Origin of the sequence: Streptomyces sp. NBC_00258 (genome assembly GCF_036182465.1) — a bacterium.
Lineage (GTDB): Bacteria > Actinomycetota > Actinomycetes > Streptomycetales > Streptomycetaceae > Streptomyces.
The window spans coordinates 11535199-11590025 of record NZ_CP108081.1 but is presented as its reverse complement, the minus strand read 5'-3'; the positions used below and the strand labels follow the sequence as shown (position 1 = coordinate 11590025).

The following is a 54827-nucleotide window of genomic DNA, read 5'->3' as shown; positions in this document are numbered from 1 at the left end:
CGGTTTCGGTGACCGGGGTTCCCGGGCTTGGTCCCTGCGGCGCGACCGGGGCTGCGGCCGACCGCGGACGCGGTGGTGTGAGTGGGTGATGACGACCTTGCCGAAGTGAGCGCCGCTCTTCGTATGCGTCGTGTGTGTTCGTGGCGTGCCGACGCTGCCGCCCTCGTGCCGTCGCGTGCGCGAGAGCCGCGTCGGGTGACTCAGCGGTGGGCGGCGCGGTTCATCTCGACGACGTCGTCGACGGTGGGATTGGCGCCGAGGGCGGCGAAACGCTCCGGCAGGCTGTCGCGGACGCGCGTGTCCTTGACTCGGTCGGCCGCGGCCAGGGCCGCCGGCAGCTCGTCGAGGGTCAGTTCGGTGCAGTAGGCGGGGCCGTTCGGCTGCTGGCGCCAGGAGTCGGCGAGCGTGCCGGCGTCGTAGGGGTCGAAGCCGGTGTCGTCCACGAGCTGCATGGCCACACGCCGCGCCTCCTCAAAGTCGCCGGCGACGGGGATGGCGAGGCGGCCGGGCGTTCCGGCCGGAACGCCCTTGGTCCGCTGGGTCTCTGCCAGGGCGGCGTTCCATGCCTTGACCACGGGGCGCCCCAGTTGCTCGGCGTTCCACACGCTGTGGACCTCGCCGTTGTCCACGGCCTCGATCTGCCCGCTGAGGTGCGGATAGTAGTTCGAGGTGTCGATGACCACCGTCTCGGCGGGGACCGAGGCGAACAGGCCGGCCAGCTTCCCCGCCACCCCGAAGGGGATGGCCAAGACAATGACGTCGCGGCCCTGGACGGCGTCGGCGAGGTCCGCCGCGCGTGCCCCGGACTCCAGTACCTCCGCCCGGACGGCCTCGGGGCCGCGGGCGCCGGCCACCTGGACGTCGTGCCCGGCCGTGCTGAGCTTGGCGGCGAGGTTCCCGCCGATGGCACCGGCGCCTATGACAGTAATTTTCATGATTTGTTCCTTAGGAGGTTGTGCCGCCGCTGGGGGCAGCGCGGCGTGATGGCTGTGTGGTGGTGTCGCCTGGCGTTGCCGGGGCGGGGCGGGGTGCCTGGCTGTTTACGGCTGGGTGTTCTGCTGGCGGTAGCCGCTCGCGATGAGCGTCCGGAGCCGGTCGAGCGACTCCTGTTCGGTGCCGGTGCCCTTGATCCAGGCAACGGAACAGGCGGCGAGGAACAGGTCGTGCCCCCGCACCGACGCGCGCACGCGCCCCACGAGCTGCGCGGCTCGCACGTACTGATCGGTGGCGGTGATGAGGATGTCGCAGGGAATCGTGAGCGGGTTGTCCGGTTCCTGAGCCCGGGCCGCGGCCATGAGCGGGTCCGGCAGCCCGCTGAAGGCGCTGAAGTACTCCTCCATCGCCCGCAGCCACTGCTCCAGCGCCTCGGCCGGGTCACCGAGCTGATCGATGTCCGCCTGGCGGGCCACCAGCTTCTCGGAGCGCGTCTGCAGCACGGCCGCCAGCAGCGCCTCCCGGGTGGGGAAGTGCCGGTACAGGGTGCCCGGCCCGACTCCTGCCTCCTTGGCCACCGCCTCAAGGGAGGTGCCGACCCCGTGCTGCAGGAAGTGACGCTGCGCGGTCTCCAGGAGGGCAGCGCGGTTGCGCTGGACGTCCGCGCGGGGCTTGCGTCCCCGCAGTTCACCGGCGCTCATGCGCCCTCCTGCCTGCCGTGATCCTGCGGCAGCATCAAAACGGATGCTGCCTCCGCACACATTCGAGAGTAAAGCGGAGGGTGCATCCGGTCAAACGGGCGGCCCGGCCACGGTGCCCGGACAGAGCAGGAGGCCAACATGTCTGGCCGCGGAGCACAGGGCTAAAGCCGTGCGGGCCGCACCGTTCCGGGCTGCCCTTGTCCGGCCCTTCCCGCGCCGAGCCCGGCCCGTCCCCCGGGCCAGGACGTCAGGGGGCGAGCTGCTGGTGTCCGATGACGGAGAGCAGTTCCATCTTGCTGTGGCTCTCCGTGCCGGGGCGAGTGGTCAGGACCACCAGAGTCTGGGCGCGGTTCTCGGTGAGCAGGACCTGGGCGTCGACGTCGATGCGGCCGAGTTCGGGATGGAGGATGGTCTTGCAGTCCTCGTAGCGTCGGGCGACCTCCTGAAGTTCCCACATGCGGACGAATTCGGGGCTGTGCTCCTGGAGTTCGGCGAGGATCCGGGCGGCTCGCGGGGTGTCGCTGCCGGCTGTGAGCGCGGCCCGCAGACGTGCTGCCTGGGCGCGGCCGTGACGCTCGCGGCTCTCCTCGGGCACCATCAGACGCTCGGCCGGGTCCATGAACCAGCGGTAATAGGCGCTGCGGGCCAGGCCGGTGTGGCGGGTCTGGTCGCCGAGCAGCGCGACGGCCAAGGGGTTCATAGCGAGGGTGTCGACCAGATCGGTCTGCACCAGGGCCGGGGAGTCGTCCAGGCGGTCCAGAACCCGCAGCAGCGTCGGGCTGACATGATCGCAGCGGTGGAAGCGGGCCGGGGCATTGTGGCCGATGAGCACGAAGAGATGGTCGCGTTCGTCCAGGGTCAGCCGCAGTGCCCGGGCGAGCGCTTCGGTGATCTGGACGGAGGGCTGCGGAGCACGCTCCTGTTCCAGCCGGGCGTAGTAGTCGGTGGACATACCGGCGAGCTGCGCGACCTCCTCGCGGCGCAGCCCCTGCGTACGCCTGCGCGGCCCCTCGACCAGCCCGACGTCACGGGGGCGCAGCGTCTCACGCCGACGGCGCAGGAATTCCGCCAGTTCCTTCTTGTCCATGCCCCCATCCTCGCCGCATCCCGCGCGGCTATCCAGAGACCGCCGATCCATGGCTGAGCAGCCCTCCCCCATCCGCGCGAAGCCGATACGACCGATACCGAGGGCGCTCCCAGCGAGACGACCCGATGGTCACCTGACCCGCATGCCCCGCTGGGGAATGCGCCGACTGTCGGCGGTGCGCCGCAGGACGCCGGTATGGAAGACGGCCTGCGGCAACGGTCCCCGTCGAGGACGCCCGACGCCTTGGACCGGCCGCGGGACTCGTCGCCCGGCCTGGCCGACACGACGATGTTCGTCGTCTGACGGGCGCTCGCGTGTCTCGCTCCGGTCCGACGACCGAGGCGCAGCCGCAGACGCCTCCTTACCGTTTCGCGTCCTCGGTGAGGACCACCCCGAGGCGGTCCTCGCGTACGCCCATGATGCGACCTCACAGTGCCCGCCCACGTGCCCTTGTTCCGCGTCGGTCCCTATAGGTCGTCAGCTACCGCTGATCATGGCGAGGACGTTGTCGTAGGAGCCGCTGGCCTCCGCGTCGCGGATGAACCTGGCGCGCTCGACGACAAGCTCCTTCGCGTCGGGCTTCTCGCGCAGCAGGTCGAGGGTCTCGGTGAGGAAGTCGTCCAACGGCATGGACTGGTCGCTGTCCTGCTGACCCAGCAGGGTCGTGCGCACGCCCGGCGGGACCACCTCGATCACCTGGACACCGGCATCAGCACCGGCGAGCTGGATGCGCAGGCTCTCGGAGAAGGAGTGCAGCGCGGCCTTCGTCGCGCTGTAGGTCGGCGTGATCGGGAACGGTACGAACGCCAGCGCGGAGGTGACGTTCATGACGACCGCGTCGTCCTTGCCCACCAGCAGGGGCAGGAAGGCGTACGTCATCCGGATCGTGCCGAGCAGATTGGTCGCGACGTGATCCTCGGCGACCTGGAGTTCCGCCGGGTCGAGGAGGTTCTCCAACAGCATGATGCCGGCGTTGTTGACCAGGACGTTCAACCCCGGGTGGCTCGCCGCCACGGTCTCACGGGCCCGGGCGATCGAGTCGGGGTCCGCGACATCGAGGACGAGCGCGTCGACGCCCGGGTGCTCGGCCGTGATCTCGTCGAGGAGTTCCTTGCGGCGGCCGGCGACGACCACCTTGTTGCCGGCCTCGTGCAGGCGCAGGGCCAGACCGAGGCCGATGCCCGAGGTTCCGCCGGTGATCAGAATCGTGTTACCGGTCATCTTCATGGGGGTCTTGCTCCTTCGGTACGACGGGCTGGTGAGCACCCGCGGCCTCGACCGTAGGAGCGCCCGCGAAGGGGCGGGAGAGGAAGGTTTATCCATGGATCGGCGGTCTCTGTCTCGTGAAACGGCCCCGCGCAGCGCATCCGGTGTCGTGGGCGGTGAAGGTGGCGGCCATGGTGACGCCTATGCCGAGACGGTCGGCGTCGGATGAGATGACGCCGAGGGCGGTGGCCGAGCCGCCCAGCCCTTCCATGGTGGCTGTCAGCTGGGACACCGCGTTGCCTGCCGCGGGACTTCGAGCCGGACGGTCACCGAGTAGGCGACCTTGGGCGTGCTCACGGAAGGGTGCTCCGCTGCCATGGTGCACAGCGGCCTGGAGGCATCGCCGATGGTCTCAGTGACTCTCGTGTCGGGTGGGCTCTGTGGCTGACGGCTGTGTGGCTGCCCAACTGGCGAGGAGCTTGAGCCGGTCTTCGGAAGCAGTGCCGGGCTCGGCGGTATAGATCGTCAGGTCGTACACCGCACGGTCGGAGAGAGGCAGGTCCATGGATCGATACACCAGTTCCAGGCGGTCGACGTCGGGGTGCCGCAGCCGCTTGATGCCGTAGTGGTGGATGCGGACGTGGTGGGCGGCCCACTGGGTGCGGAACCGGGTGCTGAGCGTGGACAGTTCGCCGATGAGTTCGCGCAGGACCCGGTCGTGGGGTTCGCGCCCGGCTTCGGCACGCATCAGCGCGACAGTGGTCACAGCGGCGGCCTCCCAGTCGACGAATAGATCGGCTGAGCCCGGATCGAGGAAGAGGTAGCGGGCGATGTTCGGCCGGCCGCGCCGGTCGATGGTGTCGCTGTCGAACATCGGTGCGTGCAGAGCGCGGTACAGCGTGTTGTGGGCGATGACGTCCATGCGGCCGTTGCGTACGAAGGCCGACGACTGCGTCATGGAATCGAGCATCCACTGGACGGAGGGCGGCACCTCGACATCCCTGCGGCGGCGAGATGCACGCCGGGCGGGACCGGCTGCCCGGGCCAGGTCGAACAGGTATCTGCGCTCGTCCTCGTCCAGTTGCAGGGCCTGGGCGACCGCCTCCAGGACGGGGGCGGACGCCTGCATGCGCCCCTGCTCGACCCGGGTGTAATAGTCGGTGCTGATGGAGGCCAGCTGCGCGACCTCCTCGCGCCGTAGCCCGGGCACTCGGCGTGGTCCGTTGGTGGGCAGTCCGAGCTGCTCCGGGGTGATCCTGGCTCGTCGGCTTGCGAGGAAGTCCCGTATGTCGGTGCGGTGGTCGGGACCGGGGTCCCTGTGATCCGCGCCATGGGCGGATCGCCGCCCGGGAGAACTCGGCGACGCGATAGCAGGGCGGCCCGGGATGTCGGTCGGCCTGGGGCCGGCTTCACCAGGCATACGCCTGCGGGGCTTCCCCCGGCCCCGGCCAGATGCGGTTGAGGCGTTCCACGGCTTCGTCATCCAGGTGCACGGACAGTGCACCGAGGTTGGAGCGTAGTTGCTCGCTCGTCGTCGCTCCGGTGACCGTGGCAGAGACAGCAGGGTTGTGCAGCACCCAGGCCAGCGCCACGTGCGCCGGTTCGGCGCCCAGCTCCCGGCACAGCTGTTCGTATGCTTCGAGTTGGTCGTGGTTCGCGTCGATGTGCTCCAGCATCGACTCATCCCGGATGTGTCCCTTGGCAGCGGACTCGAGTGCGCCCGTGAGCAGGCCGGCGTGTAGCGGGCTGTAGGGGATCAGTCCGATTCCAAGGTGGCGCAGCGCGGGGACGAGTTCGAGTTCCACGGCTCGCACGGCGAGGTTGTACAGGCTCTGTTCGGAGGTCAGGCCCATGAAGTGCCATGCCTCGGCGGTCGATTGGGCGAGGGCCACGTCCCAGCCGGCGAAGTTGCTGCTGCCGACGTAACTGATCTTGCCGTCGCGTACGAGCTGTTCCATCGCCTGCCAGATTTCCTCCCAGGGTGTGGCCCGGTCGATGTGGTGCATCTGGTAGAGGTCGATGTGGTCCGTCCGGAGCCGCCGCAGGCTCGCCTCGCACGCGCGTCGGATGTGGTAGGCGGACAGCCGACGGTCGTTCGGGCCGAGTCCCATCGGCTGGTACACCTTCGTGGCCAGGACGATGTCGTCGCGGCGCCCGCTGCGCTTCAGCCACCGGCCGATGGTCTCCTCCGAGACGCCGTACCCCTTCTCCATGTCCGCCGACTGCGGGCCGCCGTAGACGTCGGCGGTGTCGAAGAAGTTGACACCCGCTTGGACGGCGGTGTCCATGAGCGCGAAACTGGTCGGTTCGTCCACGGTGAAGCCGAAGTCCATCGTCCCGAGGCCGATCCGGCTGACCATCAGCCCGGAGCGGCCCAGATGCCCGTATCTCATCTCGTCGCTCATGCACGTACCGTCCGTTCGCAAGGCGTGGTCCGTCAGGGCTTGAGCAGGACCTTGATGGCGCTGCGTTCGTCCATCGCCTGGTAGGCGTCGGCGGCCCGGTCGAGGGGGAGGGTGAGGTCGAAGACCTTGCCCGGGTCGATCTGCCGGGTCCAGATCAGATCGATCAGCTGCGGCAGGTACTGGCGGACCGGGGCCGGGCCGCCATGCAGGTGCGCGTGGGAGAAGAACAGCTCCTGGCCGTCGAGCGTGACGTCGTGGGAGACACCGACGTAGCCGACATGTCCGCCGGGACGAGTGGAGCGGATCGCCTGCAGCATCGACTCCTGGGTGCCGACCGCCTCGATAACCGAGTGTGCGCCCAAGCCGTCGGTCAGCTCCTTGATCCTCGCCACGCCCTCGTCTCCGCGCTCGGTGACGATGTCGGTCGCGCCGAACTCCAGGGCCAGCTTCTGGCGGGAGGCGTGCCGGCTCATGGCGATGACCCGCTCCGCGCCGAGCTGCCGTGCGGCCAGCACGCCGAGCAGGCCGACCGCGCCGTCACCGACCACGGCGACCGCCTTGCCGGGACCGGCCTGGGCGGCGACGGCTGCGAACCAGCCGGTGCCGAGGACGTCGGAGGCGGTCAGCAGGCTCGGGATCAAGTCGGCGTCGGGTGTGCCCGGGGTGGCGACGAGGGTGCCGTCGGCGAGCGGGACGCGCAGCCGCTCCGCCTGGGCGCCCATCTCGTTCATCCACTCGCGCTGGACGCACGAAGTCTGGTAACCGGCACGGCAGTTGGCGCAGGTGTTGTCCGAAGTGGAAAAGCCGCCGACCACGAACTGACCGGGCTTGACGGTGGTGACGGCGCTGCCGACCTCCTCCACCACGCCCACGTACTCATGGCCGATCGGCGAGCGTGCCTCGAAAGGCTCGGCCCCGCGGTACGGCCACAGATCCGAGCCGCACACACAGGCCGCCGCCACCCGGATGACCGCGTCGGTCGGCTTGAGGATCTTCGGGTCTTCGCGCTCCTCCACCCGGAAGTCACCGGGGGCGTGCATCACGACACCGCGCATGCGGGGCTCCTTACATACGGAGGACCGGCCGCGTCGGACGGCCGGGCGTGGCTGGGTGCCACGGCATCCAGGTAACCGGCGTTCCGGGTGGTCAACCAGTGGCTGATGAACCATGTACTGGCAGTACATGCCTACGGCCGCGCGGACGTCGTACGGTCAGAGGTGTGGACAACCGTGACGAAGTCCGCGAGTTCCTCACCTCGCGGAGAGCCAAGATCACCCCGGAGCAGGCCGGACTGCCGACCGGCACCCGGCGCCGCGTGCCCGGACTCCGCCGCAGCGAAGTCGCCACGCTGGCCGACGTCAGCGTCGACTACTACGGCAAGCTGGAGCGCGGCAACCTGTCCGGTGTCTCCCCAGCGGTGCTCGAATCGGTCGCCCGCGCACTCCAGTTGGACGAGGTCGAACGGGCTCATCTGCTCCACCTGGCCCAGGCCCAGGAAGGCTCCGACACCCTCGCCCGCCCCCGCTCACGTTCCAGTCGGCAGCGGACCTTGCCCAAAAGCCTGCAGTGGGCCCTGGACGCCGTCACCGCCGGGCCCGCGTTCGTGACGAACGGCCGCCTGGACCTGCTGGCCGCCAACCGGCTGGCCCGCGCCTTCTTCGCCGACATCTACGACAGTGACACCCGGCCGCCGAACATGGCCCGTTTCCAGTTCCTCGACCCGGCGGCCCGCCGCTTCTACCCGGACTGGGATCTCATCGCGGACATGACCGTGGACGTGCTGCGCACCGAGGCCGGCCGCAATCCCCATGACAAGGATCTCCACGATTTGGTGGGCGAGCTGTCCACCCGCAGCGACGCCTTCCGCACCCGCTGGGGCTCGCACAACGTGCGCCGTCACGGCACCGGGGTCAAACGCTTCCACCACGCGGTCGTCGGCGAGCTCACCCTGGCCTGGCACGGCTCGGCCGTGGACGACGAACCCGGCCTCACCCTCCTCATCTACACCGCCGAACCCGGCTCGCCCTCCGAAGAAGCCCTGCGCCTGCTCGCCTCCTGGACCGCCTCCCACGACGATGCCGCCCCTGCCGGTCCTCTGGCGCCATAGCCGGCCTCACTGAAGGCGTCGGTCAGTCGGTGGAGGGCGGTGCCTGCTGCCGTGTCCGATGACCCGCACTGCAGCCTGTTCCGCGGCGGGAAGTGCGGCAGCCGTCGACCGGCAGCTGCGCCACCGACGCCTATCGCCGACTCAAAGCCGACAACCCCGGCCTTCGACCGGCCGACTGGGACCTGGCCGAGCAGCTCGACACCGCCCTGGCCGAGGGAGAGTTCCCCGGCCGGACCTCGGTCGGCAGGGCCGCTCACCTGGCGGGCCGACCCACAGGGCGTGCCTCACCGGCGACTGACCCTGCCGCCCGCTGTGCACCTTGACCCCTGCCATCCGCGTGCGGCCGGGTTGTGCTGACGTCTGTGCTTCCAACGCCGACAGTCCCGTCTTGTGCCCCGCCATCACCGTCCGGGCCGTCGCAGTGGGGCGAGGGGCAACTGTCAAAACCTGTGGATGGGGTGGGGATGTCGCCTCGTGCTGCGTCGCGGCCGCCCCGAAGCGGGGCTTCTTCACTCCGCTCTCCGGACCGCTCGGGAGAAGTCCGCGGCGGTGATGCCGTCGGGGTGTCCGGGCGGCCACTCGACCAACTCGATCCGGTAGCCATCCGGGTCGGTGAGCCATGATGTCTTCGGGCCGTGAGGCCCGCCCGGGTACTGGACAGGTCCCGGCTCCAGGCCGGCGCCGGTCAGCCGCTCCAGGGTGGCGGCCAGTGCGTCCACCTGGATCGCGAGGTGGTCGAAACCGCTGCCCACGTCGACGTGTCCGCCAACGGGACGGTGGACCAGTTCGAGCGAGGCCGCCGGTTCGCCGGGGAACTTCAGGATCACGAGGCGGCTCCCGTCCCCTACGTCGACCGTGCCCAGCTCGACGTAGCCCAGGGCGGTGTAGAAATCGAGCGAGCGGTCCAGGTCGGTGACGCGGCAGGCGACAAAGAGCGTCTTCATGCGGCCTCATTGGGACGGCGTACCCGGTAGCGGAGGTGCGTGACGTCACGGTCCTCGAGCCGTCGCACGAGGTCGAGTTCGATGTGATCACCCCCGAGGTGGTCGAACAGCCGTCGGCCGTCCCCGAGGAGGACCTGGACCAGGTGGATCTCCATCTCGTCGATGTGCCCGGCCCGGAGGAGCGCCTGGGCCGCGCCCGCCCCATGGACCATGACCGGCCGGTCCCCGGCGGCCTCGCGGGCCTGACGGGCGCAGTCCTCGACGTCGGTGACGAATCGCGCGTGGCCCGGTGGCACGTCCCCGTCCTCCACATGGTGGGTGAGGACGAAGATCGGCACACCGTCGTGATGATCGCCCTGCCACCGCCCGGCGAGTTCGAAGGTCCGACGGCCGGAGATGACCGCGCCGGTCGCCAGCGCCTCGCGATACACCTGTCCACTGGGGCCCTCGGATTCCCGGTCGTCGAGCCAGTTGAAAAGACGTCCACCGGCGCGTCCGAGCTCCTGGCCCGGTCGATCGTCCGGACCGGCAACGTAGCCGTCGAGCGACATCGACATGTACAGCCGAATCGGATTGCTCATCCTGGCCTCCATCTCTCCTCCATCACACCGTGATCCGCCACTTCCTGATCCGCCCACCGGGCGGAAGGTCACAAGGAAGACTTCAGACGGCAGGCAAACTCATCGGCCTGACGAGGCCGCCAGGCTTGATCACCCGAACAGGGTTCCTGTTCGGGTGATCTCTCGGCAGCCGCGGCACAACGGCAGGGCCTCCTGGTTGCTCGGGGTTGCAATCCCAACCGAGCAGCGCCAGAAGTACCTGTGTCGCAGCTTTTCGTGGTCGCGTCCGCGGGGCCCAACGGGCCGTCACCGGACTCACAGAATGTCGCGCTGAAACGCTTGTGTCTCCAGCGACTGGAGGGTCCAGGATCTCACCCATGGACGACGAACACCCCGACGTGCTCACCATCGGCCAGCTCGCGCACCGCACCGGACTTTCGGTGCGCACCCTGCGCTTCTGGTCGGACGAGGGAGCGGTGCCGCCCGTGGCCCGCTCCGCGAGCGGCTACCGGCTGTACGACGCCGAGTCCGTGGCCCGCGTCGAGCTGGTCCGCACCCTGCGGGAGCTGGGTCTCGGGCTCGACGACGTGTGCCACGTCCTGAGCGGCCGCACCACGGTCGCCGAGGTCGCCGACGCGCACGTGGCCGCGCTCGACGCGCAGATCCGCTCGCTCAAGGTGAGCCGGGCCGTCCTGTCCACCGTGGCGAAACGGAGTTCGACTGCTGAGGAGACAGCACTGATGAACCGGTTGGCGCGGCTTTCCGCCGCCGAACGCAAGCAGATCATCGACGAGTTCAAGGAAGAGGTGTTCGGCGGCGTCGACGACCCGGGCCTGCGTGACCGCATGCGCGCCTTCAGTATCGAATTGCCCGACGATCCCACACCAGATCAGGTCGACGCCTGGATCGAACTGGCCGAGCTGGTGCGGGACCCCGCTTTCCGTGCCCGGTTGCGCACCTGGATGAAGCTCAACACGCCCCTACCGGGGCAAGGCCATCCCCCTGGGGCGTCCATCTGGTGGGCCAGGCAGATCGTGCAGACCGTCGCGGAGGTCAGAAAACGCGGGATCGCCCCTGAGGGGCCGGCGGCGGCCGAGGTGCTGTCCGAGCTGTTCGGTGACGCCGATCGGGCCGCCGTGCTGCGCAGCCTGGAGGCCGGGATCGAGGCAGGAGCGGAGCACTACCGCAGGCTCGTCGCCCGCGTGCGCGGGCAGAATTCGTCTCCCGACGCGACCGAGGAGCTGAATTGGCTGGCGCAGGCCCTACGTGCCGCAGATCAGACCTGACCAACCGTTAGGAAGCGGAGTTGGCTCACAAATGCGCGGTCATCGACCCAGGCATGCCGGCCTTCCCTCCGATCGCCGGGCGCGCCACCACGGTGCCGGACCCTGGTCCGTAAGGAGCTCCGCACCTGTCCACGATCACGTAGTTCCCATCGACGGCGGCAGTCCCCCGCCCGACGTTCCATGCCGTAGGTGCTTCCTCGCTGACCCAATCGGAGGAGCAGCGTGCGGCGAGGGCCGACAGGGGCAATCCCAGTCGGACGCCGGCTATTCGACCCGGCCGCCTTGGTGCGGTCTGGGGATGTAGTCCTGGGAGCCGGCGGGTAGTTCGGTGACACATTCCGTCGAACAGGCGTTGACCAGCAGAGGGAGTACATCGGTGGCCACAGACAGTGACATCCACACTTGACGCAGTCCAGCTGGTGCGACCGGGCGGTCGCAGACGCTGCAACTGTGGATGGCCGTGGCGCCCCAGCGCCGAGGATCCAGGTTTCCCAGGTCGAGTCCCGCGACGGGGCCCGGGGCAGTTGGAAGCCGCGGGAAGGGCGGCCGCAGCTTGTAGTTGCCGAACAATGCGCGCGTGCTCACCGTGCTGCGGCTCAGTTTCCGGCATCGAGTGATCTCGTAGGGGAACCAGTGCAGCCGGTAGGAGGTGTAAGGGGTGAACTCCTCCAGACTGCTCATGGCCCCGATCTCGGGCGGAATCCGGACCAGGTTGCTGCCGTAGAGCACAAGGTGCTTGACGGCAATGAGCCTGGCGATGCTCGGCGGCAGGGTGACGACCTGCCGCCGCTCTTCGGGGCTGAGCTCGGTCAGAGGGCGGAACTCTTCGCGTCCGTCGGCTGCGGCCTCGTCGACCAGGTCCAGCAGGTGCTGCCAGCCTGGCGCGGAGGTGTCCTGCCGTTCGGTGTGGAACCCGACCCGCGCCCGCTGGCGCGGCCTGGACTGGTCGAAACACGAGCATGCGTCTGCCCTTTGGTGCCCGCCCGCACCCAGCGCTGGTCCCGACGTGTCGCCCCAGCGGTTCACAAAGAGCTGCGGCTCTCCCTCATCCGTCATGGCGCCAAGATACGGACGGTGTCGTGAACCGTCACAGCGACTATGCGGACGAGGAACGCCCCAACTCGAGTACTTGGGCGGTGGAGTTGACGCGGTGGGGAAATATGGGACGCTCCACAAGGTCAAGAGGCGACTCTTCGGCGGCACGCCGGTCACACCGTCGCCGAGCCACCGTCCCGCCGGAACGGAGCGATGATCTTCCGTACGGCCTCCGCGGCCCCCCAGGCGTCGTCGTCATGGGCGATGACGCTCAGGAGTTCTCGCAGATGGAAAAGGTCCATCCGGTCCCGCCAGCCGCCGTCGATCCCCGTGAGCTCCTCGTACACGGCGAAGAAGCGGTGCGAGGCGGGCGGTCGCGGGGAGCACCACAGCATGCTGAGGTCGATTTCCGGCCAGTTGTAGGACACGGCGGGGTCGATGAGCGCGGGCGCGCCGTCGGCGGTGGCGACGAGGTTCTCCTGCCACAGATCGCCGTGGGTCAGGCACGGGGGCCGGCCCGGCACGAGTTCGGGCAGGGCGGCGCAGAGCCGTTCCAGGGCCTGCCGTTCCGCGGCGTCGAAGGCCGCCTCGACCAGAGGTTCCGACAGCCAGCGCAGGATGCGCCGCTCCGCGAGAAACGCGTGGCCGTCGCTGTCCCACGTGTTGTCCTGGCGCAGCCGGCCCAGCCAGGCCGGACGGTGCCAGCCGAACCGCTCGGCGGTCGTGGAGGTGTGCAGGTCGGCGATCATGTGGGCGAGCCGCTCCCAGAAACGCTCGTCGTCGCGGCGTGGCCACATCTTCTCCAGCACGAGGAGCCGAGGTGAGGCGCACAGCACCTCCGGCGTGATCACCCCGCCGGTTTCGCGGAGCTCTGTCAGGCCAGCGGCTTCGACGGGGAAAATGTCCTGGTCCGGCCCTTGAAGTGTTTTCGCGAATACCCGGGAATCGTCCTCGAGGGTTACCAGCCCGGCGATTGCGACGACTCCGCCGGTGGCTTTCTTCACCTCTCTGGCTGCGTATCCCGCTTCCTGGAGACGCTTGATGAGTATCGCTTCGTCAGACACCCGGAAATCACATCGCGTTCTTCCCGCACACGCCAGGGACCCGTTCCGGCCACATTCACCGGTAGCCGCAGGCCTGAAGCGTGTACGGCTCCGCGTAGAGACCGCTGCGTCGCAGCAGTCTGGCGTAGTCCCCGACCTCTGCGATCCGGTCGGCCTCGGTCTGGAGTGGGCGGCGCAGGAGGGCAGCGCATGATGCGGAGTGCTGACGATGTGGCCCGGGCTGCGGTCCGGCAGCAGGGCGGAGGGGCTGAGCGTGGCTCAGGTCGCGGACAAGGTCACAGAAGCGGACCGGCGTGAGCGGGAGACCCGGCAGCAGCTGGACTCCCCCACCGTCGACCGTGGCCCCACGACGATGCGCCGAAGGCCCCCGCCGAGCAGCGAGGGCGCGGCATACCGATCGGCGCCGCAACACCGCCCTGATGGACGGTGACGGCTGGCCCATCTACAGCCCGGAACGGGACGAACAGCGCAGCACATGGGCACCGGAACACGACGTACAGCGGGAAGGCGCCCTCGCCCGTCGTGCCGCGTGGCAGATGGAGCGGCAGGAAGCGCGCGCAAAGACCTCAAGGCGCAGGTGTGGCTGACTGTCGATGTGAGCCGCCGACTGCCCGCGATCGCCGCCCGCACCGGCCTTGAGCCGAAGCGGGTCCTCGGCCAACTCGCCGACCGGATCCGTACGAACGACCACGGCGCCCTGGCGATGTCCATGAGCAGGGGCAGCATCCCGACTGCGGTCCGGGAGGTCTCTGGCCGTCAGCGCGGACGCGGAATGTTCACGGGTTCGTGCAGCACCGGGCCATCCTCGCGGGCCGGGTGTGGCGGAGTCTCAGCGCCAGTCGTCGATCACGTAGGCGCCGGGGTGGCTGTAGCCGGGTTCGTTGGGCCTGTGCATGGTCACGCCCTGCAACCAGGTGCGGAAGCCGCGGTCGACCATGCGACGGTAGGCATCCGGGCGGCCCAGGTTCACCCCGGCGTCCAGCTGACCCAGTCCGCGCTCGGCGGCCAACTGCTCGCACGCGCCAAGCAGCCGGTCGAACCGGGTGGCGGCATCCGGGCCAGGGCGTACGGCTCCGAACTTGACGAAGCACACGTCCTCGCCTGCCTCCGACCCGGCTCCGCAGTGGCAGACGGCCAGGCCATCGAGCTCGGAGCCGGCGCCCTGGAGCAGGATCGTGTCACCGAGCCCCTGCGCGTGCGTGGCCACGATCTCGCGTTCCAGGTTCAGGCCCTCGTACACGGCCTCTGTCAGTGCGCGACAGAGGCTCAGGGCATCGGGCTGCTCGGCGGCGGGCAACTGGCCGTACAGCACTCGGCCGGGGACTGCGGCACTACCTGCCACCTGCTTCTTCATGATGGCGGTGAGGAATCGGGGCCAGAAACCGTACCGGCGGTAGAGCTCAAGGTGCTTGGGACTGTGCGAGAAGGTGAACAGGCCCAGGTGGCGGTTCTCCCAGGTGTCGAAGCAGTCCATGACCGGCTCCATGAGACGCCTGCCGACGCCCTGGTCCCACAGGTCCGGACGCACGGTCAGCGGACCGAAGTACCCGACGCTGCCCCAGTTGGCGGCGAAGTTCGATCCGGCGACTTCGCCCTCGACCGTCGCTGCGAAGGCCGCCTGTGGATCGGCCGCCCAGCGAGTGCGGACGTAGTCGGCGGTCCCGAAGAACGTCTTCGGCTCGGGAACCCCGAGGAACGTCCCGAAGGCGACCCGAAAGATCTCGTCGGCCCGATCCAGATCCGCCTCACCCAGCGGGCGGACCGACACAGCGCCCGTGCCACTCTTGCGCTCCCCTGCCGGTGGGGTCATCGCTCTCTCCTTCCCGACCCCCCGTTTCATCGCACCACGGGCGCGCGCCGCAGGCGAGGCGAAAGGTCCACCGATACCCAGGGACCGAGGACCCGGCCGGTCTGCCTTACCTGTCCGCCGGAAACTGCAACGCTCACCAGGCCGAACAACGGCTCCTGTGTGTACCGGAGGCCCAGGAAGGCCACCCCTGCCCGGGACGGGGAGTCAGTCGACGGGTCCTGTCCGTTCTCGTGAACATCAACATCGGCCCCGGGAAGTCGCCTCAGAGTGCCGAACAATCGCCGTCGTGATACGTGAACAGAACCAGGGGTACGACGCCCACAGGCAACCACCCCTGATGGCGATGAATGGCGGACGCGGGAACAGCGACGCACCATGGAAGGAGGTCCATGTTGGAGGCCTGGCATGCAGCAACCACCCGACCAGAAGAACTACGCCCAGCAGCTGGCAGTCTGGGTCCTCGTATTCATGGTGGGCGCCGTGCTGCTGGCATCGACCTACTCCATGGGCGACGCCTCCCCCGGTACGGACGGAGGCGGGTCTGCTTCCGGCGCCCTGGCCTGGGCAGGGTTTGGGGTCACCGCGATTGGCGCCGTGGGAGGGCTCATCACCAGCTACGCCGCGCTCAAGACAGGCCGGCAAGCGGAGCGGGCAGCGGCACAGCAGCGACCACCCGTGCAGCGTGGGCCTGAGCACAACGAGAGCCCCGGTTGACTGCTCACCGATGCTCTCGTTGTGTTCAGGCCTGCGTGTCGTCCTGTGCCTCACGCTGGGCACGCTCAATTACGCGCTTCTCAAACTCCTTGGCTTCAACCTCCTCGATGTGGCCGTACACAGCCCCGAAGGGAGCGCTGAGAAACCGCCACATGGGAAAACAGGGCCACGGTTCCAGCGCCAGCAACCACCATGGCGGCGGCCGAGTATTCCGCTTGCTCTGGTAATGCTGGGTGCTTCGGATCCGCCAGCCACACCATGCACATACCGATGGCCACTGCTTGAAGGCCCATCACCGTGCCCCACCAAGCCCGCCTACTCTCCCGAACTCAACCCGATCGAGTGGGTATGGGCGCACGTCAAGCGCAGCCTGACCAACCTCGTCGAGGTGGCCCTCGACCGGCTCGAGGCCCTCGTACGCAACCGGCTCAAACGCCTTCAGTACCGGCCCGAAACTCTCGACGGCTTCGCAGCGGGCACGGGCCTGGCTCTCGACGAGCCAGCGTCACCCTGACGACCCGAAGTCAGTGGAGAACTCATGGACGCGGGAGACGAACCATTCGGGTTGTGCCAGGTGCGGATAGTGCGTGCGGATCGGTGCCTGCTCGGCCACGGCGGCGGGGATGCGGTCGGCGAGCCAGTCGGCGTAGTCACTACCGGGGTCCGTTCCATGCAAAGACAGGTACGGGACACCTGGCGGGAGACTCGTGGTCCGTCGGGACCACGCTGCCAGGGTGTCAGCGTCCCAATCAAGCAACGGGGTCCAAAAACCGCTGAACACGTCCTGGTCGAGGGTGCGGCGGCGCTCGATGTCGGCTACGAGGGCAGGGTCCAGCTCACCGTACAGCGAGGCGAATACCGTACGGACGAAGTCCGCGAAACCCTCTCCCCGCACAGCGATGGCTATTTCCGCGGGCAGCGGGCCGACCCGCAGCGACTGGTCAACGTTGACCACACCACGGGTCGGGTAGCGAGCTGCGTAGGCAGTCGCAATTACCCCGCCGAGGGAATGGCCGACGATGAACGGGGGCTGGCCCCCAGTCAGATCCTGGCCCAGCGACTCGATCAGATGGTGGATGTCCTCCACCGACTCGTCGATCCCGAACGGCGAGGTCCGAGGCGAGTCCCCGTGGCCGCGTAGGTCGACGCGCAGCACGCGGAAGTGCTGCTGGAGGCAGACAGGGTCCCAGAAGCTTCGGTTCTCGGTGATGCCGTGGACTGCCACGAGTAGCGGTCCTGTGCCGTTGAGGTCGTGGGCCAGCTGATTGTGTTTCTGGTTCATGTGATGCTCCTGGAGTTGATCGGAGTGGATCTGTGGCTGGTTAGGATTTACTGTCATGCAACTGGACTTGAATCTGCTGACCGTGCTGGACGCCCTGCTCGAGGAGGGCAGCGTGATGGGCGCGGCCCAGCGGCTGCATCTGTCCTCGCCCGCGGTGAGCCGCACGCTGGGCCGGCTTCGTACTGTCACCGGGGACGACATCCTGGTGCGTACCGGCCATTCGATGGCTCCCACTCCGTACGCGCTGTCGGTGCGGGAGGAGGTGCACCGGCTGGTGCGGCAGGCGCACGAGGTGCTCTCGCCGGTCCGCGAGCTGGATCTGGCGCGGTTGGAGCGCACCTTCACGATCCAGTGTCACGACGCGGTGGCCGCGTCGCTGGTGCCGGTCCTGGTCGACAGGATCCAGCAGCGGGCCCGGGGGGTGCAGTTGCGGGTGCTGGCGGAGAACTCCGTCGACACCGACGACCTGCGCCACGGCCGTGTCGATCTCGAACTCGGCGGCGCCAGGCCCGCTCTGCCCGAGTTCCGCTCCGAGCCGCTGGGCGAGGACCGGCTCGTGGTGGCGATGCGCGCGGACCATCCCTGTGCCGCCGGACTCGACCTGGCCTCCTACGCCGCGCAGCCGCATGTGGTGATCTCCCGGCGCGGCCGCCTGACCGCGTCGATCGACGAGGTGCTGGCCGCCGAGGGCCTTGAGCGCCGGGTGGTCGCGGCGGTCGCCACGGTGTCCACCGCCCTGCAGATCGCCGCCCGCAGCGACGCGCTGGTCACCTGCACGGCCGTCCTGGGCCGCCCGCTCATCGAGGTGTTCGCCCTCGCCACCCGGCCGCTGCCGGTCCAGTCCCCGGCGGCGACGATCAACTGCAACTGGCACCAGCGCTACGACTCCGACCCCGCCCACGCCTGGCTCCGCGAACAGGTCCGCGAGTCGATCGAGGAGATCACCGCCCCCTGACCACTGGGCCTGCCCACTGCCCCGCCTACTCCGGCAGCGGCAGGGCCACAGCACCGGGAAAAGCAGGCGTCTCGGCCTCGTCGAGCATCGCCGCGGCAACCGTCTCCCGGCTGACCTGCGCACCCAGGTCGAAGACGGGCGCGGCCGCCAGGCCGACCGTGCGCCGGCCAGGGCTTACCGGCCCGTCGACGAGCATCCCGGCATGGAAAACCGTGCCCCCGGCCGCGAGCACCGTGTCGTCGGCCTCGACCTTGTCCGCCAGCCGCTCACCCAGCACCGCGGCGAGCACGCCCGCCCCCTCCCCCGCCACGCCGGCCGACCTGCCCGTGCCATACGCGCCAAGCCAGATCACCCGCCGCGGACCGGCCGCGACCACAGCCCCGGCCCCGGCCAGCAACGTCCCCGCCCGGTCCGTGCCGAGCCCGGAAAGAACCACGGAACCCTCATCCACGACGGCGCCGATACCAGCCGCGTCATTCACATCACCCGCCACCTTGCGCAGATTCGGCGAGTCGGGCAGAGCGATCCGCTCGGGATCACGCGCGATCGCGGTCACAGTGTGACCACGCCACAACGCCAGCCGGGTGAGGGCCATTCCGGTCCGGCCAGAGGCCGCGAGAACAGTGAGGTTCATACCGAGAACGCTAGGGAACCCACCACTTAACATCAAGTGCAAGCATCTGACTTGATAAGTTACCCAGACGCAATCACTGCGGGGTGAGGAGCGGAGTGCGCCGCGCGGGAACCTGTGGGGCATTCGGTATGAACACCGAGACCTGCCACGGATGTTCACCGTTGCCGAGGTGGCCCCGGGCAGCTTGGTTTCCTCCCAGATGGCAGACATGGATCCTCGCGGGGTGCGCGACGACCGGCAGTCGAGGCAGTTTTCCGTGGTCCGCCAACCTCTGCGCACAGCAGAGTGGCGGCGGACACCCTCTGCCCGACGTAGCCGCTCGGGCGGTCTCGATCGATTGCCTGTAGAACGCGGTGCTCACGGCGACCAGGACGACGTTGGCCACCGAGCCGCCGTCGCCAAAGGTCCCCACTAGCCCGGTCGCCGAGACGTCGACACAGCGCGCCACCAGTCGACATGGCGCGTAGCACGGCAATCCACTGCGGACGGGGGCTGGGTGCGGCAGAGGTGTCGTCACCATGAACGGCGAGCCCTGGCTGCGCGAGCCCTTCGCCGGCCCAGGCCCCAAAAGACACAGCGTCGGCGTGAGCCTCTACCAAGTCGTCCGCAAGCTACAGAGACTCCTCGCCCTCTGGACCGGCGCCTCCCCCACCTGCCACCGCGACATACCAACATCCATATCAACCTGACCAGGCGCTACTAGGATGTGGCGCCTTGTGTGCAGGAGCCGGCTCAGCTACTCGGGGATCTCGTGTGATAGGACGGCTGCCTCAAAGGGTGGGGGCCCGAATGCGGCACGTATTGAGCTGGCTGGTGCGTCTGAGCGCGCTCGGCGCGTGGGGCACAGCCGCGGTCGCCTGCTGGCAGCTGCTCGGGAGCGGGCCCGTGCCGCGGCCCTACTATGAGCCCCTGGTGTGGGGTGCCGTCGCCGTGGGGTGTGCCGTGGTGCGGGTGGTGGCGTTGTGGACGCTGCGGGTGCCGGCGGCAGCGGCCTGGTGGCGGAGGTACCGGAGCGTCGGAGTCCCTCTGGCCAAGGCGCCGCATGCCTGGAGCAATCCCAGCTCGCTCTCCTTCGACGACTCCGTGCTCTGGGTCAAGCTCCGTACCGCCGCCGTATGGCTGCTCGTGGCCTTCTCCGCGGGGGCGTTCCTCGCCGCGATGATGACCTCGCCCGACTGGGGGGAGCGGGTCGACGCCCTACGGGACGCCGGTGCCGAGGTGAGTACCGCGACCGTGGTGGCGGGGCCGGCAGACGTGCGGGAGGAGTTCAGCGACGGTGACCTGGAGGGGTACACCTCCCACCTCGTCGTCTTCGTGCCGGGCGGTCCCCAACGGCTCGCCGTGCCGGACGCGTACACGTACGACAAGCCCGTTGAAGGGGCTGAGGTTGACGTCCTGTGGGCCCCTTCGGGCGGTTACGTCGACGAGCGCAAGGACCTGCCCACGATCGCCGCAGGACGCTGGGCGGCCTTCCCGGACGACGAGAACGGCGGCGCCGCGCTGGTCGCGTTCGTCGTCCTTGCCCTCATCGGGGGCGCCGTACTGACCACCTGCTTCACCGTCGGCGCCCACGCCGACCGCCTCCAGCGGCTGGCCTGGTCACCGCTCGCCCAGACCGTCCGGACCGGGCTCGCGCTGGGGGTGTTCCTCGGCTGGCGGCCCCTGCTGCTGGGGCGGGAGCCGACCCTGACGGAGACGGCGTTCGCCGGGGGTGGTTTCCTGCTCGTCCTGGCCGTATACATCGGCACGTCGATGCGCACGCTGCGGTGAGGTCGCTGCACATGTCACCAGTGAAGGATCTGCGCGTTCGGCACTGATATGGCTCGTAGCGGACGCAGGCGTGCTCGTGGATGCAGTCAGTGCCGTAGGCGCAAGCGCAGGTTCCGACGGAGAGCCTGCGGCGTTCGAAGTGGCCCAGGAAGTCCTCCCCCTCGGCGTTGGTGGGGGTGCGGTACTTCTCGGCAGGTCGCAGCGATCGGCGACGGGCGATGGAGGCGCGATGGGCCTCCATCGCCCGGCTGGGCAGATCGCGTGGTAGCCCATCGTGGTGGTGACATTGGCGCGACCGGCGATGACCTGCGCGATATGAGGTGGACGGCCGTCGCGGATGGCAGCGGTGATGAACAGGCGGCGGCACATGTTCCACTCCGCGTTGGCCTGGATCTCCGGCGTCGTCGAAGATCACGTCAACCGGATCAAGATGCTCAAGTGTCAGATGTTCGGTCGCGCGGGATTCGAACTCCTCCGCAAGCACGTCCTACTCTCCGTATAGATCCAAGGTCAGGAGTCGTCCTCAGCGAGTCCAAACCCTTCAGGGAAGCCTTCCAAGAACTCGCGGCGCGAAGGATCGGCCTCCTCTGCAGCCATCGAACCGAGTAGGTCGATGAACTCGCTTCGCTGATCACTCGACAGCTGAGTCACCAGATGGGCGGCACCCTCCAACACCTTGACCGCGTCATCCGGGTCCATCTGCTCGTCCTCGCTCCCCTCGACGAACCAGAGGACATCGACCAAAACCTCCGCCAGAGCACGGGTCAGCGACGGGTACACAGGCATCGAAACAATCTCCCACCAGGCTGCCGACAGAGCGCGGCCATCTCACCACATGCCACGGACATCACCGTCGGTGAGCCCTCCACGAAAAGTCGCTCTGTCGCTGGCTTGGGGGTGCGCGGCGGCCGCGAACGGGTGGGCATCACCTGGGTGTGATGGACGCGGCACTCGTCACCGAAATTCTTCTCCCGGGTATCGGCGTGCAGGTCGACCAGGGAGCAATCGAGGGCACCCAGGCCCGTCTTGTTGCGCGGTCGCCGGCGGTGGCAGCCGCCTGTCCGGAACACGGGCTGAGATCCTCGCAGGGGCACTGCTCCTACCAGCCCAGCCCAGCGCCGTCTGGCGGATCGTCCTGTCGCTGACCGGCAGGGGCACGACTCGATCTGCGAGCACGTCGTCTGGTGTGCGGGAACGACCGCTGTTCCCACAGGACGTTCGCCGAGCAGATCCCGGCCCTGGCCCGGCGGCACGCGCGCCGCACGAACGCTCTCACCGCCCAACTCGCAGCCATCGCCATATTCCTGGACGGCCGTGCGGGCCCGTCTGTCCAGGCGGATCCATCACCACGGGCAAGGACACCCTGCTCCGCCTGATCCGCGCACTGCGTGTCCCTCAACCCGGCCCCGTCCCGCATCTCGGTGCCGATGAGTTCGCCGTGCGCCGCGGCCGTAGGTACGCGACGATCCTGGTCGACATGACCACCCACCGTCCCGTCGACGTTCTCACGGACCGCACCGCGGAGACGAGCCCGCCCACGGCCTCCAGGACTTCGTCACAAGCGTGGAGCACGCCGGCCGGTTCCCGCACGTCCGGCCCAACGTCGTACAACTCAGCGAGTTCCGCGGCTCGTCCAACGGGTTCAGGATGCGCCCGCAGTGCCGTCGTCAGCCATCGGCCGACATGGAGCTTGATCGCAGGAGCGCCGAGCTGCTGTTCCAGGTCCTGACCAAGCGCGAGCAGAAGAACAGCGTCGTCGCCTCCAACGGAGCTTCAGCGGATGGACGAAGACGTTCAGTGATCCGAGGCTCTACACAGCCATCGTCGACCGGCTCACCCTCGACGCGGCCGTCATCGAGACCGGCACGGACTCCTGCCGGCTCGCCAGCATCACGTCGTCGGAGTCTCTCGAAACCAGGGCGCCGTACGGGAGTTGTATGACGCCCTGGCCCTGTGACCCGGTTCTTTGGGCGCGATCGCGTCATCTCTGTACGGGGCGACCGACAGGCCGCCCAGGGCTAGAGATCTTTGGATGACTCAATGCCGTGGGATGAGGAGTTCACGAAGTGGGTCGCCACCGTCGATGAAGAGCAGGGCCTTTGCCTTGGTTGCCATGGCGATACGCTGCAGCACCTTCTGACCAGCCTCGGGGTGTCGCCCGTCGAGGGCGCCAACGCGGACGGCGAACACGATGTCGTACGGCTCTTCGTGCGGTTGCAGAACGAAATCTTCGGCCGAGACCTGACGGACACTCATGCGGCCCGACCTGATGTCCTCTACCGCGGCGGTTTGCGCCTCGGCGACGGCTGTGGCGGATCTGTCGATGGCCAAGATGCTGCCGCTGGTGAGTCGTCTTGCGACTGCTCGTGCGGCCGCCCCTGGCCCGCAACCGATCTCGAGAACGCGAGAGTGCGGCTGGAGGGGAAGCGCGTTCACGATCGCGGCGAGTCGCGGCGACAGACGTATCGGCACGGACGAAAGGATATGTGCCGAGCGGCCAACGCGCACTCGCGACAGGGCGCACAGACCGGCCCATGCTCCCCGCTACGTTCGCGCGGCGGACACGACCTCGGGGTCGCATCGTCAAGACCGGACTCAACCTCCAACTGCCGTACCCAGCCATTGAAGACCTCTGGTGCTGTGACCGCATAGGTTCGCCGGTTTGGTGGTCGCGGCGATTGGAGGTGGGGTGACGTCCGATCCGACCGCTGGAGGCTCGGTGGCTGAGCCCGTCCGTGTGCGCACCAGTACTCCGAGGTCCCCGACTACGGGCCCGCCCTGGAGCAGACGTGGACCGACGGCCAGCACCAGTGGCGCGCGCTCTCCGGCCGCAGCGGGATGAGCGTCGCCGCCGGGAGCGGCCACTACGTCCACGTCGACCGCCCGGACATCGCCGTCAAGGCCATCCAGCGAGTCACCGCACAGGCCACGCCCCGCTGGTAGGCGCCGAGGAACTCCCACACGTATAACCCGCGCAACCCGCATAGCCCGTGCAACCTGCACAACCCGAAGGACCAGATCACCGATCTGGTCCTTTGTGCTCTGGCGGCCTGCCGCGATGCTCCCCTCCAGGGGAACGCGGGGTCCGCGGAGCCGCCGTCCGTCTCGGTTTCCGTGCCCAGGCAGTTGAGCAACGGCCTCTCGTCATACGTCACTTGTGGGGCAAACGACCGACATACTCAGCGACCGGACCGGGCTACTGTCCCGTCGTACGGGGCTGACACCGACCACAACAAAAGCCTCTTATCTCCTGCCGAGGTCGTAGACCAACTCGGCTTCATCCATCCGAGCAAGCCCATTGGCCTGCTCTTTTGATCCGGAGACCCATGGCTTCCTCCAGCAAGATCCGCAGCGTCCTGCGCAAGACCGCGGTTCCCCTGACCGCCACACTCCTCGCCCTTGGCATCAGTGCCTCCATGACCACTCCCGCCTCGGCGTCCAACTCCTACAACGGCAACACCTACATCCAGGGCGCCGGAGTCTTCACGGACGACTGGACCGACGAGGGCGTCGTCGCCGAGTTCGGGGGCTACAACCGGAATTCCAATGCCACGTGCCTGTGGCAGAAGATCGTCTTCTGGGCGGATTCCTCCACCGGGCACAGGGACCAGATCGACGGCTACTTCGGCCACAACACCACCCTTGCCACATATTCGTGGCAGGCCAACTACATGAGCCCCACTGACGCCGATGGCTCGGTAGGGAAGAACACCTGGGCCGCCGCGGGCAAGCGACTCAAGGACACGGACGGCGACGGGACGGTCGACAAGTACGACGGCCGGTACAGGGACATCGCGATCTCACGTGTCAACGGGGTCTACCACTTCGCCGACGCCGACGGCAACGACCGAAAGGCCAGCTACGACGCCCGAACCTGCACCATCGTCTAGTGCTGTGACCGCATAGGTTCGCCGGTTTGGTGGTCGGGGCGGTGGATGTGGCGTGACGTCCGATCCGGCCGCTGGAGGCGCGGTGGCTGAGCCCGTCCGTGTGCGCAGACTGACCGACCAGGAGGGGCAGAAACTGCAGCAGATCGTGCGCCGGGGCAGCACCAACTCGGTGCGCTACCGGCGCGCGATGACGCTGCCGGCCTCGGCCGGCGGGAACCGCGTGCCGGTAATCGCCCAACTCGTGGCGGCCGACGAGGACACGGTGCGCGATGTGATCCACCGGTTCAACGAGATCGGCCTGGCCTGCCTGGACCCTCGGTGGGCGGGAGGCCGTCCCCGCCAACTCAGCCCTGACGACGAGGACTTCGTTGCGGCGACGGCCACCACCCGACCGGCCAAGCTCGGCCGGCCCTTCACCCGCTGGTCACTGCGCAAACTCGCCGTCTACCTACCCAAGGTTCACGGCCGGGTGATCCGCATCGGCCGCGAAACCCTGCGCTGCCTGCTGGCCCGCCGGGGCATCACTTTCCAGCGGACCAAGACCTGGAAGGAGTCCACCGACCCCGAACCCGACGCCAAGCTGGACCGCATCGAGCACATCCTGGAGCAACTCCCCGACCGGGTCTTCGCCTTCGACGAGTGCGGCCCGCTGGGAATCCGACCCACCGCAGGCTCGTGCTGGGCCGAACAGACCCGGCCCGACCGGGCGCCCGCCACCTGTCACCGCACCCACGGGGTGCGCTACTTCCACGGCTGCTACTCGGTCGGCGACCACACGTTGTGGGGCGTGAACCACCGCACGAAGGGAGCCGTGAACACGCTGGCCGCGCTGAAGTCGATCCGCGCCGCCCGGCCCGACGGCGCACCGATCTACCTGATCCTGGACAACCTGTCCGCCCATAAAGGCGCCAACATCCGACGCTAGGCGAAGAAGAGCAAGGTCGAGCTGTGCTTCACTCCGACCTACGCCTCGTGGCGAACCCGATCGAAGCCCACTTCGGACCGCTACGACAATTCACCATCGCCAACTCGCACTACCCAACCACACCGTGCAGACCCGAGCCCTGCACGCCTGCCTCCGGTCGCGCAACGCCAACGCCCACCGCCAGGCGTCCTGGCCGCCGAACGCAAGGAACGCGCCCCAATCCGCAGCGAGGGGGCATCCGCTGAGGCGGACGCCCCCTCGCCACCGCAGCCTGAACGCCCCGGCAAACCCATGCGGTCACAGCACTAGCTGATGCATCCCAGTACTCCCACCGCACCCAGTGGGGTCAAAACTCACCGACATCATCTGTCCGTCGGCAGAGCTGAGCTTCCGCCGGCTCGAAGGGGCAGGTCGCAGGGGTGGTGTGACCCGTACTCGGGGACTCGCTGGTGCTTGCTGTCCGTCTTCCGACGGTCGACCGGCGACGGACCGGTCGCGGCTCCCCCTCTTTCGCACGCACGTGAGAACCGTCCACGCACGCGCGAGTCGTCGGCGGGGCGCGCCCCGAAGGCGCGATGCCCTTCGGGGTGCGCGGCAGGGATTTCGGTTCAGGCGTTGTAGCCGCCGTGGGCGTCCAGCACGGCGCCCGTGATGTACGACGCGGCGGGGCTCGCGAGGAAGGCGATCGCCGCGGCGATTTCGTCGGGGTGCCCCATGCGTTGCAGGGACAGCGAGCTGACCAGGGCCTTGAGGGTCTCGGGGTCCGGCGGTTGCATGCCGCCCTCCATCAGTCCGGCCTCCACGACGTTGGCCGTGATGTCGCGGGGGCCGAGGTCCCGTGCGACGCCCATGGTGTACCTCTCGATCCCGGACTTGGTCGCCGAGTAGTCGGCAAGGCCGGGGGCGCCGACCCGGGAGCCCAGTCCGGAACTCACCGTGATGATGCGGCCGCCCGTGCGCAGCGCTCGGGAGGCGGCCCGGATGACGGCGATCACGCCGAGGTAGTTGGTGGCGTGCATTCGGTCCAGTGCGGCGGTGTCGACGTCCGGGTCGTCCACCGTGCGGCTCACCGAGATCGCCGCGTTGTTGACGAGGATGTCCAGGCCGCCGAAGTGCGCGACCACGTCGTCGATCAGCGCCGACGCCCGGCTCGTGTCCGCCTGGTCGGACTGGAAGGCGAAGGCCTTCGCTCCCTTGCTCTGCACCTCTTCGACGACGGCCTGCGCCTGCTTCTCGGAGCTGACATAGGTGAAGGCGACATCGGCGCCTTGCTCGGCCAGCAATCGTACGGTCGCGGCTCCCAGTCCGCGCGACCCCCCGGTGACCAGGGCGACCTTGCCCGTGAGTGGCTTGCTCATTCTTCTCACCTCGTTGATTGACCCTTTCCAACAGTCGCAACATTAATTGTTACGACAGCTTGTTGCAACTGTCGCTGTTACGACTGCGCTGTCGTAACATGGAGCGTTGCAGCCGGGAGGAGGATTCATGAGTGCCAACAGCAGGTTGACCATTGCCGCCCACGCGCTGGCCTGGATCGGGCTCTACCAGCGCCAGGGCCATGAGGTCGCCACCTCCGAGCAGATCGCGACCAGTGCGAACACCAACCCCGTGGTGATCAGGCGGCTGCTCGGCGAGCTGCGAAGGGCCGGGCTCGTGGAGTCCCGGCGGGGCGTGGGCGCAGGCTGGTCACTGGCGCGCGAGCTGGAGTCGATGACCCTGCTCGACGTGTACGAGGCAGTGGAACCCGGCCCGCTGTTCGCGATGCACCGCACCACCCCGGACCAGGGATGCGTGGTGGGTTACGGCATCCAGCCGGCGATGCAGGGCATCTACGAGGGCATCGAGGAGACCCTGAGACACGAGCTGGCCCGCGTCACGCTCGAGAACGTACTCCGGGACGTACTCGCGGCACCTCGCTAGCCTCTCCTGGCAGGCATCTGGCACCGCCTTGAGCTGCTGGACTTCGTACTCGGCGAGCGTGTCGGGGCGATGGGCGATCCAGCGGACGGACGGCATCACACAGGGGGTGTATCCGAGCGCGAGGACACATCGGTCTCGTCCCGGCCATCCAGCCACGCCGGTCACTGACCGTGTCCCGCAGGCCACCCGACGCAGCACCTCGGCTGGGCACGCGTTGAACCGCTGCCCGCGCGCCGCCTCCTGGCGCGGCGGGCTCCGGAGAGCCGGATGCGGCGTGCGCTGTCACGCCGCCGACGGTAGACGGTCGGACGCCTGCCTGCCGCTACCAGAATTCTCCACACCACTGCGGGGCTCTCGTTGGGCTTGCGGTACCGCAAGCCCAACGAGAGCCCCGCACCTCCTGTGGAGGTTTCAGAGGTCCGGTACCCCGTTCGGTACCGGGCGGGGTACCTTGGGTCCATGCCTGCACTCAATGTGGAATTCAGCGAAGAAGAGATGGCGCGGCTGCGTGAGCGGGCGGCTCTGACGGGCCGGAGTCTGAAGCAGCACGTGCACGATGTGACGGTGGAGGAAGCCGACCGGCTGGCCTTCGTGGAAGGAGCAGTCGCTGAAGCCGCCCGGGTGCTGCCCGGTGTCGAGGCCCGCTTCCCCGCGGGACAGCGGTGAGCCCGATCATTCGCGTCGACGTCGGCTGGGTCCTGCAGATCCAGTCCGCGATCTCCCCGCTGAACGTACCCATCGCGGACTGGGGCGCCCTGGGGTTCATGGCCGACCGCCACACGTTCGAACGGGAACGCGGCGTCCCGTACTACGAGGAACCCGCCGCGCGAGCCGCCACCTTCCTGCACACCGCGCTGCTGCTGCGCCCCTTCACCGACTACAACCTGGTCATCGGCTGGGCCTGCACCAGCCAGTACATGCACGTCTCCGGCCAGCCCTTCCAAGCCAAAGACGACGACCTGTACGAACTCGCCCAGGCGGTCCGTGCCCAGGAAGCCGACCTGCGCGCTGTAGCGCAACGTCTGGAGGCTTGGCGCACCGGGTAAGCCCGTAGAAGCGGTCACGGGCTGGGCGATGGACTGCGGGTTGGGCACGGGCCATCACCTGCTTTCACGGCTGACTGCGCGGTGACCTCGCAGCCGGTAGAGCGACGGACTCCTCCTCGATGTGCTCGAAGGCGAGCTGGACGACGGGAGTTGACCAAGGTGTGCGACATCAGCGTCGCGACTCGACCAGGACCTCGATCCCGTCGAGCACCCGGTCGAGCCCGAAGTCGAAGTCGGTGTCGGGCTCATCCCCGTACTCGAACACGCCCGAGCCGAGGAGCCGCGTGATGGCGGGATGTCGCTCGGCATCGGTGAGCGCTCCGAGCGCCGCCGCATAGCGCCGCAGCGACTCGTCGGGCGCGACCTCTCTGGCTCGCAACCCCGCCTCCAGGTCGGACATCAGCACGGATTCATTCCGTACGTAGCCGCCCACCAGCATCAGCACGGAGAGCTTCTCCTCCTCGCGCAACCCGGTGCCGTCCAGCCCCGCGAGCGCTGCCTCCATCCAGGCCAGGGAATTGGGGCCGATGGGCGGTCCCGAGGTCGGGATGCGCAGCAGCCACAGGTTCTGGCGGAAGACCGCCCGCTGGGCCCGCGCCCACCACACGAGGCTCTCGCGCCACCCGGTGCCGGCAGGCGGCGCCTCGGGCGGCGCGCCTACGGCCGCCTCCTGCATCAGGACATAGAGCTCGTCCTTGGCTCCGACATAGCGGTAGAGCGACATGGTCGAGACGCCGAGCTCCTTGGCGACCCGCCCCATGGACACCGCGCCGAGCCCCTCGGCGGCCGCGATCCGGACCGCGGCGTCCACGATCCGGTCGAGACTCAGCCCGGGCCGCGGCCCCTTCGCGGGACGTTCGCGCAGGCCCCAGGCCACTTCGAGGCTCGCGGGCAGCCCAGTCCCGCTCTCCATGTCCGCCACGTACGCCTCTCTCGTCACCTTCGCTGCGATCCGATCTCCGCCCCCGGCTTGACGCACATCCTAGTTCTGCGTAACCCTTACACAGTAATGCGTATGAGATACGCAGTTAAGCGGAGCGGAGATGAGGGGCGATGCGAGAGCACCCGTCCGATGCACACCCGGCCATCGAGGCCACCGGCCTGACCAAGTCCTACGGCGACCTTCAGGTCCTGCGCGGCGTGGACCTCGCCGTCCCGCGTGGCGCCGTCCACGCACTGCTCGGCCCCAACGGCGCGGGCAAAACCACCGCCGTACGCATCCTGGCCACGCTCTCGACCGCCGACGCGGGCACGGCCCGGGTGGCCGGCCACGACATCCGCACCGCGCGCTCCAAGGTCCGTCGGGCGATCAGCCTGACCGGACAGTTCGCGGCGGTCGACGAGATGCAGACGGGCACCGAGAACCTGCGGATGATGACCCGCCTGGCCCGCCACAGCCGCGCGGTCGCCCGCACGAGGGCGGCGGAACTCCTCGACCGGTTCGACCTCACCGACGCGGCCGACCGCCTGGTGAAGACGTACTCCGGAGGCATGCGCCGCCGCCTGGACCTGGCCGCGTCCCTGGTCGGCGACCCCGAGGTGATCTTCCTCGACGAGCCGACCACGGGCCTGGACCCACGCAGCCGCGCCGCCCTCTGGGACGTCGTACGCGAACTGTCGGCCCAAGGCACCACGGTCTTCCTGACCACTCAATACCTGGAAGAGGCCGACCGGTTGGCGGACCGCATCGCGGTACTCGACAAGGGCTCCCTGGTCGCCGAAGGCACCTCGGCCGAACTGAAGCAACGCGTCGCCGGCCACCGCCTCGACCTGGTCCTCGCCGACTCGGCGAGCTACCTGCACCTGGCACCCCGGGCGACCTACACCGACCCCGACACCCGCACTCTTGGCATCCCCACCGACGGCTCGGCCGCCCACATCCGCGCCCTGCTGGACCTGCTGGACCCCACCCGCACTGCCATCTCGAGCTTCTCCGTCCACACAGCGACCCTCGACGACGTCTTCCTCGAACTCACCCGATCCCCCGCCGCGGAGCCCGCCCGTGTCTGACGCCCTGATCATGACCGGCCGCTCGCTGCGCCTGAGCCGCCGCAACATAGACGCCCTCATCACCTCGATGGCCCTTCCGGTGATGATCCTTCTGATTTTCGTCTACTTCTTCGGCGGTGCGATCAACACCGGTACCCAGTACGTCACTTACGTCGTCCCCGGCGTCCTCCTTCTCTGCGCGGGCTTCGGCTCGGCCAACACCGCGATGGCGGTGACGGAGGACCTCAAGGGCGGCATCATCGACCGCTTCCGCTCCCTGGACATCGGCGGCACGCCGATCCTCACCGGCCACGTCCTGGCCTCGGCGGCCCGCAATCTGGTGGCAACCGCCCTGGTCCTCTGCCTCGCCTTCGCCATCGGCTTCCGCCCCTCGGCCACCCTCTCGGGCTGGCTGGCGGCAACCGCCATCCTCCTGGCCTACATCCTCGCCCTGTCCTGGTTCTCGGCCGCGATCGGCCTCTTCGTCAAGTCACCCGAAGCGGCAGGCGGCTACACCTTCTTCGTCAGCTTCCTCCCGTACCCCAGCAGTGCCTTCGTCCCGACCGACACGATGCCCGGCTGGCTCCAGGGCTTCGCGGCACATCAGCCGGTGACCAAGGTGATCGAGGCGCTTCGGGGGCTGCTGCTCGGGCAGCCGGTGGGAGCCACTCCATGGGTGGCGCTGGCCTGGTGTGCGGGGATCCTGGTGGTTTCGGTAGGGACTTCGGGGGTTTTGTTCAGGAGGCGAACGGTGTGAGAGGGCGGTACATGAGCTGATGCCCGTTCACTGGACGGCTATGGCCGGGACTCTGGGTGAACAACCCCGGCTCGGACTCCACCAGGATCGTGGCGGCACTGCCCGCGCTGACGAAATCCGGTGCGGCGACAGAGGGAAGAGCGAGCGCGTCAGGGCTGGGCTCAAGGACGGTGTCGTCGGCGGAGACGGTGGTCCGTGGCCGGCCGACCGCGTGATCGATATGGCCATCCGCCTTGTGGTCGTACCCGGGTGTGGAGCGAGCCTGCCGCCCTCGCCGTCCGTGCCGGGGTGCACGCAGAGCGCCTCAACGGCACTCAGATGCGCGCCCACGAAGGAGGAGGCCTGCACGGCACCCGCAAGGTGAAGGCCGAACACCAGGCAGATCCGGCCTGGGCATCGGCTCTCGACCTTGTTGGGGCCGTCCGCGGCTTGACGGCATACGCCGGCTCCTCGTCCATCACCAGGACCTCCGGCAGAAGTCGACCATCATCCGGCGGCGGGTGAAGAACGAGCGGCCCAACCACACCGGCTACCCCTGCCCTTCGCCTCACTCTGGTCACTCTGAGCGCCCGCGCGCGCTACCGGCGCCGACGCGACCACGGCGATTGGCACACCGCCAGCCAGAGACGCCTCTTCAACCGCATGATTGGTCAGCTCTGCCACTGTCTCCAGCAGTGGCGGAGCTATTCGACAAACACACCTCGTTCCCCACCGCAGCTTGACTCGTTGGCATGGCGAGGTGTTTGTCTTCAGGTGAGAACACAGCGGAGTCCCCCGCCCAGGAACCCTGTTCGACCCCACAGCCCCGCCGATCGGCAAGAGGTGGCTTTCTGAAGGGTCAAGCCCTCTTTTCGAAGACGAGCACCTCCGTGGTAGCGACGCCCATGGGCGCCAGGAAGCTGGCCTCCAGGCCACAGCCGAAGGTCGCGAAAAGGTCCACACATGTCCGACGAGGCATGGCGGCTGGATAGGAGCCGTGCCCCGCGCCGCCCTGTGTCGCCCAGGCACCCACCGCGGCCGGGCCCAGGCAGGTCTCCGTCATTGCGTCGAAGACGATCCGACCACCAGGTCGCGTGACACGTGCCATCTCGAAGAAGTAGCGGGAGGCGCAGAGGAAGGTCACGGTGTTGAAGACCTTATGAGCCTGAACGAGGTCGATGCTGCCGTCGGGTGTCGGGGCGAGACTGCATCCGGCGGTCGGTTGGGCGACCACGCTGAACGTGTCCACCAGATAGTTGGCCCAGGGCGCTGCCGTCTCGTAGATCTCGTAGCGGTCTGGTGAACACTCCTTCAGCGTCTTCTCCAGGTACCGTCCGGACCCGGGGCCGATCTCCAGCACAGTGTTCGGGTTGGCAGCGAAGACGCCGAGAGCCCGTAGTTCATCGATGGTGGCCTGGGTGGCTCCGGGCGTCCCGTTCATGACCTCGTCGATGTGGTCACCGACCGACAGACCGGCCGCCTGTGCAGCCCGCATCGTTGCCTCGAACGGAATGAAGTCGTCGACGCCCCCCAGGTTGTTGGTGCTGCGCACGATGTCGAATCCAGCACGTCCCAAGAGACGCTTGACCCCCGACTTCAATGCTGACGTTCCCCCGCCTACTGCCCTCATCAGGCATACCCCCCAGATCGTCTCAACTCACGGTGTCAGCATAAGATCGCGGACGCAGACGCGCAGGGGGAAGACGAATTCGCTCCGCTGCTGGGGAGGGTCGGTACACGATCCCGGGCCTCCCACCCAACATGCGCCTTCCTGGTAAGGCTGCTTGTCGCTCTTCACGGCCGACGCGGGAGTCACATGGGACCCGATGAACCCGGCACCGCCGGTGACCAGTACACGCATGCGCCCACGCCAGGACGCCACACCCGCCGTACCGTCGGCCGCGCCCACCACGTCCAGAAGTCCGTCAGGGAACAAGACACCAGACGCGATCTGCCGGGGCGCCATGCCCGCACGCGTCCCCGTGCCGTGATGTAAGGATTTCGTCATCGGCCAACCCAGCCCGGACGGCCCTCTTTTCCGTTGAATGGAGGGAGTGACGAGGTGATTCCCGGAACGGAAAGAGGAGCGGCATGGGGCGCGTGCGGGTGGGGCCGTTGGCCATCGGGGTGCTGGTCGCGGTGGTCGTAGGGGTAGGCGCCGGGCTGTTCTGGTTCCAGCCGTGGAAGCTCTGGCAGGACGAGACGGTGACGGAGGCTCTGCCCGGCGTCGAAGAGCCCTCCCGGGCCCCGGAGGCGAAGCCCGCGACAACGGCCTCCCCGTCGGTGCCGCCCGGGCCCGTGACACTGGCGAGTGGTGAGCTGATCAGCCATGAGCACACGACATCGGGCACGGTGAAGCTCGTACGTCTGGCTGATGGCTCCCACGTCGTGCGACTGGAGAGCCTTGACACCAGCAACGGGCCGGACTTGCGTGTGTGGCTGACCGACGCGCCGGTGAAGCCGGGGCGGGCCGGCTGGCACGTCTTCGACGACGGCGAGTACGTCGGCCTCGGCAAGCTCAAAGGCAACAAAGGCAGTCAGAACTACGCCCTGCCGGAAGACGCCGATCCGTCCCGCTACAACAGCGTCAGCATCTGGTGCGACCGCTTCAACGTCTCCTTCGGCGCCGCCGAACTCATCCGTGGCTGAACGAAGTCCACGATGACGCCGGGAGCCGGCCTTGGACCCTGGAAGGCGCTGGTCTGATGACGCGCCACCTCATCCGCCAGAACAACGACGTGGTGCGCGATTGAGGTTGGCCCAGTACTCCTGGCTCGGACTCCAGAGAGCACCTACTCCGCCGGTAGGTTTCGAAGGGGCACTGGCGGCGGCGTACGGCGAGGTCACGCTCAGCGATGCGCTGGCGCCCGTGTCGACGCCGGGACTGTGGCGGGCCAGGTGTACTCGAACTCGGGAAGCTCGAATCCCTGGTCGAAGCGGCAGATGCGGGACGCGGTACGGCGGCCTCCGTGGCGTTCGTAGAACGCGACCGCGCGGGTGTTGCCCTGCAGGACCTCCAGGTAGACGTCTTGGCCGGGGTGCGCGGTGGCCGCCCAGTCCAGGGCATGCTCGAGAAGCCGACTGCCCAGCCCGCGCCCGGTATCGCCGGGACGTGCATGCAGGTTGTCGAGCAGAACCCGGCCGTCCGGCTGCGGTTCGAGGTAGACAAAGCCGAGCAGCACGCTGGTTTCCATGGCCAGGAACAGTGCCGCGCCCGGGACGGGCTCGGCCAGCCGCGCCTGCCACACTTGTTGGCGTTCGACGAGTAGCGGGCCGTCCAGGTACTGCGCAGGGAACAGGGTCGCGTAGGCCCTTCGCCAGCTTGCCGTATGCAGCTCGGCGACAGCATCGGCATCGGTGGCCACGGCGGTTGTGATCTCCATGGCCGCATTCTCGCGGCCGACCCGGTTGACGTCCATGAACTCCCGCACGCCGCCCTCGCCCTGTTGTCCTGGACTTCTTCCTCGTGCCCGGCAAGCCCTGCGTTCTCCAATCACCGAGTCACTCGGACTGACTGAGGACGGCAAGGGTCTTACGGAACTCTTACGCGGCCGTTCCGGACGACCTCACGCACCTACGCTCGCAGGCATGTCGACCATCCGACGCATGGCCCTCGTCACCGCTGCCCCACTGGTCCTCGCTGCGGCGGGCATCGCGCATCCGCACGGGCTGTCCAGATCGACGGCCGCGGACTGGGCGCAGCTGCACATCGCACTGTTGCCGGTCTTTCCGCTGCTCACGGTCGGCATCCTGGTTCCTTTGTGGCATCGGCCCCGACTCGGCCTCGCGGGCTTCGCCACCGTGGTGGCCTGGGCTGGTGCCTTCGTCTACGCGGCCTTCTACACAGGCCTCGACGCGGTCGCCGGCATCGCGGCCGGAACCGCGGTCGAGCACGCCGACGCGACAGCGAGCCTCGGACCGGTCAAGCGCCCGCTCTACGACACGGGTGAGGCGCTGGGGCAGGCCGGCGCCTACGCTCTCATCGGCGCCATCGTGGCCACCGCGGTCGCGCTGCTCGCGAAACACGGCGCCCGAGTTCTTCCCGGCACGGCGGTGCTCCTGGCGGCGGGCTGGTCCTTCGTCGACAGCCACATCTTCTGGCCACGCGGTGTTTGGACGATGCTCGGCTTCGCCCTGGGCTTCGCTCTGCTCGCCTGGGGGACCGCGGGGCGCGAACGCTTCGGCGAGGCCCACATGCGGCCCCGTCCAGCGGGCGATCACGAAACCGGAGAGTGACGGTGCCGCATCCCTTGCCGAACAGGTGCAGGACATCTACCGATCCGGCCTCGTGGAGGACAAGGCAACCGCCGGGACCGAGCCCCGGCTGCGGCGGCCTACGACATGACCCTGCTGCACAGTCGTCGCCTCGGCGCCACAAAAAGCGGGCGCACCTGTCCTCGGCTGGATCGCCGCTCCACGCGTCTTCGATCACTGCATGAAGTCGATGCGACCAGGGGCATTTCGCAGGTCACTACCGTGTGGCAGCCGCTGATCCTGCGCCCCGGGCCACTGGCGTTGGCTGCCGGTGACTCTCGACGGTCTGTGTCAGCTGTCGTCCAGGACGCCAAGGGCGTGATCTGCTCTGGCGGCGGAACGGACTGGCTGGTCGGCCAGGGCAACAGTCGCCGTGGCTCGGACGGCTGCGGTCGCCAGGTACCCGCAGCCGATGACACTCAGTGGACTCGGTGCCGTGGGCTTGTGGTTGTCGCGATCGTTGGGCCTGCTCATGCTCGACTCCTCGTGGTTGTGCCACGCCATTCGGGCCGGTGGCGAGAGGCCAGGCTTGCCGGTTCAGGAGCCTGAGTGGAGTCGGTTGGTCATCGTGTCAACCCCTCGTAAGAACTGGTCCGTACACCTCCCGCTTCAACCACGTTGAACCGTACTTGCACAGCTCACCGTGCACCGGGCCCGCGTAAACGAGCCCCAATCTCTGGCTCTGAACGGTTTCTCTGGCCCCAGGGGAACGAGTCCGGTGGCCCCAGGGACTCGATCGGGAAATGAGTGTTCGTGAGAAGTGGCCCCAGGAGCAGTCTTGTGGTGGGAGCATCGTTGTGCTTCCGACAGTCAGGGGGCCTGGAGTCAGGGGCCTGGATAGACGGCCGAGTGTCCCGCGTCTGAATCTCGTTTACGGGCGGACGCTGCGGACGTTACGGTCGTGAACATGTTGAGCCCACCGGTGAGTACGGACTTGATCGTCGTCGGCTCCGGCATTGTCGGCGCATCGGTGGCATATCACGCCGCCCGGACGGGCGCCAACGTGACGTTGGTCGACGCTGGGCGGCCAGGCGCCGGCGTGACGGCGGACTCCTTCGCCTGGGTCGGATCGTCCGGCGTGCGTAAAGGTCCAGCCGCCGGGCTGCGGACCACCGCGACGGCGGAGTATCACCGGCTCGGGGCCGAGTTGCCGGGACTCCCGGTGACCTGGTCCGGCTCTCTGAGCTGGACCAGGGAGGACTGTGCGCCGGACGCCGGACCCGAGCAGACGATCGTGGACGCGACCACTGTGGCGACGCTCGAACCCAACCTTCGGCAGCCGCCGGAGTGGGCTGTCTGGGCGCCAGGTGACGGCGCTGTCGACTCAGTGGGCGTGACCGAGCGGCTGGTCGCGGCCGCTCGCACCCATGGAGCCCGGGTACATCTGGACACGCCGGTTACCGCGGTCCGCCGGGATGCAGCAGGCAGGATTGCCGGGGTTGATACGACAGCAGGCCTCCTCTCCGGTGCGACGGTGGTGCTGGCGGCCGGAGTTGCCACGGCCGCGCTGGGCGCGCCGCTCGGCGTGCACGTCCCGGTCGAACCGTCGCCGAGCCCGCTGTTCCGGCTCAGCGCCCCGGCCGGTCTGGTCCGCACCGTGGTCAACACCGAGGACTTCGATCTTCGGCAGGTCGCCGCGGACCGGCTCATTGCCGCCGCGGACTCGCCCGAACGAACCCTTGCGGCCGTCCGGTCCACCTTCCATGGCTCCGAGAGCGTCGAGCTGCTCAGCACCCGACTCGGAGTGCGCCCCATGCCGGCCGACGGTGAGCCGATCGTCGGCCCGGTCGCCGAAGTCCCCGGCCTCTACTTGGCAGTGATGCACTCGGCGGTCACGCTCGCCGCGGCCGTGGGCCGCCTGGTCGCACGAGAGTTGGTCGACGGAACCGTTGAGTCGGCTCTGTCGGGTTGCCGCCCGGATCGCTTCTAACGATCCCGAAGTGGTGGGCGATCCCTGCCTGAATCGCCGCGAGCAGTCGCTGTTCTGGCCCGACAGCCTCCTGGGACTGGCAGCCATCACGTCAGTGGCAACGGAAGGCCGAACGCGCCAACATCACCAGCAGAGTCACGGCATTGGCTTTGACCACAGCAATGCTGGAGAGAACATAGAGTCAACAGGATTCGGGAAACCAAAGAGGAGTGGGTCGGTCGACGATGTACGGCACGGGCGCGGAGGTCGCTGACTCGCGTGGAGGGTTCTCGCTCGACTCCACCGTCCCTGGCACCGTACCGCGAGGTTTCGATGCCTTCCGGCACGGGTGGCAGACGCAGGTCGGCGACGGCTTCCCCCTGCCGACCTTCAGCCCGGCCACGACCGGTGATTTCCGTGTCCGAACTCGCGTGGCGAAGGTGCACGACGTGGCGATCACCGATCTCGACAGCGCGTCCGTCATCCGAACGGCAGGCACCCCGTACGGTTACGAAGATCAGGTACGGATGTACGTGGTGCGGCGCGGCACATGGACCTTGGGAGGCTCGCCCGATCGTGACGAATACACCGTTTCGGCAGGGCAGTTCCTCCTGCGACACGGGCCACCGTTGCACTTCGGAACAGCGCCGGACACCACAGTCAAAATTCTCACGCTGCCCTCCTCGATGCTTGAACCACGGCTCAGAAACAAGAGCATCACCGAGTCGGCGGACTCGGCCGAGATGCGCCTGCTGACGGCCCACACGAACATGGTCCATGCGACCGGGGCTGACCTCGGTCCAGCCGGCGTGCGCGCCGCGCACAGCGCCCTCATAGAACTGGCCAAGGCAGTGGCGACGGGTCGGTTCGACGATGCTGAGCCCCTGCTGAGCCCCGCGCTCACCCAGGCAGCGAAGGTCCTGGCGGACCGTCGTCTCACCGATCCCGAGCTCTCCCCCGCGATGCTGGCACGTGAACTCAACGTCTCCGTGCGTACCCTCCAACGAGCGTTCACCCTGGTGGGAGAGTCGGTAGCCACCTACATCCGCCACCGCCGACTGGAAGAGGCCCGGCGCGCCCTCACCGCCCCGTCCCACCGTCCGACTGTCTCCGAACTCGCCGCGCACTGGCAATTCTCCGACAGCAGCCACTTCATTCGCGCCTTCAAGAAACGCTACGGCCAGACGCCCACTCAGTACGCTCTCTCAACTGGGGCCACCCGGAGCCAGCGACCTGGCGGACAGCTCACCACGTGTCCCGACGGCATCGGCGACACCCAAGCACGTGCCCTCGAGGAAGATTCCTAGTTCATAGTGCACGGAATCGGTATCGAAAGCAGCGACGAGAATCCCGATCTCGTAATCTCCGGGATAGGTGACTTCGCTGACGTAGTTGATTCGATATGACGACGGTGACAGGTCGGACAACAGATCTCCCTTGCCCACGCCAAGTGCCGCCGACGTAAACGCCGCGACAGCCTCGTCGTACCAGGTGGCCAGGGCGATGAAATTGACATGCTGATTGGAGTCGACGTCGCATATCCGCGCGCGCAACGGCGTGAAATACGCGTAGTGGTCACGCTCATGGCGCTCGGCATCCGGACGGTTCACGACCGTCGTGCTCGAATCCGGCATTTGCAAGGCGGTGAGGTCCGCGATCAGCTCGTCCGGAAGCGCCAGCGGTCCTGCGGTGCCGAGTAGCAGGACTGTGGCTTCGCCGGATCCTACGCGCTTGTTGTCGGCAAACACCTCGTGCTCGAAAGTGAATGATGACCGGCCGATGCGCCGAACACCGGTGTGCACCTGCGCGTTGGTGTCCTCGCGGTGGGCAGGTGCCAGCAGTTCGACGCTTTGGCTGACCAACACGATCTGGAAGGGGTCGAACTCACCGGCGCCCACGAGTCGTTCGAACCGGGGCAGTTCCACTCGTAGCCGGGCGTCCTCCAGCCAGCGCGCCATCCCGATCGTACTTACACAGCCGTTCCGGCCGAGATCTCCTTGTCGCACTTGAATGTCAGCCTTGGCCTGAAACGCGGGGTCACTGATATGAGTCATGAACAAGGACCTTAACAACACGTACGCGTGACGTAGATGTTCCATAGGGTTGGCGCGTATGTGCAAGTGTGCGCCAAGGCGCCTTCCCTAAGGTTCGAAGGCAAGCAAAGCGTTGATGCGGGGCCCGTCATGGATCGCAACCAATTCCGACATCGTGTAAGCACCAGCGAAAATTCCTGCATTCCGGCAGCAGAGGTCGAGCCGACGATTGCCAATGTGGTGCGTCAAGGCTTGAGTTGACGTTCCGTGGTGCGATCAGACCGCTGCGTGCGTCCGACCGGAGTCCTTGTGAACCGGGGCGCGGCCACGCTGCGGTTGGCGAGCGGGGCGGCCAGACGGCTCTTCCCGACCCGCCGCAGGGCAGCGGTGACCGAGCCGCCGATCAGCAGAACCAGTGCGGACGGCGGCCGAAGCAGTCCGCACTCAGCTGAACGTGGTCACCGGCGAGTTGGAACGGTACTTCCCCCAGGTCAACACCACGCCGCTGCATTCCGCGACGAACATCACCGCGTTCGCGAACTTCCCGGCGACTCAGCGAGCGCTCTCCAACATCCCGATGACGTGCGAGCACAACCGGACACTGGCGTGGCCCGGCACCGAGGCGCCCGCCCTGGAGTCGGTACGGGCTCCGTCGGTCTTCACCTTCGTCACCGACGGCGTCCACAGCGCGGTGGCCCAGGCGAAGGCTGCGGCGGGCGGCAAGGCGGTCGCCGTGCACGGCGCGAGCGTGACTCAGCAGTGCCTCGCGGCCGGGCTGTTGGACGAGGTCCAGATCCATCTGGCTCCGGTCCTGCTCAGTGGCGGCACTCGGCTGTTCGAGCATCTGGGCGGGCAGTACCGGCTGGAGCGTACGAGGGTGATCGAGACTCCGAACGCCACCCATCTGCGGTTCAAGGTGATCCGCTGACCGGGCCGGTGTCTGCGGCTCGAGGTTCTCGACCACCTCTTACAGACCGGCCGGTGCCTCTTCGGTGGCTGCGGAGTTGTCGCGGATTCCCATACGCAGGTGTTCGACGTGGTAGAGCGCCTGGTCGAGGAGTTCGGCGACGTGGTTGTCGTAGAGGGCGTAGATGATCGAGCGGCCGTGGCGTTCGCCGGTGACCAGGCCGAGGTTGCGCAGCAGGCGGAGTTGGTGGGAGCAGGCGGAGGCTTCCATGCCGACAGCGTCGGCCAGGTCACTGACGGAGCAGGGGCCTTCCTGGAGGCGGGCCAGGATGTGGAGCCGGGATGGGGTGGCGAGGGCCTGGAGGGTGGCGGCGACGTCCGCGGTGCCGACGGCGTCGAGGCGTTCGCGGGTGGTGGCGCTGCTGGCGTCGGTTCCGTGGCCCATGGGTGCATCATACCGGTGACACATGAAGACCTGTTCAGATGTTCCTGTATGGTGGGCGCGTCACCCCGTCCGTCCGTGAAGGGTTGTTTTGTCATGTCTTCTGTCCTGGATCAGCGGCCCGCGCCGACCGCTGCCGGGCCGCGTCCGGCGCCCCCGAAGCGGCGTACGCGAGTGCTGGCGCTGCCGGAGTCCCGGTGGGCGCTGGCCGCGCTGGTGCTGTTCCTGATCGCCCTCCCGCTGGATCTTCTCGGGGCCCCGGCATGGCTGTGGGCCCCTCTGTATGCCGCCGTCTACATCACGGGCGGGTGGGAGCCAGGGCGGGAGGGCCTGAAGGCACTCAGGAACAAGACGTTGGACGTGGATCTGCTGATGGTGGTGGCCGCGATCGGCGCCGCCGCCATCGGCCAGGTCCTCGACGGCGCGCTGCTGATCGTCATCTTCGCCACCTCAGGAGCCTTGGAGGCGGTCGCGACGGCGCGGACCGCCGACTCGGTACGCGGCCTGCTGGACCTGGCGCCGACCACCGCAACCCGGCTCCTGCCCGGTGGTGAGGAGGAGAGAGTCCCAGCCGACTCCCTCGCGGTGGGCGACACGATCCTGGTGCGGCCCGGCGAGCGGGTCGGCGCCGACGGCCAGGTCCTGGACGGGGCCGGTGATGTCGACCAGGCGACCATCACGGGCGAGCCGTTGCCGGTGGCCAAGCAGGCCGGGGACGAGGTGTTCGCCGGCACCATCAACGGCGCCGGTGCTCTGCGGGTGCGGGTCGAGCGCGACCCGGCAGACTCGGTGATCGCCCGGATCGTGAAGATGGTCGAGGAAGCGTCCGAGACCAAGGCCCCCACCCAGTTGTTCATCGAGAAGGTCGAGCAGCGGTACTCGATCGGCATGGTCATCGCCACGCTGGCCGTCTTCGCGGTCCCGCTCGCCTTCGGCTCCGCGCTCCAGCCCGCCCTGCTGCGGGCGATGACCTTCATGATCGTCGCCTCGCCGTGCGCGGTGGTGCTGTCCACGATGCCGCCGCTGTTGTCCGCCATCGCCAACGCGGGCCGCCATGGTGTCCTGGCGAAGTCCGCTGTCGTGATGGAACGCCTGGGTCAGGTCGACATCGTGGCGCTGGACAAGACCGGCACCCTGACCCAGGGCACGCCACGTGTCACCGACATCCGTCCCGAGCCCGGTTCCGGTCTGCAGGAGGACGGGCTGCTGGCGCTGGCGGCGGCGGCCGAGCACCCCAGCGAGCATCCCCTCGCCCGCGCCGTCGTCCAGGCCGCCCGCGAACGCGGTCTCATCCTCGCCGAGGCAACCGGCTTCACCTCCTCCCCCGGTGCGGGTGTCACCGCAACCGTCGGCGGCCGCACCATCCAGGTCGGCTCCCCGTCCCGCCTCGTCGCTGCCGGCGGCCAGGACATCAGTAGCGCGGTACAGGCGCTCGAAGACGAAGGCCGCACCGCGGTCCTCGTCCGGCGCGACGGCACGCCGGTCGGGGTCCTGGGCATCGCCGACCGCCTCCGCTCCGACGCGAAGGCGACAGTGGCCGCGCTCACCGAACTCACCGGTCAGGCACCGGTTCTGCTGACCGGTGACAACGAACGCGCGGCACGCCATCTTGCCGCCGAGGTCGGCATTACCGATGTCCGCGCCGGGTTGCTTCCGCAGGACAAGGTGTCGGCGGTCAAGCACTGGGAGGACGAGGGCCTTTGCGTGCTGGTGGTCGGCGACGGCGTCAACGACGCACCCGCGCTGGCCGCCGCGCACACCGGCATCGCGATGGGCAGGGCCGGCTCCGATCTGGCACTGCAGACCGCCGACGCCGTCGTCGTCCGCGACGAACTCGCCGCCATCCCCGCCGTCGTGGCCCTCTCCCGCCAGGCCCGCCGTCTCGTCGTGCAGAACCTGGTCATCGCCGGGATCTTCATCACCGTCTTGGTGGCCTGGGACCTGATCGCCACGCTCCCGCTGCCGCTCGGCGTCGCGGGACACGAAGGCTCCACCGTCATCGTCGGACTCAACGGCCTGCGCCTGCTGCGCGACGCCGCCTGGAACCGCGCAGCGAAGGAAGGATGAAGGCCTGGCCCCGGACCAGCCCCAAGTCCGTGAGGTTATGGGCCAGGTGGGGTTGCCCAGAGGGCCGTGAGCTGTGGTTGCGCCGGATATGAGGAGCGGAGCCCCGGTAGAACTGGCAGTCGACCATGACACGCCGTTCACAAAGACCGGAGGCTCCGCTGTCCGAACAGTTCACCATCACACGTGTCGTCACGGTGGCTGGGGGCCGGTTCACGCCGGGCCACATCGGTGAACTCACCCAACTCGTGCCCTTCGAGATGGTCGACGAGACATTGAAGGCCACCGGCAGGGTCCAGGTGCGGCTGCGGGATCTGCCCTCTCGCTACACGGCCTTGGGGCTAGTCTGCGGCGATGCGGCATGGACGAACTCACCGGACCGCGGCCCTGGCCGCCGCACTGATCCTGTTGGCGTCGGCGGGCGGCTGCGACGGGTCCTCGCAGGAGGATCGCTCGGCGACAAAGGGCAAGGGCAAGGCTCGTCCCTCCAGCGCTCCGGACTTCGACGGGGACGGCTACGAGGATGCCGCAGTGGTGGTGACCGGCAGCGCCGCTGCCGACCTGGACTGGGACTATGGGCCTGTCGTTGTCTTTCGCGGTGGTCCCGGCGGTCTGCGTCCCACGGACAAGCCTCTGATCGCGGGCAGCGGCCGCAGAGCAAACGGTTTCCTCGAAGAAGGGTTCCGCTCCGACCTGACCGCGGACCTGAACAGCGACGGCTTCTCCGACCTGATTCTGCACCAGCTGGTGCCGGTCCCCAACACCCAGGACAACCAGGAGCAGGGCAGCCGTACGGTCGTCTTCCACGGCGGCAAGGATGGCCTGTCCACCACACCCGTCAGGGTGCATGTTCCCGGCGACGATCCCAAGCATCCCTTCACGGCCTTGGAGGCCGCGGACTTCGACGGTGACGGTCATGCGGATCTGTACGGTGGCGAAAGACTCCTCATGGGGCCGTTCGACGCCGACGGCAAGCCGAAAGCCGCCCGCCGTCTGTCCGGTGGGGTGCTCTCCACGGCCGCGGACTTCGACCGGGACGGCCGTACGGACCTCCTCGTCCACCACGACTACGACGACGAAGCCGAGGACGAGAGGGCCTCCAGGCGTTCCGTGCGCTACTTCCGTGGCACACCGGGCCAAGGGCTGGAAGAAGACGGCGATGTGAGCCGGCGCTTGAGTGAGATGGTCGGCGACATCGGCAGCGAGGTCCACGCGGGCATCGACTTTGACGGTGACGGCTATCCCGACCTCCTTCCGCCCGGCCGGAGCGCTGGACACGAGCGCGAGTATGTGCGCGGCGGGCCGGACGGTTTCCGCCCCGACACCGCCCGGCTGAAAATGGACATCGGATCCCCCACCATCGGCACCCATGTGCTGACCGGCCATGTCACCTCGGCGTCCGACCGCAACACCGTCTCCACCGTCGAGTACGGCTCGCCCGACCAGCAGGGCCACCTCCAGCTGGCGCGCCTGACCAGCAGGGGCTCTGCCGTCACGATGACCGGCCTGCAGATCATCGACAAAGATACCGAGGGCATCTCCGGTGACGTCTTCGAATCCGACATCGGCAGACGTGACCGCTTCGCCGAGGACCTGCGTGTCCTTGATGCTGACCGTGACGGCCACGACGACATCCTGACCTTCGAGCCCTTCAGCGGACCCGACGGTCGCTACGGCGGATTCTGGTTCCTGTCCGGCACCCCGGACGGTCTGCGCACCCGCGACGTCCACAGGTACACAATGCCCGAACTCGGCTTGTGACCTCCTCCGCCTCCTCCAGGAGGGGGGAAGCAACCAGGGCCAGTACGTACCATGGCCTGCTCGTGATCGCCCTCACGGACGGAAGCCGCCCGTGGCGAGTGGCGGGCGACCACGGGACACATCAAGGGCCGCGGCTGGGACGCCGGCCGCATGAACGGGAGCATCCGCACCCTGCGCGCGTCCTGCTCCCCCACCTCGGAGCCGACGCCCCGCCGCCGGAGGAGGACGGCCCCCGAACCGGTACAGGGAGAAGCCGCCAAGTCCCGGGCCACCGCCCTGCGCTCACTGTTTCGCGCCCTCGAATGGGAATGTGAGGCGCTTGGGCACTCCGACTTGGGACGTTGTGGTAGCGGAGCATGGCCCGACAGTCCTGCGGTGCCGGTACTTGGGCAGCGGATCAGACTGTCTGTCGGTATGAACTGCGCACTCCACTCGCGTGCCTGCGGCCTCGGCGAGTGAGTCGAGCGGCGACCGAGGGGCGCTGGCCCTTGTTCTTGGCCGGTGATGACAGGTTTCTGGGTGATCTGCGGTACGGGCACCCTGGCGGTCGCCGCGCACGTTTACGTGGTCGGCCACGCAAGCGGCCGGCGCACCCCGAAGCACGCCGAGGTGGCCACCTCCGCATCCGCATCCGCATCCGCATCCGCATCCGCATCCGCGAATACTTGGCTAGCCACACGATTGCTGCTACGTTATCCATGTGGCCAGCCACACTTTCTCTTGAACTTCCCCCGCAGAACTGAAAGGAGGGCTATGTCAGCCTGGATCCCGACGAGGCTGAAGCCGAGCTGCGCCGACTGTTCGACGGGCACGCGTTCGGGGTGGTGCTCATCGGCGGCGGCATCAAGAACGTCCCGGAGTACACCGTCCTGTTCGAACGGATCGTCAACGTGCTCATCGACCTCGAGCCCGACATCCGGTTGAGCTTCAGCTCGCATCCGGCGAACGTGCCCGAGGCGCTGCAGCGCTGGCTCAAGAGGTCCTGACAAAGACATCGCACGGAGCTGGGCGTGGGACGTGTCGATGGGTGACGGGGCAGGTGACGAGGCCGGGAAGGCTTCATGGATGTCGTCGCGTCGTTCCCAGCGGATCCGCAGTCGGCGGAAGCCGTGCAGCCAGGCGATCGTCCGCTCGACCACATACCGGAAGACGCCCAAGCCGCTGCCGTGTTGCTCGCCTCGTTCGGCAAGGACCGGGCAGATACTCGGGCCCCGAGCGGACGCCTCCTGGTCGTGGCCCAAGCTTCTCGCGGGGCCGTTTCGGCACGTGATCGACTGGTCGGCCGAACACCTCGCCCCCCGGAACGGATCAGCGAGGAGAGCCGGGCCATCTACGCCCAGGCCTACGACACGCCCGAGGCACTGACCGCGGGCTTCGGCGTATTCCACACCTTCCACCAGGATGTTGCCGATAACGACTCATATCCCCCGCTGGAGATGCCCGCCTTGGCCATCACCAATCAGGGCGCCGACTTCATGCGGCCAATGATGGAAGGCAAGGCCAACGACATCCGCTACAGCGGCATCGAGGACAGCGGTCACTTCGTCGCGGAGGAGCAGCCGGAGGTCCTGGTAGCCGAACTGGAAAAATTCTTCGGCTGACTCCCCAACCCTGTGAGCGGCTTGAGTCGCAAGCGCCCAGAGCCGGCAAGCTCGTCAGCGACGCCGGGCACGTGCGGGCAGGCTCGTCCTGACCGCCAACCCGGACCTCGCCGAGCGGCTCCGCGCCGGCGCGCCGGTGAACACCCCCGACCCGGCGTCCTTCTACGGCGGCGGAACGGCCGGCTACACCGACCACCCCATCCACACCGTCTGAGGAACCGACCCATGCCCACCCCCGAACCTCACATCCCCACGACTGCCTGCACAGGACCGATGAGCTACGCGATCTTCCAGCTCGCGCGCGCCCACCGCGTCTCCGCCGCCGCCATGCTCCGTGAGATGGACCTGCATCTCGGACAGGAACTGCTGCTGATGCAACTCCTGGACCGGGACGGCCAGACCCAGTCCGAGCTGCTCGAAAGCGTCGGCCTGGACCACTCCACCGTCTCCAAGTCCCTACGCCGCATGCAGGACGCAGGCCTGCTCATCCGCGAGCCGGCCCAACACGACCGGCGCGTCATGGTCGTCCACCTCACCGACAAGGGCCGTGCCATGCGCGAGCCCATCGCGGCCATGTGGCAAGCCCTGGAAGAGACCTCCGCACGGGACCTCTCGGCGCAGCAGGCGGAGTCCTTCGTCCGCACCGCCCACTCCATAGCCGACGCGATAAACAGCCACGTTGTTCCCCGGGAAGAGTCCGAGTAACTCCCCTCCGTTCGCACCCCGGTTCCGGCCTGGAGTGCAAAGTCGCTTCCGGCTGTTCCCGCGAAGTGGCCAGTGCTGCAACGCACTCAGCTGCACGAAGGCCCGTGCTGAACGGAGCCAGGATTCGCCACTGTCGGAAAAGCCCGATGAGGGCAACACCCCTCCCACGGGAATGTCGAGCCCTTCCCCGTCGCCGGCCAGGCTGAACATCGAGGACGGCCGCATCACCCACGTCCCGTTCACCGTCGACCCCCACAAGCTCCTGCAGGCCGACGGTGACCCGCGCCGCAGATTCCGCCCACCACAGGCCCGCCCCTGAGCGCCCCGGGCCGACGGCACCACGTACGCGCCACCCCTGCCCCGCCACCCCGTCCCCCCACTCCTGACCTGATGGAAAGTGAGACCCTCATGACCACCGCCCTCCCCGTCCTCGTCGTCGGCGCGACCGGCTCCCTCGGCGGCAAGGTCGTCGACGAACTGCTCAAGCGCGGCAAGAACGTCCGCGCCCTGGTCCGGCCGACCACCGACGCGAGCCGGCTCGAGAGCCGGGGTGTCGAGATCGCCCGCGGCGACATGCTCGACCTCGACTCACTCGTCACCGCCATGCACGGCGCCGACGCCGTCATCACCACCGCCGCCGGCTACACCCGCGGCGGCAAGAACGCCCAGGACATCGACACCGTCGGCAACGCCAACCTCGCCGAGGCCGCCCATCGCACCGGCATCCGGCGGTTCGTCCTGACAAGCATCCTCACCAGCGACCAGACACCCCAGGTCCCGCACTTCTGGCACAAGAAGATCGCCGAGGACAAGCTCGAACAACTCGGCGTCCCGTTCGTCGCACTGCGCCCGGGGGCGTTCCTCGACCAGGTCGCGACCATGGCGGGCAACCCGATCGACAAGCGCCGCCTGATCTGGATGGCCAAGGCCACCGTCCCGCTGACCTTCGTCCACACCTCCGATCTCGCGGCGTACCTGGCGGCCGCCGTCGACGCCGAGACCGAGGCCGGGGAGCGCATCGACATCGGCTGGGACCGTCCGGTCAGCATGCGCGAGGTGGCCGACCTGATGGGCAGCCAGGCCGGAGAGAAGATCAAGGTGTGGGCCGTCCCCTCCGTCGTCGTCCGCGCCGCAGGAGCCGTCGTCGGCCGCTTCAACCCGGTGGTCAAGGACATGGCCGCGATGTTCGGCTGGTTCGACACCGGCCGCTACGTCGCCGACCCCCGCCGCCAGCAGCAGCTGTTCGGCCCAGCCCCCACGGCAGAGGACGCCCTCGCCCGGTACACCGACGAGCTGGGCACGGCGCGGCACCGGTGACCGGCGCGCATCCCATGCCTCGTCGCCCGGCGGCATGACCAGGATGCCTCGGGCCTGTCCCTCGTGGTCGAACTACTCCATAACCGTTCCGGCCGAGCCGAACGGGTGACGGGGCGCGCGCTCAGGGCTTCCCCAGCCGGGATGAGGGGGCCGAAGCCCTGCGATGGCGGGGCTTCACCGGGTGTCCCCCATTGACGATCAGATGTCCGCAACTGACTGAGCGATTCGCCAGATGCCGACAGAAGATCGAGAGGTGCAGGGGCGACCACCTCGCTGCGGGCCACAGCATGGCGACCCTGCGGGTCGTACTCGATAGGTAAGGAACTGTCATGGACAAGCGTGCAGCGTCCGCAGGCGCGCCCTCTGCAACGATGCGAGCGGTCGTCGTCACTGAGCCTGGCGGCCTGGATGCCCTTCAGGTCACCACGGTGCCGATGCCCGAGCCACAGCCCGGATGGGTGCGCATCAAGGTGAAGGCGTTCGGCGTCAACGAGTCCGAGGTCACCACCCGAAAAGGTGAGTCGGACCCGGAGGTCACCTACCCGCGGATCCCCGGCATCGAGGGCGTCGGTGTGGTCGATCAGGCCGACGAGGACAGCGGGCTGCGCCCGGGGCAGCAGGTGGCGACCATGATGGGCGGCATGGGCCGGTCCTTCGACGGCTCGTACGCGCAGTATGTGACCGTCCCCGCGAGCCAGGTCATCCCGTTCGAGACCGGCCTCCCGTGGGAAGTGGCCGGCGCGCTGCCGGAGATGTTCCAGACCGCCTACGGCTCCCTCGCCACGGGCCTCGGTCTGCAGGCGGGGCAGACGCTGCTGATCCGCGGCGGCACCTCCACGGTCGGGCTGAGCGCGGCCACGATCGCGAAGGACCTCGGAGCCACCGTGTTGTCCACCACCCGCAGCCCGGACCGGGCCGAAAAACTGCGGGCCATGGGTGTCGACCATCCACTGGTCGACAACGGCACCATCGCCGACCAGGTGCGCGAGCTGATGCCGAACGGCGTCGACGCCGTACTGGAACTGGTGGGCTGCTCGGTCCTCGCCGACACCTTCCGCACCGTCCGCCGCCACGGCACCGTCTGCTTCACCGGAGCCCTGGCGGGCCAGTGGAGGATCCGCGACTTCACCCCATTCATGATCCCCATGGGGGTACAGCTGACCAGCTATGCGGGCGGGGCCACCGACCTGCCCCCGCAAGTGTTCCAGCAGCACCTGCAAGCCATCGCCGCCGGACGGCTCAAGGCCCCGGTCGCGAAGGTCCACCACGGCCTGGAGCAGGTTCGCGAGGCCCAGGCCGACGTCGAGGCCGGCACGACGCCGGGCAAGCACGTCGTGCTGCTCGACGACTGAGAAACCCACCCATCCGCGCCGGTCGGAGCCGGCATGCACGAAAGGAACTGTCATGGGCGTCAACAAGGAAGAAATCAGCAAGACCATCCTGGAACTGGAGAAGTCCTTCAACGAGCGGTGGAGCCTCGGCGACAACCGCGGCTACCTCGACAACTATGCCGAGGAGATCAGCTACTTCGACCCGATCGAAAAGGACCTGGTCGTCGGCCGTGACGCGACCGTCGCCCACATCGAGGCGATCTACTCCAACCCCCACATCGTGCGCAACGAGTACCTCAACCCCATCGTGCACGTCAGCGACGGCGGTGACTTCGCCCTCCTGGCCTACAACCTGGACACCTACGTGCTCGACGACAACGGCAACGAGCGGCAACTTCGCGCCTGGAACGCCACCGAGGCGTACCGGCTGATCGACGGCGAGTGGCGCATAGTGCACTCCAACTGGGCGTTCGCCCAGACCGCGACAGGCGCGATCGCGTCCTGACCGGGGCTCAAGGTGACGCGCCCCCGGCCAGTGAGCGCGAACGAAGGAGGCGGTCGGCCCCGGCCCGTCCCCGTTCCGGACGCGATCAAGGCCGAGGCTGCCATGGGGATGCCAGCTTGTGCCGCGCCCGCCTCACATGCCGATCCTGGTTTCGCGGGCCGTGAAGGCGGCCGGGGTGAGACCGGTGTGGCCGCGGAAAAAGCGGCCGAAGTTCGCGGGATCGGTGAACCCGAGATGGACGGCCACAGCCCGGGCGTCCCAACTGCCACCTCTCAGCAGGCGCCGGGCTTCGAGCAGCCGCCGCTCGTCGATGACCTCACGCACCCCCTTGCCGGTAACGTCTCTGGCCGCGCGGCTGAGGGTGCGAACCGAACAGCCGAGCAGCCCGGCATAGTCCGCAGCCCGGTGCAGTTCTCGGAAGTGCAGCTCCAGGGCGTCCACGAACCGTGCGTACGTATCCCTGCGTCCCGTGCCGCCCGCCAACGCGCCGTCGGAGGTGACGTCCGGGGAACTGGCAAGGCGCAGCAGCAGCGATTCGAGCAGGCTGCGCCGCAGGGCGTGGTGGACATCGAGCCGGCGCCGCCCCAGTGCACGGTGCTCGTCCAGGAGCTGGAGCGCCGTCTGCCGCAGCCAGGCCACGTCATCGGGGTGCGGGCTGAGAACGGCAGGGGCCTCGTGCGCGGTGAGCGGGGCCAGCAGGCGGGCGGCGTCGGACGTCAGCACGTCCGGCTCGAACAGGATGAACAGGCCGCGGGCGGCGCCCGGCGGATGCCAGCACTGCGCGTGCCCGGGACGTACCCACAGCCACTGGCCGCAGGCGACGGTCCGCGTGACGTGGTCGATGTCGTGGAGCAGCTCACCCTCGGTGACGAGGATCAGGTAGTGGAAGGTGGCACGGCCAGGACGGGGCGGATTCCACGGCCAGTCGTCGTGCTCGGCGAAGAAGTCCTCGACGGTGCTGACCTCAAGGCCGTACGGAGTGCCGACCGGGGGCTGGAAACCGTACAGCGGAACCGTGGCCTGCTCGGCCTGCCCGCTGCGTCCGACGCGCGGAGACCGCCTGGGATGTCGCTTGCCGACCATCACGTGTCCGCAGTTTACCGCCCGTCTCGCCCACGTCGCTGGAAAGGATGGGGTGCACCGTCCGCGCCCTTGGCCGACACGCTGCCCGCCACCCCCCAAGGAAGGAAGTGCTCATGAACGGATCGACCCTGCAGACGTTCGCCGCCGAGTGCGCGGAGGAACTTCCCGGAGCCCAGCTGGAGCATCCCTTCGGCCCGGACTGGGAGGTCTTCAAGGTACGAGGCAAGGTGTTCATGCTGATGACCGAGGTCCCCGGGCGCCCCGTCGTGATCCTCAAGGCGGACCCCAGCGAGGCCAAGGCCCTCCGGGAACACAACAGCCACATCACCCCCGGCTACCACATGAACAAGAAGCACTGGATCACAGTGGAGGGCGGGACAGGCGTCGACAAGAAGCTCGTCAGGGAACTCGTCACCGACTCCTACCTGCTCGTCGTCTCCCACCTGCCCAAGGCCGAGCAGCCCGTCGACCCGCACACCTACGGCACCAGCACGCGGGCGCCCCGGTGAGCACGGCCGGTGACCGCCTCCAGGACACCGCCCGCAAGGCCGCCCTCGCCCTCCCCGACGTCAGCCACGGCCGCCCCTTCACTCCCGGACTCGACGTGTACAAGGTCGCGGGCAAGGTGTTCCTGATCGTCACCGACGACCCGGAGGAACAGATCATCACGGTCAAGTGCGAGCCCGAGCACGCTCGGGCACTGGAGCGCGGCTACGCCTCGATCACCCCGGGCCGCTATCTCGACAAGAGGCACTGGATCTCGCTGGGGCCCGGGAGGGGCATCACGAAGCAGCTGATCAACGATGCGGTCGAACACTCCTACGACCTGGCCATCGACGGTCTGCCACAGAGCGAGCGCCCGCAGCGAGCCGGGGCACCCAGATCGCTTCCAGGACCGGCTCGAACTGAGGCGAATCACCCCGCTGTCCGGCGGTGATCACCACCGATAGCGGCTTCTGACCCTGCTCGACGGCGAGGTGGATCTTGCTGGTCAGGCCGCCCCGGGAGCGTCCGAGCCCGTGGTCGGCCGGCTCGACGGTGGTCCCGCCGGGCGGTTCCTTCTGGAGATCCCCCTTCGCCGCCCCAGCCGCATGCTGGTGGGCCCGGCAGACCGTGGAGTCGACGTTCACGTCCCAGGTGATCAGGCCCTTGGCATCCGCCTCGGCCTGCACCTGAGTGACGATCCGGGCCCAGGTGCCATCGCGCTGCCAGCGCCGGAACAGGTCATAGACCCGGTCCACGGCCCGTAGCGGTCCGGCACGTCACGCCAGGGAGCACCCGTCCGGGTCCGCCACCGTATGCCGTCTACCAGCTGCCGCCGCGTTCATACCGGCGGACGGCCCGACTTGATGCCTCGCGGCAACAGCGGCTCGAGTCGGGCCCACTGGCCGTTCGTCAGATCCCCACGCCCCACAGGACATGACCCTCAACGATCAAGATCAACTCTCGCAACAGACCCTGGGTGGCCTACGCGGTTGTGGCGATGCCGCCGTCGACGGGGATCACGGCGCCCGTCAGGTATGCGCCAGCCCGGCTGGCGAGGAACACGGCGACACCCGCCATGTCGTCGTCGCGGCCGATCCGGCGTAGTGGGGCCGACGCCGCGATCGCCTCGCCGAACTCATCGAGCGTTGCAGCCATCATCGTGGACGGGAACGGTCCCGGCGCCACGGCGTTCACGGTGACGTGCTGCGGTCCTAGTTCCCTGGCGAGCACTCTGGTGAGTTGATGCAGCGCGGCCTTGCTGCTGGAGTACGAGTAGTTGGGCCGCTGGGGGATGTGGATGGCGGCGATGCTGCCGATGTTGATGATCCGCGCGGGATCGTCGGCGGTGCCCGCCTTGCGAAGTGCGGGCAGCAGCGCCTGGACCAGCCAGAACGGCGACTTCAGGTTGAGGTCGACGACCGTGTCCCAAGCCGCGTCCGGGAACGTCGCCAGCGGCTCGTCCCACATGGCGCCCGCGTTGTTGACGAGGATATCGAGACGCTCCGAGTCGGCGGTGACGAGGTCGGACAGTCGCCGACACTCGTCATGGCGGGACAGGTCGGCGGGGATGGCCCGCACCTCACCGAATTTGGACAGCTGTTTTTGCGCCTGAGCGCACGCTTCAGCGTTGCGTGAGCTGATGACCACGCGGACGCCCGCCTGGAGAAGGCCACGCGCGATCATCATCCCGATGCCTCTGGTGCCACCGGTGACGAGCGCGCGCTTTCCACGCAGATCGAAAAGTTCTGCATGCGTTGTGAATTGGTTGTCTACCACTTGCCGTCTTTCTCGTTGGCCGTGCGGGATGATGCGTCGACGCGTCGGGTGTTCGGTTCAGCTGTCTCAACGCTATGGCTCTGCAGTGCACTCCAAGCAAGCGGAATGGCCCCTGCTCGCCCGTACGTCGCGCCCGCCGCCCTCGCCCGTACGAGGCGCCCGCCGAGCCGGTCACCACGCAGGGAGCCGACGAACACCTGCTTGTGATGGCGGGGGTCAGCGTGTCACGCGGCGTCGACGTTATCTCGGCGGTGCCTGTGGGCATTCGTGATCGCGGGGCCGCCGATGAGATCGGATCATGCACCGCGGAAGTGCCGAGAATTGGGAGATCGTCGTGGCCCTCACCAACCTTCCGCTGCACTCGCACGGGCGGAGGCTCGTTGTGAATCTGAGTCACGAACACGGCTTGGCGCTGCTGTCTCTTCCTCCGCTGGGCTGCGCCTGCAGACGAAGGCGCGGCGGGCCGTGGAAGAAGCCGTGCTTGGCTTGGCGGTTCCACGGGCCATGGACGATGACGCGATCAGATCGCCGGACTCCACGAGTTCAACCTGAGTAGCTTCTTTGTGGCGACTGCGAACCCGGGACCGTCCAAGGACCGGACACGGGGTTCTGCCTCGTCGGTGTGCCTTCGGTACGGTCAAGGTCCGGGCCGGCGCCGACTCCGGCCCGGGCCTTCTCCGGTGTCAGGCAGTACACCGTGGCGGGGTTCAGGCCGCATGTGCGCTGCCGACCCGCCCGCGGCTACTGGGGGGGTGCCGACGGGCGGTGACCAGCCCGAAGGGGTGGAGATGGGCCGGCCGGTGTCCGCGCGGCGAACCGAAGAAGCGGACGCGCGAACACCAGCAATCTAGGGCGTGGCAACAGCCGCGCACGATCCACTGAGCGCGGCTGTTGTCCGCACAGCGCGGGGCGATGGCGTGGGCCGTGGTCACCCCGAACGCAGTGTCTGCGAAGGCAACTCGCCGAAGCGCGCTCGGTAGCGGGACGCGAAGCGGCCCAGGTGGTCGAAGCTCCAACGATGGGCGACGTCGCTCACGTTCACTTCGCCCGGTGTGCCACGGCGCAGCTCGTCGTGGGCGCGGGTGAGGCGGACGTCGGTGAGGTAGGCCAGCGGGGTCATGCCGACGTACTGCTGGAAGGCTTCCTGGAGTCGCCGCACGCTCACCCCGGCGAGCACAGCCAACTCCCCTACCGTGAACGGGTGTTGCGGCATGCTGTGCATGGCCTCGACAGCACGCTTGACGGGGCCCGGGCGCAGGGCGGCGTTTGGTCGGTCGAGCTCGTCTCGGTAGCGGTGGCCGGTGGCGAGGAGGAGCCCGGTCAGCAGTGCCTCCTGGAGCGGGCGGGCGACCATCGGCCGGGTGAGCAGCCCGCCGGCCTGCATATCCTCGAACACCGCGCGGATCATCCGTACCCAGCTGAGGCCCGCGCCGTGCGCGACGTCGAGTTCGGGCATGAGGGCGACGGGGGTGCGCAGCGGTCGGCCGAGAAGGCGTTCGAGTTGATCGTTGAGGGCCTTGGGATCGATCTTCACGGCCAGCATGGAACAGTCGGTGCTCACTCGATCCAGGGCCGTGTAGCCGTGCGGCTGGAAGACGGCGGCGTTCGCGGTGGTCGCCACCGCATTGGTGTGCGTTCCCTGACGCCAGGCCAAG

At 68.3% G+C, this 54827-nt stretch carries 56 protein-coding genes and 8 pseudogenes (1 of these 64 running past the window's edge); 34 read left to right on the top strand and 30 right to left on the bottom strand.

Features of this window, described 5'->3' with window-relative positions:
- Positions 1–200: 200 nt before the first annotated feature.
- The 8 genes from OG718_RS51455 to OG718_RS51420 form a co-directional block, all read right to left on the bottom strand.
- Positions 201–935: an NADPH-dependent F420 reductase gene (locus OG718_RS51455; protein WP_328847539.1), complete on the bottom strand. Its 735-nt coding sequence runs from the start codon at positions 933–935 to the stop codon at positions 201–203.
- A gap of 105 nt (positions 936–1040) precedes the next feature.
- Positions 1041–1634 carry a TetR/AcrR family transcriptional regulator gene (locus OG718_RS51450; RefSeq protein ID WP_328847538.1) on the bottom strand — a complete coding sequence of 198 codons (594 nt, stop codon included), beginning with the start codon at positions 1632–1634 and terminating at the stop codon, positions 1041–1043.
- 247 nt (positions 1635–1881) lie between these two features.
- On the bottom strand, positions 1882–2721 hold the full coding sequence (locus OG718_RS51445; protein ID WP_328847537.1) for a helix-turn-helix transcriptional regulator: 840 nt from the start codon (positions 2719–2721) through the stop codon (positions 1882–1884).
- Positions 2722–3198: 477 nt separating this feature from the next.
- Positions 3199–3948 (bottom strand): SDR family oxidoreductase, encoded by a 750-nt coding sequence (locus OG718_RS51440; protein ID WP_328847536.1) that lies wholly within the window; start codon positions 3946–3948, stop codon positions 3199–3201.
- Positions 3949–4036: 88 nt separating this feature from the next.
- On the bottom strand, positions 4037–4219 hold the full coding sequence (locus OG718_RS51435) for a hypothetical protein (RefSeq protein ID WP_328847535.1): 183 nt from the start codon (positions 4217–4219) through the stop codon (positions 4037–4039).
- A gap of 120 nt (positions 4220–4339) precedes the next feature.
- Entirely contained in the window at positions 4340–5215 is an 876-nt protein-coding gene (locus OG718_RS51430) for a helix-turn-helix domain-containing protein (protein ID WP_328847988.1), read from the bottom strand.
- 121 nt (positions 5216–5336) lie between these two features.
- Positions 5337–6320 (bottom strand): aldo/keto reductase, encoded by a 984-nt coding sequence (locus tag OG718_RS51425; RefSeq protein WP_328847987.1) that lies wholly within the window; start codon positions 6318–6320, stop codon positions 5337–5339.
- Between the two features lie 44 nt (positions 6321–6364).
- Positions 6365–7387, bottom strand: coding sequence for a zinc-dependent alcohol dehydrogenase family protein (locus OG718_RS51420; protein WP_143643315.1), 1023 nt, complete (start codon positions 7385–7387; stop codon positions 6365–6367).
- 164 nt (positions 7388–7551) lie between these two features.
- Between OG718_RS51420 and OG718_RS51415 the strand changes: the two genes are divergently transcribed.
- Positions 7552–8439 carry a helix-turn-helix transcriptional regulator gene (locus tag OG718_RS51415; protein ID WP_143643316.1) on the top strand — a complete coding sequence of 296 codons (888 nt, stop codon included), beginning with the start codon at positions 7552–7554 and terminating at the stop codon, positions 8437–8439.
- A gap of 509 nt (positions 8440–8948) precedes the next feature.
- Here the strand turns inward: OG718_RS51415 and OG718_RS51410 are convergent.
- Positions 8949–9383, bottom strand: coding sequence for a VOC family protein (locus OG718_RS51410; RefSeq protein ID WP_328847534.1), 435 nt, complete (start codon positions 9381–9383; stop codon positions 8949–8951).
- Positions 9380–9964, bottom strand: coding sequence for a dihydrofolate reductase family protein (locus OG718_RS51405; RefSeq protein WP_328843579.1), 585 nt, complete (start codon positions 9962–9964; stop codon positions 9380–9382). Before OG718_RS51405 ends, OG718_RS51410 begins: the two co-directional genes overlap by 4 nt.
- Positions 9965–10320: 356 nt before the next feature.
- Here OG718_RS51405 and OG718_RS51400 point away from each other — a divergent pair, with 356 nt between their 5' ends.
- Complete coding sequence (locus OG718_RS51400; protein WP_328847533.1) at positions 10321–11229, top strand: helix-turn-helix domain-containing protein; 909 nt, start codon at positions 10321–10323, stop codon at positions 11227–11229.
- A gap of 264 nt (positions 11230–11493) precedes the next feature.
- On the opposite strand, the gene OG718_RS51395 is transcribed toward OG718_RS51400, so the two are convergent.
- From OG718_RS51395 to OG718_RS51385, 3 genes are all read right to left on the bottom strand, one after another.
- Positions 11494–12285: a leucine-rich repeat domain-containing protein gene (locus OG718_RS51395; protein WP_328847532.1), complete on the bottom strand. Its 792-nt coding sequence runs from the start codon at positions 12283–12285 to the stop codon at positions 11494–11496.
- Between the two features lie 152 nt (positions 12286–12437).
- A complete protein-coding gene (locus tag OG718_RS51390) occupies positions 12438–13328 on the bottom strand; it encodes a fructosamine kinase family protein (RefSeq protein ID WP_186001687.1) in 891 nt (296 codons plus the stop codon).
- 829 nt (positions 13329–14157) lie between these two features.
- Positions 14158–15138 (bottom strand): GNAT family N-acetyltransferase, encoded by a 981-nt coding sequence (locus OG718_RS51385; RefSeq protein ID WP_328847531.1) that lies wholly within the window; start codon positions 15136–15138, stop codon positions 14158–14160.
- A 405-nt stretch (positions 15139–15543) separates the two neighbouring features.
- On the opposite strand from OG718_RS51385, the gene OG718_RS51380 reads away from it, so the two are divergent.
- Positions 15544–15852, top strand: a complete 309-nt coding sequence (locus tag OG718_RS51380; RefSeq protein ID WP_143645078.1) for a hypothetical protein — start codon at positions 15544–15546, stop codon at positions 15850–15852.
- A gap of 310 nt (positions 15853–16162) precedes the next feature.
- A pseudogene (locus OG718_RS51375) lies at positions 16163–16366 on the top strand (IS630 family transposase); the annotation flags it as partial.
- On the opposite strand, the gene OG718_RS51370 reads toward OG718_RS51375, so the two are convergent.
- A complete protein-coding gene (locus tag OG718_RS51370; protein WP_328847530.1) occupies positions 16358–17134 on the bottom strand; it encodes an alpha/beta fold hydrolase in 777 nt (258 codons plus the stop codon). The pseudogene OG718_RS51375 and the gene OG718_RS51370 sit on opposite strands and share 9 nt — an antisense overlap.
- Before the next feature lie 55 nt (positions 17135–17189).
- Here OG718_RS51370 and OG718_RS51365 point away from each other — a divergent pair, with 55 nt between their 5' ends.
- Positions 17190–18089, top strand: coding sequence for a LysR family transcriptional regulator (locus OG718_RS51365; RefSeq protein WP_328847529.1), 900 nt, complete (start codon positions 17190–17192; stop codon positions 18087–18089).
- Between the two features lie 25 nt (positions 18090–18114).
- Here OG718_RS51365 and OG718_RS51360 read toward each other — a convergent pair whose 3' ends face one another.
- The gene (locus OG718_RS51360) at positions 18115–18723 is read right to left on the bottom strand and encodes an NAD(P)-dependent oxidoreductase (RefSeq protein WP_328847528.1); all 609 of its coding nucleotides are present in this window, start codon (positions 18721–18723) and stop codon (positions 18115–18117) included.
- A 789-nt stretch (positions 18724–19512) separates the two neighbouring features.
- Here OG718_RS51360 and OG718_RS51355 point away from each other — a divergent pair.
- Positions 19513–20493, top strand: a complete 981-nt coding sequence (locus OG718_RS51355) for a hypothetical protein (protein ID WP_328847527.1) — start codon at positions 19513–19515, stop codon at positions 20491–20493.
- 337 nt (positions 20494–20830) lie between these two features.
- Positions 20831–20995 carry a hypothetical protein gene (locus OG718_RS51350; protein WP_328848017.1) on the top strand — a complete coding sequence of 55 codons (165 nt, stop codon included), beginning with the start codon at positions 20831–20833 and terminating at the stop codon, positions 20993–20995.
- Between the two features lie 8 nt (positions 20996–21003).
- Here OG718_RS51350 and OG718_RS51345 read toward each other — a convergent pair whose 3' ends face one another.
- Positions 21004–21279 (bottom strand): hypothetical protein, encoded by a 276-nt coding sequence (locus tag OG718_RS51345; RefSeq protein WP_328847526.1) that lies wholly within the window; start codon positions 21277–21279, stop codon positions 21004–21006.
- A gap of 897 nt (positions 21280–22176) precedes the next feature.
- Between OG718_RS51345 and OG718_RS51340 the strand changes: the two are divergent.
- Positions 22177–22382, top strand: a pseudogene (locus OG718_RS51340) (ATP-binding protein); the annotation flags it as partial.
- Positions 22383–22530: 148 nt separating this feature from the next.
- On the opposite strand, the gene OG718_RS51335 reads toward OG718_RS51340, so the two are convergent.
- Positions 22531–22965: an SAM-dependent methyltransferase gene (locus tag OG718_RS51335; RefSeq protein WP_328847525.1), complete on the bottom strand. Its 435-nt coding sequence runs from the start codon at positions 22963–22965 to the stop codon at positions 22531–22533.
- 854 nt (positions 22966–23819) lie between these two features.
- Here OG718_RS51335 and OG718_RS51330 point away from each other — a divergent pair.
- Entirely contained in the window at positions 23820–24383 is a 564-nt protein-coding gene (locus OG718_RS51330) for a peptidoglycan-binding domain-containing protein (protein WP_328847524.1), read from the top strand.
- An 82-nt stretch (positions 24384–24465) separates the two neighbouring features.
- Positions 24466–25583: pseudogene (locus OG718_RS51325) on the top strand (IS630 family transposase).
- A 333-nt stretch (positions 25584–25916) separates the two neighbouring features.
- Here the strand turns inward: OG718_RS51325 and OG718_RS51320 are convergent.
- Complete coding sequence (locus OG718_RS51320; RefSeq protein ID WP_328847523.1) at positions 25917–26666, bottom strand: SDR family NAD(P)-dependent oxidoreductase; 750 nt, start codon at positions 26664–26666, stop codon at positions 25917–25919.
- Positions 26667–26793: 127 nt separating this feature from the next.
- On the opposite strand from OG718_RS51320, the gene OG718_RS51315 reads away from it, so the two are divergent.
- From OG718_RS51315 to OG718_RS51305, 3 genes are all read left to right on the top strand, one after another.
- Positions 26794–27228 carry an Rrf2 family transcriptional regulator gene (locus OG718_RS51315; protein WP_030942118.1) on the top strand — a complete coding sequence of 145 codons (435 nt, stop codon included), beginning with the start codon at positions 26794–26796 and terminating at the stop codon, positions 27226–27228.
- Positions 27229–27687: 459 nt separating this feature from the next.
- The gene (locus tag OG718_RS51310; RefSeq protein ID WP_328847522.1) at positions 27688–27894 is read left to right on the top strand and encodes a hypothetical protein; all 207 of its coding nucleotides are present in this window, start codon (positions 27688–27690) and stop codon (positions 27892–27894) included.
- Positions 27891–28274, top strand: coding sequence for a hypothetical protein (locus OG718_RS51305; protein ID WP_143643719.1), 384 nt, complete (start codon positions 27891–27893; stop codon positions 28272–28274). The genes OG718_RS51310 and OG718_RS51305 overlap by 4 nt, the downstream gene beginning before the upstream one ends.
- A 169-nt stretch (positions 28275–28443) precedes the next feature.
- Here OG718_RS51305 and OG718_RS51300 read toward each other — a convergent pair whose 3' ends face one another.
- Positions 28444–29187: a TetR/AcrR family transcriptional regulator gene (locus OG718_RS51300; protein WP_328847521.1), complete on the bottom strand. Its 744-nt coding sequence runs from the start codon at positions 29185–29187 to the stop codon at positions 28444–28446.
- A gap of 140 nt (positions 29188–29327) precedes the next feature.
- Between OG718_RS51300 and OG718_RS51295 the strand changes: the two genes are divergently transcribed.
- Both OG718_RS51295 and OG718_RS51290 read left to right on the top strand, forming a co-directional pair.
- Complete coding sequence (locus OG718_RS51295) at positions 29328–30284, top strand: ATP-binding cassette domain-containing protein (protein ID WP_143643721.1); 957 nt, start codon at positions 29328–29330, stop codon at positions 30282–30284.
- Between the two features lie 10 nt (positions 30285–30294).
- The gene (locus tag OG718_RS51290; protein ID WP_328847986.1) at positions 30295–31020 is read left to right on the top strand and encodes an ABC transporter permease; all 726 of its coding nucleotides are present in this window, start codon (positions 30295–30297) and stop codon (positions 31018–31020) included.
- An 838-nt stretch (positions 31021–31858) separates the two neighbouring features.
- Here OG718_RS51290 and OG718_RS51285 read toward each other — a convergent pair.
- Entirely contained in the window at positions 31859–32629 is a 771-nt protein-coding gene (locus OG718_RS51285; protein ID WP_328847520.1) for a methyltransferase domain-containing protein, read from the bottom strand.
- Positions 32630–33090: 461 nt separating this feature from the next.
- Here OG718_RS51285 and OG718_RS51280 point away from each other — a divergent pair, with 461 nt between their 5' ends.
- On the top strand, positions 33091–33648 hold the full coding sequence (locus OG718_RS51280; protein WP_328847519.1) for a DM13 domain-containing protein: 558 nt from the start codon (positions 33091–33093) through the stop codon (positions 33646–33648).
- Between the two features lie 200 nt (positions 33649–33848).
- On the opposite strand, the gene OG718_RS51275 is transcribed toward OG718_RS51280, so the two are convergent.
- Positions 33849–34418, bottom strand: a complete 570-nt coding sequence (locus tag OG718_RS51275) for a GNAT family N-acetyltransferase (RefSeq protein WP_328847518.1) — start codon at positions 34416–34418, stop codon at positions 33849–33851.
- Between the two features lie 169 nt (positions 34419–34587).
- Here OG718_RS51275 and OG718_RS51270 point away from each other — a divergent pair, with 169 nt between their 5' ends.
- A complete protein-coding gene (locus OG718_RS51270; protein ID WP_328847517.1) occupies positions 34588–35235 on the top strand; it encodes a hypothetical protein in 648 nt (215 codons plus the stop codon).
- A 309-nt stretch (positions 35236–35544) separates the two neighbouring features.
- Here OG718_RS51270 and OG718_RS51265 read toward each other — a convergent pair whose 3' ends face one another.
- Positions 35545–35727, bottom strand: coding sequence for a hypothetical protein (locus OG718_RS51265; protein ID WP_143643724.1), 183 nt, complete (start codon positions 35725–35727; stop codon positions 35545–35547).
- A gap of 433 nt (positions 35728–36160) precedes the next feature.
- Here OG718_RS51265 and OG718_RS51260 point away from each other — a divergent pair, with 433 nt between their 5' ends.
- The gene (locus OG718_RS51260) at positions 36161–37183 is read left to right on the top strand and encodes an NAD(P)/FAD-dependent oxidoreductase (RefSeq protein ID WP_328847516.1); all 1023 of its coding nucleotides are present in this window, start codon (positions 36161–36163) and stop codon (positions 37181–37183) included.
- A 428-nt stretch (positions 37184–37611) separates the two neighbouring features.
- Positions 37612–38469, top strand: coding sequence for a helix-turn-helix domain-containing protein (locus OG718_RS51255; protein WP_328847515.1), 858 nt, complete (start codon positions 37612–37614; stop codon positions 38467–38469).
- On the opposite strand, the gene OG718_RS51250 is transcribed toward OG718_RS51255, so the two are convergent.
- The gene (locus OG718_RS51250) at positions 38368–39216 is read right to left on the bottom strand and encodes a hotdog domain-containing protein (protein ID WP_328847514.1); all 849 of its coding nucleotides are present in this window, start codon (positions 39214–39216) and stop codon (positions 38368–38370) included. The genes OG718_RS51255 and OG718_RS51250 overlap by 102 nt on opposite strands.
- Positions 39217–39610: 394 nt before the next feature.
- Between OG718_RS51250 and OG718_RS51245 the strand changes: the two genes are divergently transcribed.
- Complete coding sequence (locus OG718_RS51245) at positions 39611–40123, top strand: dihydrofolate reductase family protein (protein ID WP_328847513.1); 513 nt, start codon at positions 39611–39613, stop codon at positions 40121–40123.
- A gap of 39 nt (positions 40124–40162) precedes the next feature.
- On the opposite strand, the gene OG718_RS51240 is transcribed toward OG718_RS51245, so the two are convergent.
- A complete protein-coding gene (locus tag OG718_RS51240; RefSeq protein ID WP_143643728.1) occupies positions 40163–40546 on the bottom strand; it encodes an ArsR/SmtB family transcription factor in 384 nt (127 codons plus the stop codon).
- 93 nt (positions 40547–40639) lie between these two features.
- Here OG718_RS51240 and OG718_RS51235 point away from each other — a divergent pair, with 93 nt between their 5' ends.
- From OG718_RS51235 to OG718_RS51220, 4 genes and pseudogenes are all read left to right on the top strand, one after another.
- The gene (locus OG718_RS51235; protein WP_328847512.1) at positions 40640–42610 is read left to right on the top strand and encodes a heavy metal translocating P-type ATPase; all 1971 of its coding nucleotides are present in this window, start codon (positions 40640–40642) and stop codon (positions 42608–42610) included.
- Positions 42611–42735: 125 nt separating this feature from the next.
- Positions 42736–42927: pseudogene (locus OG718_RS51230) on the top strand (transposase domain-containing protein); the annotation flags it as partial.
- A gap of 34 nt (positions 42928–42961) precedes the next feature.
- Positions 42962–44368 carry an FG-GAP repeat domain-containing protein gene (locus OG718_RS51225; RefSeq protein WP_328847511.1) on the top strand — a complete coding sequence of 469 codons (1407 nt, stop codon included), beginning with the start codon at positions 42962–42964 and terminating at the stop codon, positions 44366–44368.
- A gap of 821 nt (positions 44369–45189) precedes the next feature.
- Complete coding sequence (locus OG718_RS51220) at positions 45190–45354, top strand: hypothetical protein (RefSeq protein WP_328848016.1); 165 nt, start codon at positions 45190–45192, stop codon at positions 45352–45354.
- Positions 45355–45420: 66 nt separating this feature from the next.
- Here the strand turns inward: OG718_RS51220 and OG718_RS51215 are convergent.
- Positions 45421–45570: pseudogene (locus OG718_RS51215) on the bottom strand (IS5/IS1182 family transposase); the annotation flags it as partial.
- Positions 45571–45600: 30 nt separating this feature from the next.
- Here OG718_RS51215 and OG718_RS51210 point away from each other — a divergent pair.
- From OG718_RS51210 to OG718_RS51180, 7 genes and pseudogenes are all read left to right on the top strand, one after another.
- Complete coding sequence (locus OG718_RS51210) at positions 45601–45969, top strand: alpha/beta fold hydrolase (protein ID WP_328847510.1); 369 nt, start codon at positions 45601–45603, stop codon at positions 45967–45969.
- A 76-nt stretch (positions 45970–46045) separates the two neighbouring features.
- Positions 46046–46183, top strand: a pseudogene (locus OG718_RS51205) (alkene reductase); the annotation flags it as partial.
- 11 nt (positions 46184–46194) lie between these two features.
- Positions 46195–46674 carry a MarR family winged helix-turn-helix transcriptional regulator gene (locus OG718_RS51200; RefSeq protein ID WP_328847509.1) on the top strand — a complete coding sequence of 160 codons (480 nt, stop codon included), beginning with the start codon at positions 46195–46197 and terminating at the stop codon, positions 46672–46674.
- Between the two features lie 172 nt (positions 46675–46846).
- Positions 46847–46993, top strand: coding sequence for a hypothetical protein (locus OG718_RS51195; protein WP_186001511.1), 147 nt, complete (start codon positions 46847–46849; stop codon positions 46991–46993).
- Positions 46994–47082: 89 nt separating this feature from the next.
- Entirely contained in the window at positions 47083–47991 is a 909-nt protein-coding gene (locus OG718_RS51190) for an SDR family oxidoreductase (protein ID WP_328847508.1), read from the top strand.
- 371 nt (positions 47992–48362) lie between these two features.
- The gene (locus OG718_RS51185; protein ID WP_328847985.1) at positions 48363–49343 is read left to right on the top strand and encodes an alcohol dehydrogenase catalytic domain-containing protein; all 981 of its coding nucleotides are present in this window, start codon (positions 48363–48365) and stop codon (positions 49341–49343) included.
- A 52-nt stretch (positions 49344–49395) separates the two neighbouring features.
- Positions 49396–49827: a YybH family protein gene (locus OG718_RS51180; protein ID WP_143643734.1), complete on the top strand. Its 432-nt coding sequence runs from the start codon at positions 49396–49398 to the stop codon at positions 49825–49827.
- Positions 49828–49959: 132 nt separating this feature from the next.
- Here the strand turns inward: OG718_RS51180 and OG718_RS51175 are convergent, their stop codons facing one another.
- Complete coding sequence (locus tag OG718_RS51175; protein WP_328847507.1) at positions 49960–50913, bottom strand: helix-turn-helix domain-containing protein; 954 nt, start codon at positions 50911–50913, stop codon at positions 49960–49962.
- A 110-nt stretch (positions 50914–51023) separates the two neighbouring features.
- On the opposite strand from OG718_RS51175, the gene OG718_RS51170 reads away from it, so the two are divergent.
- Both OG718_RS51170 and OG718_RS51165 read left to right on the top strand, forming a co-directional pair.
- The gene (locus tag OG718_RS51170; protein WP_328847506.1) at positions 51024–51419 is read left to right on the top strand and encodes an MmcQ/YjbR family DNA-binding protein; all 396 of its coding nucleotides are present in this window, start codon (positions 51024–51026) and stop codon (positions 51417–51419) included.
- Positions 51416–51847 carry an MmcQ/YjbR family DNA-binding protein gene (locus OG718_RS51165; RefSeq protein ID WP_143643736.1) on the top strand — a complete coding sequence of 144 codons (432 nt, stop codon included), beginning with the start codon at positions 51416–51418 and terminating at the stop codon, positions 51845–51847. The genes OG718_RS51170 and OG718_RS51165 overlap by 4 nt, the downstream gene beginning before the upstream one ends.
- Before the next feature lie 4 nt (positions 51848–51851).
- On the opposite strand, the pseudogene OG718_RS51160 reads toward OG718_RS51165, so the two are convergent.
- The 3 genes and pseudogenes from OG718_RS51160 to OG718_RS51150 form a co-directional block, all read right to left on the bottom strand.
- Positions 51852–52040 (bottom strand): annotated as a pseudogene (locus OG718_RS51160) (IS5 family transposase); the annotation flags it as partial.
- 11 nt (positions 52041–52051) lie between these two features.
- On the bottom strand, positions 52052–52210 hold the full coding sequence (locus tag OG718_RS51155; RefSeq protein ID WP_328847984.1) for a hypothetical protein: 159 nt from the start codon (positions 52208–52210) through the stop codon (positions 52052–52054).
- Between the two features lie 167 nt (positions 52211–52377).
- A complete protein-coding gene (locus OG718_RS51150; RefSeq protein WP_328847505.1) occupies positions 52378–53172 on the bottom strand; it encodes an SDR family oxidoreductase in 795 nt (264 codons plus the stop codon).
- Positions 53173–53464: 292 nt separating this feature from the next.
- On the opposite strand from OG718_RS51150, the pseudogene OG718_RS51145 reads away from it, so the two are divergent.
- Positions 53465–53676, top strand: a pseudogene (locus tag OG718_RS51145) (hypothetical protein); the annotation flags it as partial.
- Between the two features lie 424 nt (positions 53677–54100).
- Here OG718_RS51145 and OG718_RS51140 read toward each other — a convergent pair.
- Positions 54101–54827: the 3' portion of an AraC family transcriptional regulator gene (locus OG718_RS51140; RefSeq protein ID WP_143643738.1), read on the bottom strand. It continues 257 nt past the right edge of the window; 727 of the gene's 984 nt are visible here — the last part of the coding sequence; its start codon lies off the right edge, out of view; it ends in the stop codon at positions 54101–54103.

Excerpts from the sequence above, each read along its gene's own strand:
- OG718_RS51180 (WP_143643734.1), top strand. The coding sequence starts at position 49,396 with ATGGGCGTCAACAAGGAAGAAATCAGCAAGACCATCCTGGAACTGGAG.
- OG718_RS51270 (WP_328847517.1), top strand. The coding sequence starts at position 34,588 with ATGTCGACCATCCGACGCATGGCCCTCGTCACCGCTGCCCCACTGGTC.
- OG718_RS51355 (WP_328847527.1), top strand. The coding sequence starts at position 19,513 with ATGCGGCACGTATTGAGCTGGCTGGTGCGTCTGAGCGCGCTCGGCGCG.
- OG718_RS51225 (WP_328847511.1), top strand. The coding sequence starts at position 42,962 with ATGCGGCATGGACGAACTCACCGGACCGCGGCCCTGGCCGCCGCACTG.
- OG718_RS51380 (WP_143645078.1), top strand. The coding sequence starts at position 15,544 with ATGCAGCAACCACCCGACCAGAAGAACTACGCCCAGCAGCTGGCAGTC.
- OG718_RS51450 (WP_328847538.1), bottom strand. The coding sequence starts at position 1,634 with ATGAGCGCCGGTGAACTGCGGGGACGCAAGCCCCGCGCGGACGTCCAG.
- OG718_RS51275 (WP_328847518.1), bottom strand. The coding sequence starts at position 34,418 with ATGGACGTCAACCGGGTCGGCCGCGAGAATGCGGCCATGGAGATCACA.
- OG718_RS51295 (WP_143643721.1), top strand. The coding sequence starts at position 29,328 with ATGCGAGAGCACCCGTCCGATGCACACCCGGCCATCGAGGCCACCGGC.
- OG718_RS51350 (WP_328848017.1), top strand. The coding sequence starts at position 20,831 with ATGGCAGCGGTGATGAACAGGCGGCGGCACATGTTCCACTCCGCGTTG.
- OG718_RS51260 (WP_328847516.1), top strand. The coding sequence starts at position 36,161 with ATGTTGAGCCCACCGGTGAGTACGGACTTGATCGTCGTCGGCTCCGGC.
- OG718_RS51185 (WP_328847985.1), top strand. The coding sequence starts at position 48,363 with ATGCGAGCGGTCGTCGTCACTGAGCCTGGCGGCCTGGATGCCCTTCAG.
- OG718_RS51395 (WP_328847532.1), bottom strand. The coding sequence starts at position 12,285 with ATGACGGATGAGGGAGAGCCGCAGCTCTTTGTGAACCGCTGGGGCGAC.
- OG718_RS51265 (WP_143643724.1), bottom strand. The coding sequence starts at position 35,727 with ATGAGCAGGCCCAACGATCGCGACAACCACAAGCCCACGGCACCGAGT.
- OG718_RS51300 (WP_328847521.1), bottom strand. The coding sequence starts at position 29,187 with ATGGAGAGCGGGACTGGGCTGCCCGCGAGCCTCGAAGTGGCCTGGGGC.
- OG718_RS51285 (WP_328847520.1), bottom strand. The coding sequence starts at position 32,629 with ATGAGGGCAGTAGGCGGGGGAACGTCAGCATTGAAGTCGGGGGTCAAG.
- OG718_RS51420 (WP_143643315.1), bottom strand. The coding sequence starts at position 7,387 with ATGCGCGGTGTCGTGATGCACGCCCCCGGTGACTTCCGGGTGGAGGAG.
- OG718_RS51440 (WP_328847536.1), bottom strand. The coding sequence starts at position 3,948 with ATGAAGATGACCGGTAACACGATTCTGATCACCGGCGGAACCTCGGGC.
- OG718_RS51250 (WP_328847514.1), bottom strand. The coding sequence starts at position 39,216 with ATGACTCATATCAGTGACCCCGCGTTTCAGGCCAAGGCTGACATTCAA.
- OG718_RS51410 (WP_328847534.1), bottom strand. The coding sequence starts at position 9,383 with ATGAAGACGCTCTTTGTCGCCTGCCGCGTCACCGACCTGGACCGCTCG.
- OG718_RS51365 (WP_328847529.1), top strand. The coding sequence starts at position 17,190 with ATGCAACTGGACTTGAATCTGCTGACCGTGCTGGACGCCCTGCTCGAG.
- OG718_RS51315 (WP_030942118.1), top strand. The coding sequence starts at position 26,794 with ATGAGTGCCAACAGCAGGTTGACCATTGCCGCCCACGCGCTGGCCTGG.
- OG718_RS51320 (WP_328847523.1), bottom strand. The coding sequence starts at position 26,666 with ATGAGCAAGCCACTCACGGGCAAGGTCGCCCTGGTCACCGGGGGGTCG.
- OG718_RS51445 (WP_328847537.1), bottom strand. The coding sequence starts at position 2,721 with ATGGACAAGAAGGAACTGGCGGAATTCCTGCGCCGTCGGCGTGAGACG.
- OG718_RS51400 (WP_328847533.1), top strand. The coding sequence starts at position 10,321 with ATGGACGACGAACACCCCGACGTGCTCACCATCGGCCAGCTCGCGCAC.
- OG718_RS51345 (WP_328847526.1), bottom strand. The coding sequence starts at position 21,279 with ATGCCTGTGTACCCGTCGCTGACCCGTGCTCTGGCGGAGGTTTTGGTC.
- OG718_RS51190 (WP_328847508.1), top strand. The coding sequence starts at position 47,083 with ATGACCACCGCCCTCCCCGTCCTCGTCGTCGGCGCGACCGGCTCCCTC.
- OG718_RS51370 (WP_328847530.1), bottom strand. The coding sequence starts at position 17,134 with ATGAACCAGAAACACAATCAGCTGGCCCACGACCTCAACGGCACAGGA.
- OG718_RS51195 (WP_186001511.1), top strand. The coding sequence starts at position 46,847 with ATGTCGAGCCCTTCCCCGTCGCCGGCCAGGCTGAACATCGAGGACGGC.
- OG718_RS51290 (WP_328847986.1), top strand. The coding sequence starts at position 30,295 with ATGACCGGCCGCTCGCTGCGCCTGAGCCGCCGCAACATAGACGCCCTC.
- OG718_RS51170 (WP_328847506.1), top strand. The coding sequence starts at position 51,024 with ATGAACGGATCGACCCTGCAGACGTTCGCCGCCGAGTGCGCGGAGGAA.
- OG718_RS51235 (WP_328847512.1), top strand. The coding sequence starts at position 40,640 with ATGTCTTCTGTCCTGGATCAGCGGCCCGCGCCGACCGCTGCCGGGCCG.
- OG718_RS51455 (WP_328847539.1), bottom strand. The coding sequence starts at position 935 with ATGAAAATTACTGTCATAGGCGCCGGTGCCATCGGCGGGAACCTCGCC.
- OG718_RS51330 (WP_328847524.1), top strand. The coding sequence starts at position 23,820 with ATGGCTTCCTCCAGCAAGATCCGCAGCGTCCTGCGCAAGACCGCGGTT.
- OG718_RS51385 (WP_328847531.1), bottom strand. The coding sequence starts at position 15,138 with ATGACCCCACCGGCAGGGGAGCGCAAGAGTGGCACGGGCGCTGTGTCG.
- OG718_RS51280 (WP_328847519.1), top strand. The coding sequence starts at position 33,091 with ATGGGGCGCGTGCGGGTGGGGCCGTTGGCCATCGGGGTGCTGGTCGCG.
- OG718_RS51240 (WP_143643728.1), bottom strand. The coding sequence starts at position 40,546 with ATGGGCCACGGAACCGACGCCAGCAGCGCCACCACCCGCGAACGCCTC.
- OG718_RS51360 (WP_328847528.1), bottom strand. The coding sequence starts at position 18,723 with ATGAACCTCACTGTTCTCGCGGCCTCTGGCCGGACCGGAATGGCCCTC.
- OG718_RS51405 (WP_328843579.1), bottom strand. The coding sequence starts at position 9,964 with ATGAGCAATCCGATTCGGCTGTACATGTCGATGTCGCTCGACGGCTAC.
- OG718_RS51200 (WP_328847509.1), top strand. The coding sequence starts at position 46,195 with ATGCCCACCCCCGAACCTCACATCCCCACGACTGCCTGCACAGGACCG.
- OG718_RS51425 (WP_328847987.1), bottom strand. The coding sequence starts at position 6,320 with ATGAGATACGGGCATCTGGGCCGCTCCGGGCTGATGGTCAGCCGGATC.
- OG718_RS51310 (WP_328847522.1), top strand. The coding sequence starts at position 27,688 with ATGCCTGCACTCAATGTGGAATTCAGCGAAGAAGAGATGGCGCGGCTG.